Raw genomic sequence first — 57,671 nt, forward strand, 5'->3', positions numbered from 1 at the left:
GTACGAATAGTGGAAAAGCAATACGAAAAGGGACTAAAAACGGCGCGGTCGGAAATTGACCTGACCCGCATTCGCCCTCATCCAATCAATCCACAACTTACCTATCTCGTACTTGCTTAAAATGTCACCTTATTTTATCAGCATTACTAAGGTGGTTTTCATCCCCAAAAAAAACATGATTCAACTTATTCTGATTGTCGTTTTAGGCCTGCTGGCTCAGTTAGTACTTCCCTGGTGGAGCGTGGCTATTGTGACATTTCTGGTATGCCTTTGGCGTTCCCAAAGTGCAGGACAGGCATTCACGTATAGTTTTTATGGTGTTGCGCTTGTATGGCTGGGCTACGCGTTATTTATCTACGCGCAGGCTGGCGGAGATTTCATTGGTCGGATGGGCGAGTTACTCTTTAAAGTAAATAATGCGTCCCTTCCTACGCTGGCAACAGCCATTCTGGGTGGGCTGGTTGGGGGGCTGAGTGGCTTATCGGGGTTCTATATTCGGCAGGCATCTGGAAGCCGCATTGCTCCTGATGCTACTAGCCGCACTCGTTTATAATCCAACAATTCCCTATACCTTTGTAAAATAAACTTGTAACTAACTGATTTATTTACTGTGAAGAATGCCTCATTGATTCTAAATGTCATCCTGACCATTGCCGTAGCTGTACTGTACTACCTGCATTTTAAAGGCCCCCAAACAGAAACGACTCCAGTTGCCAAAGCACCGGTTGAGGCCAAAGGGAAAGCGATTGTCTACGTAAATGTTGATTCGCTGTTAACCAAGTACGATTTTTTTAAGGACACTCAGAAAGTCCTGGAAAGCAAGCGTTTTCAGCTTGAAAATGACCTCGCTAACAAAGGAAAAAACTTACAGAATAAAGTAGCTTTCTTCCAGCAGAAAGCCCCAACCATGACGCAGGAGCAGGGTCGTGCTACCGAAGCGTCACTCCAGAAAGAACAACAGGATATTATGGCCTATAGAGATCGGGCCGCGCAAAATCTGGCAGCCGAGGAGCAAAATAAGAATAAGGAGTTATACGACCAGATTTACGATTACCTTAAAAAGATAAATGCTCAGAATAAATATGAGTTTGTTTTGGGCTACACAAAAGGAGGAGGCATCCTGTTTGCCGATCCATCTGCCGACCGGACAAGCGTGATTCTGGGTGGATTGAATAAAGAGTATCAGGAAAAGGAAACATCCAAGAAGAAAAAATAAACGCGTTCTCTTTCGTTTCAGGCAAAAGCAAAAACCCGGCTCAATAACTAGTGAGCCGGGTTTTTGCTTTTGGTGAAATTCACTTCCAACTCTGTTCGAGTAGAAACGGGAGTTCAGAAAATCGTCCAACAGTTGCTTTCACTTCACCGATACCTCAACGTCTGCTTTCGCCAACGCGCCACAGAATTGTTGCCAGACCGCCAAAGGCCAGTGCGCCCAGCAACATGTACCCCTCTTCGCCCAACGCGCTAGCCAGGGCCGGTTCCAGCGTTAAGGACGCCAGTCCGTTGTAAACGGTTTCATTAACTGATAACAAGGCGACAAGGACACCGGCCAATGCTCCCCCAGCTACCAGACCGGTTGCAAACAGGTTGCCTTTTCCAAGGTCAGGGTCTTCTTCAACCGTCCCTTTCCGTTTGGCATTCCAGTCGACAATTGACTTCACCAGGCCACCCGCAAAAATGGGCAGGGTGGTAGAAAGGGGGAGGTATAGCCCCACCGCAAATGCCAGTGCACTAACGCCACACAATTCAAATACGAAAGCAATGAACGCCCCCACCAGCACAAATTGCCAGTCGAGGTTGAACGACAGCAAGCCTTTGATGAGGGTGGCCATCAGCGTTCCCTGCGGAGCTGGAAACTTATCTGAACCAATGGCGTGTGTGATACCCTGCGCCAGCAAATCGGGGGTAGGGGTATCTAACACTTTCACCGTTGCTCCAATGACCAGCGAGGAAACAATAACGCCGATAAACAGCGCTATCTGCTGGTATTTTGGGGTCGCCCCCACCAGATAACCGGTTTTCAAATCCTGCGAGGTAGCCCCGGCATTAGCAGCCGCCACGCAAATCATACTACCCACTACCAGTACGGCAGGTTCAAACGCTTTACCAGTCAGGCCGAAAGCGATGAAGATGAGTGACGTGCCCATGATGGTCGCAATGGTCATACCCGATACCGGCGACGAACTGGAGCCAATCAAGCCCACAATCCGACTGGCTACGGTGACGAAGAAGAAACCAAATACCAGCACCAGAATAGCAATCAGTAGCTTGGTCAGAATCGAATCACCGGGAATTTGCGGGAGTACAACCATCAGCAGGGTAAGCACTACGCTCCCGATGATAACAATCCGAACACTCAAATCCTGTTCGGTACGGGGGGTATGGCTTCCCTCGCTCAATGCTTCTTCCTCTTCAATTGCCTTAACGGACGACCGGCTGAAACTTTGTTTAAAGGATGAAATAATGGTCGGGATGGTTTTAATCAGGGTCATAAACCCGCCTGCTGTAACGGCCCCGGCCCCAATTTGCCGGATATATGCCCGATAAATGGCAGCTGCCGTATCGGCAAAGGTGTGCGTTGTGGGATTCCACCCGCCCGGTCCGCCCGCCGTCTGGAGATTATCGAGGTAGCCGAGTTTTTGGAGTTGCAGGGCAATGGTATCACCCGGTACAACTGACGCCAGCAGGGGAATCAATCCTAGCCAGGCCAGAATACCACCACCGACCAGTACCGCCGAAATGCGAAAACCAATAATATAACCAACACCCAGATACTCCGGTGTTATTTCTCCCGCTACCTGTGCCGATGGAAAGTATCGATTCGTTTGGCGGGTAGCCCAAACCGGCACCTCAGCAACGACGTGCAGTACTTTTTGCAACAGCGCATACAAGGCCGCAGCTCCCAGTCCCTGATAGGCTGTTTTGGCAAAATCCCCCCCGCGTTCACCCGCTATCAGCACCGACGCACAGGCGGTTCCTTCCGGATACGGCAACGTACCATGCTCCTGCACAATCAATGGCCTCCGAAGGGGAATCATCATTAGCGTGCCAATCAGTCCACCCAGAATGGCCAGCGTGAGAATAGTCCAGTAATTGAAGAAGTCAGCCCCCGTTCCGTTGGTCAGAAACAGAAAGCCCGGCATGGTAAATNCCNCCCCCGACGCGATACTCTCCCCCGCCGAACCGGTTGTTTGAATAATGTTATTTTCGAGAATGGTGGTGTTTAAAAACCGACGACCAAGCGAAATAGCCAGTACCGCAATGGGAATAGAAGCGGATACGGACAAACCGGCTTTTAGAGACAGATACACCGTTGCGGCTCCAAACAGTACGCCAAACACCGCCCCGGTAATGATAGCTTTCAGGGTAAACTCAGCCGGTGATTCGGAAGCGGGTATAAATGGCTTATGGGCGGGTATGGGTTGAGACATAGTCTGACAATTTGTGAAGCCTGTAATTGAACTTCACAAAGTAAGACATTCCCCGCTTATACCCAATCCCGTTATATAGGCCGGGTTGTGTATTGATCCATCACATCGCTGGGATGGATTTCGAGCACATTGGCCAACACAAGCAATACGAGTGTTCGGGACGCTATCCGGCGCGAAATACCAGCAATCGATGCAAATAGATCGACCGTAATGCTGTTGTGCTCGCCGAGATGCTGCATGAGTCGGTGTTCTTTTTCTCCATACGTAAAGCGAATGTGCCGTTCGGCCTGTTCGCCCTTCAGGATTTCGCGCACCTCGCGGCTGGCCTGCACCGATTTATCGGCTACGCGCACGTAAACCTTCTTATCGTCGGGGTTGGCGGGGTCGGGAATAATGTAGTGGGGTCGGGTGGGGCTACGAGGCACACGAATAACAAGAACTTCCCGTTCGTCGTAAAGCTGCACCCGTTCGATTGTGTAGGAAATACGCGGAAAACAGAATTTGTTGATGGCCCGGACGAGCAGGTATTCATCCTCGTCGGCATATTTCAGTCCCGGAATCCGTTTGTCGTCGGCGACGCCGATGAGCATGATACCGCCGTTTGTATTAGCGAAGGCTACCACGCCCCGGATTATTTTCTCGGGATGATTTGTTTTCAGCTTAAACTCTAAACTACTACTCTCTCCCCGTCTGACCAGGTTTTTAAGCGCCTGATAGTCCATAACCGATGGGTTCATCTGGTTGAGCACTGACTTGCTATAAAGATACTACTTTTGAATAAACTTGCAACTATTCTGTATATATCTCTATTTTTCGGTAAAAAGTTAACCAGTAGAAGCCAACTTTTCAATAAATCAATCTGTTAATAAAACGAATTACACTGCTCAAATAACACGAATATGTTGATAAACATTGCGCTGGTTGTAGGCACTTTCCTATTTATGGAAGGTGTTGCCTGGTTTACCCACAAGTACATCATGCACGGTTTTTTATGGAGTTGGCACCGCGATCACCATAATCACCACAATGATTTTTTCGAGATGAATGACCTTTTTGCCGTTGTCTTCGCCATCACATCCATCGGTTTGATTGGTACGGGAGTTGCTTTTCCCGAAGTAGGTTTTTTAACCTGGATCGGAGCGGGAGTTACGCTGTATGGTTTTTTTTACTTTGTCTTCCACGATATTATTGTCCATCGGCGCGTAAAACTGAAGGTTAATACCAGTGGCCGATATATGCAGCGTATCATGCGTGCCCATTACATCCATCACAAGATACACTCCAAAGAAGGGGCAGAAGCGTTCGGATTTCTTTACGCTCCCGAAAAATATGATCGGCCCGTGAAAGAGAAGAAGGCAGAGACACAAGCGAGTCAATACTAATTCAGATTGGCAAGGATATAAGAGCAAAGAATTACGACACTGCCAATCGATAGCTTACTTCTTTATTCTCACGTCTATTTTCGTCTGAATTAGCAGATTGTCGCAGACTTCAGTCAGGGCTATCCGGCTTGACTGAAGAAGTACAAAAAGCAAAAAGGCGTAATTCGAAGAGAATTACGCCTTTTTGCTTTAATGATACCAGGGTGTCTTAGTACTCGTCCTCGTTGAAAAAGAAATCATCTTTAGTGGGATAATCAGGCCAGATTTCTTCAATACTTTCGTAAGGTTGACCGTCGTCTTCAAGTTCCTGAAGATTTTCTACTACTTCGAGGGGGGCACCTGAGCGAATCGAATAGTCGATTAATTCGTCTTTTGTGGCGGGCCAGGGGGCGTCTTCCAGATAGGAAGCTAATTCGAGTGTCCAGTACATAGTATGTCTTTTAGTTAATAGCTATTTCCAATGAGGGTGCAAAAGTAAAAAAAACGGTAATATCCAAGCTATTTTTGCCAAAAATGTTTGACGTATCTGTTTTGCCGGGATTTAGGCGATTAACGTGCTGAAAGTTTTTTTGTTTTACGTTTGAGTTTGACTGACGGAAAATGTTTCAATTATATTTTTCACGTCCTGAAAATGATGCTTATTGAAGTTTGTGTATACTCGCTAGAATCGTGCCAGACGGCACAACGGGCTGGAGCCAGTCGGGTTGAATTATGCGGTGGAATGGCCGAAGGAGGCACTACGCCCAGCGCCGGATTAATTCAACTGGCCCGGCAAAACCTGTCCATTCCAATCCATGTGATGATTCGGCCCAGAGGGGGTGATTTTCACTATTCTGAAACCGAACTGGCGGTTATGAGAGTGGATATTAAGGTGGCTAAATCGCTGGGGGCAGATGGGCTGGTATTTGGGATACTGAATGCCGATGGCACCGTAAATGAAACACAAACAAAGGAATTGGTAGAATTAGCCCAACCCTTACCCGTCACGTTCCACCGCGCATTCGATATGACTCGTGACCCGTTGGAAGCACTGGAAGCAGTAATCAGATCGGGAGCCACCTGCATTCTTACCTCCGGCCAGCATCAGACTGCCGAGCAGGGATTATCTGTACTTCGGCAACTAACCGAAAAAGCAGCTGGCCGTATCACGCTTATGGCTGGGGCTGGGGTGAATACCCACAATGCAGGTCAATTGGCTGAATCGGGCGTAGATATCCTGCACCTGAGTGGTAGTCAGAAAGAAGATAGCCGGATGAGGTACCGGCAACCATCGGTATCCATGGCTTCGTCAATAGCTGGCGAATATGAATACATAGAGGCTGGTGAGGATAAGATAAAAAGCCTGCTTCTCTCTTTTTCGATGCCAAAGCAGTAACTTCGTTTATGATAGAACCGAATGAGATTGAGAAAACAACTGCCGCAATAGCTAATAAATACCGGCTCTCAATCCTGCTCGAACTGGCAAAAAAAGGCAGTATCACCGGCACTGGAGCACAGGAAATTACAGGTTTATCGCAACCATGCGTTTCCCACCACGTGAAACTACTGGTAGATAGTGGGTTAGTTGTCAGTCAAAAAACGGGCCGTTGCCAGAAGCTTTCGCTCAACAAAGAAGTCTTCGATAAATTGGCCGGTTTTCTGAAAAAATTGAGCGAATAACCGGAAATGCATTTAAACTTTTCGATATATCAGTGCGTTCACCTACCGAAATTCAACCAACTGTTTCGGTATGTCACAGAAATTATTCTCTCCTGCCACGCTGGGTAAACTTACCCTGCAAAATCATATTGTGATGGCTCCCATGACTCGTAGCCGGGCTACGGTCGATCATATTCCAACACCTATCATAGCGGAGTATTATGCCCAGCGTGCTTCGGCTGGCCTTATCATTACCGAAGATACATCTCCCTCACCCAATGGCGAAGGCTATGCCCGCATTCCGGGCCTGTATAATGCCGACCAGGTAAACGGCTGGAAACCCGTAACAAAAGCGGTACACGAAAAAGGCAGTAAAATCTTCGCTCAACTCATGCATACTGGGCGTATCGGGCACTTGGCTAACCTAACTAACGGTGGCGAAGTAGTGGCTCCATCAGCTACGGCAGCCAGCGGGCAGATGTATACCGATACGGAAGGCATGCAAGACCACCCAACGCCCCGCGCCCTGACTACGGATGAAGTGAAGGCTGTCATTCAGGAGTTTGTTATAGCCGCTCAGAACGCAATTGAAGCGGGTTTCGATGGGGTAGAGTTGCACGGAGCAAATGGCTATCTGATCGAACAGTTTCTTAATCCTTCGTCTAATCAACGCACCGACGAGTTTGGCAGTAGTGTTGAAAATCGCTCCCGGTTTGTCCTGGAAACAGCCGAAGCCGTTGGGAAAGCTATTGGTTTCGAGAAAACGGGTATCCGGCTATCGCCCTATGGTGCCAACGGCGACATGCATCCTTACGATGAAATCGACGAAACGTATACTCACCTGGCGAAGCAACTTAACGAACTTGGTCTAGTATATATTCACCTGGTCGACCACTCGGCAATGGGCGCCCCCACTGTGCCTTCACATATTGTAGAAACCATTCGGAATGCATTCAACGGTACGCTCATTCTGTCGGGTGGGTACGATGCAGACCGGGCTGAAGTGGATCTGGACAATAACAAGGGCGATTTGATTGCCTTCGGCCGTCCATTTATCTCGAATCCCGATTTAGTCGAGCGGTTCAAAACGGGTGCCGAACTTAACCAGCCGGATTTCAACACCTTCTACACCCCCGGCGAAAAAGGGTATACCGATTACCCGACTTTACAGAACGACCGTTCGGCTACCATAGATGAAAACACGGTCGCTGAAAACTAACTTCATTGCTCTGGCCAGTACCTGCTTTTCTACTTCGTGGCCTTCCGTAGCCATGTCGGCAGCGGTATACCGGTGATTTACTTCTATCACGCTCTGAGCAATGATGGGGCCTTCGTCCAATTCGTTATTCACGTAATGAGCGGTGGCCCCAATTATTTTCACCCCCCGTTCAAACGCCTGCCGATAGGGGTTTGCCCCGACAAAAGCGGGCAAGAAGGAATGGTGGATGTTAATAATTCGGTTTGGAAAGTGATTGACAAAATCGGCGGTTAGTACGCGCATGTACTTCGCCAGCACTACATATTCCGGTTCGTAACCGGAAAGCGTTTTCAGAATGGCATCTTCGTGTTCTTCGCGGGTTTTGCCCTCGTGCGAGATGTAATGAAACGGAACCCCAAACTTACTGACCAACGGTTGCAGAGTGTTGTAGTTGCTGACAACGGCCAGCATATTGGCATCTAATTCATCGAACGCGTACCGAATCAGCAACTCGCCCAGACAGTGGTGTTCTTTAGTAACCATCACCACAATATTTTTCTTCTGCTTCGGATTCAGCCGGAACCGGATAGCCAATGGGTTTGCCCAATCGGGTAATGTAGTTTGCAATTCGGTCAGCAGCGCGTCCGTATCGAGTGTACCCTCAAACTCCGTTCGCATAAAGAACCGCCCGTCGGGGGTAACGTACTCATCGTTATGAATCACGTTCAGATTGTGCCGGAGCAACACGCCCATGACGTGATAAATCAGGCCCTTGCTGTCAGGGCCATCCATGAGCAGAATGTGTTTGGTACTTGACGTATTCATAATCTGACGATTGACCTCAATAAAGTAAGTAAAAGACAGAGCAATTACTACCCGTCTTCTGGTTACTCCCCCCTACGATATAAACTACCAGTATAGGGTTCGTACTCGACCAATACTAGGGACACAGTTTTGAGGAAGGCAATTTCGCTGCGGCTAGTTACTATTTGTACGTCTTTCGGTAGAGGTAGCGAGAAAAACCCTCGGATCTGTAACCGCATCCATATCCAAGAGAAGAATGGATGTACTGGTACTAGGTGAGTTAGTATGCCTATTTTGCCCACAACTCATTACACGGAACCAAGATTTGGCAATGGACATCATCGGTAGTAGCAAAAGTGCGTATCAGTTTCGGCATGGGTAGCGAATAAGAAGTATACAAAATAGGTGTTAGGCTTCTCTGAAACAAACAAATCATCTACCTTCGGCAATGATTATACGGTAATCATATTGAATCAAAACCTGGTTATTTCTCCTGGTGTGCTGACTTTATAACTAATTAGTAGATTTAGGACCAAATTAACATTTCCTTACCCTATGCTAAATCGTCGCCGTTTCCTAACCCTGAGTTCGCTATCCGGCCTGTTCCCTTCACTGGCTTTTGCTCATAAAAACAGTGTACTACATTCAGCCCCCACCAGTGGCCCGCTCGTTATCTCTACCTGGAAACAGCCCAAAGCAAATGCCGCAGCGCAGGCCGCTTTAGATAAAGGGGGTAGTGCGCTGGATGCCGTTGAAGCAGGCGTTAAAATACCAGAAGCAGACCCCGATGATATGAGCGTTGGCTATGGGGGCCGCCCCGACCGGGATGGTCACGTTACGCTCGATGCCTGCATTATGGATGAGAAAGGAAATGCCGGGTCCGTGACCTTTCTGGAACACATCAAGCACCCCATTTCCGTAGCGAGGGCAGTGATGGAAAAAACGCCACACGTCATGCTTAGTGGCGAAGGAGCCTTAAACTTCGCATTGGCAAATGGGTTTACAAAAGAGAATCTCCTTACGCCAAAAGCGGAGAAAGAATGGCGGGAATGGCTCAAAACGGCGAAGTATAAACCCATTGCCAATATAGAACGGCACGATACCATCGGAATGCTGGCCATTGATAGCAAGGGTAACATCTCCGGGGCTTGTACTACCAGTGGACTGGCGTATAAGATGCGGGGTCGGGTAGGCGATTCGCCCATTATTGGGGCGGGTTTGTTTGTGGATAATGAATTTGGAGGTGCCTGTGCTACCGGTTTGGGTGAACTGGTTATGCGTACCTGCGGCTCTTTTCTGGTGGTTGAGTTAATGCGGCAGGGCCGTACACCCCAACAGGCATGCGAAGAGGCTGCTCTCCGAATTGTAAATAAGCAGGATTTTAAGGATATACAGGTCGGTTTTCTGGCCGTGAATAAGCAGGGAGAGTACGGCGCATTTAGCATTCAGAAGGGTTTTAACTACACTATCACGCTAAACAGGGCTGTACAGGTAATTGATGCTAAATCATATTTAAAATAAACAAATTTTTCTTTTATTGTTTATACTAGTTATTTGCAAGGTAAAAGTATGCTGTAGGTACCCATACTAACTAATTACTCAAAATCAGTAACTACATTGGAATCAGTCTTTTCAACATCGAAGCGGAAACTCCTACTCGAAATAGCCTGGGAGGTATGTAATCAGGTAGGCGGAATTTATACGGTTATCCGGTCGAAAGTACCGGCAATGGTCGAAAAGTGGGACGATAACTATGTAGCCCTGGGGCCTTACTTCCCACAGCGGTCAGCGGCCGAATTTGAACCTATTGTTGAACTGGACGAAACGGAAATTGGACAGACCGTTCGGAAGATGCGTCAATTGGGGTACGGGGTTGAGTATGGTTACTGGCTCGTTACGGGCCGTCCCCGGGTAGTGCTGTTCGATATAAACAGCATTAGTACAGACCAGTTGAATCAAATAAAGACGCAACTATGGATAAACCATCAATTATCCACACTAAATGTTGAAGACCTCGTCAACCAGACGATTGTTTTTGGCGAGATGGTGCGTCAGTTCATTACCCTGCTGGCCGAAGGACACGCAAAACGGGTTGATTTTGTAGCGCATTTTCACGAATGGATGGCCAGTACCGGCCTGCCTGATCTGCGTCGCGATAACGTTAAAGTAGCGACTGTTTTCACCACTCACGCTACGATGCTGGGTCGGTATCTGGCTCAAAATGAACCGGGCTTTTACGGCAAACTACCCTTTTTCGACTGGAAGCGGGAAGCACAGCATTACGGAATTGAAACGCAGGCTACCATCGAGCGATTAGCTGCGCTGCAAGCAAACGTGTTTACAACGGTTAGCGACGTAACAGCGCGTGAATGTGAGGTTTTTCTGGGTCGAAGTCCGGATCTTGTCCTCCCCAATGGTCTTAATGTGACTCGTTTTGCCGCCGTTCACGAATTTCAGAATCTGCACGTCCAATACAAGGAGAAAATTCATGAGTTCGTAATGGGGCACTTTTTCCAGAGTTACTCGTTCGATCTGGAAAAAACGCTCTATTTCTTTACCTCGGGCCGTTTCGAGTTTTCCAATAAAGGCTACGACATCACCCTGGAAGCCTTGGCCCGTCTGAATCATCGGATGCGGGAAAATAATATGGACATGACGGTGGTCATGTTTATGGTTACCAAGCAGCCTTACACCTCTATAAATCCAGAAGTACTTCATTCGCGGGCACTGCTCAATGAAATTCAGGAAACCTGCGAAAGCATTGAAAAACAGGTAGGTGACCGATTATTTCATGCGGCAGCCTCCAACACGCAGAGCACGAAACTGCCGGATCTAAACAATTTTGTGGATGAGTACTGGCGCCTTCGCCTACGGAGGACAGTTCAGAGTTGGAAAACGCATCGATTACCTCCCTACGTTACCCACAATCTGGTACAACCGGATGATATGACCCGGTTTATCGAAAAAGCAAATCTGGTCAACAATGAATACGACCGGGTCAAAATCGTTTATCACCCGGATTTTATTGCCTCTACCAATCCCCTGTTTGGCCTGGATTACAGCCAGTTTGTTCGGGGCTGCCACCTTGGCGTATTTCCGAGTTATTATGAACCGTGGGGCTATACACCCCTGGAATGCGTTGTACGAGGCATTCCAACGGTTACCAGCGATCAGTCGGGTTTCGGTGATTTTATCATGCAGATTATGCGTGATTACGAAAACCGGGGTATATACGTTATCAACCGGCGCACCCAGTCGTTCGATGAAGCTGCTGACCAACTGACCGATGTACTGTACCGGTTTGTCAAAATGGCCCAGCGCGACCGTATCAAGCAGCGAAATCAGGTGGAAAGTATCGCCGATGTGTTCGACTGGAGCAGTCTTCGCTCCTACTACGATACGGCGCACGATTTAGCATTGAAGCGGAAAAAGCCGTAAACTGATGTGTGAACTATGATGTAGGATGTGGATAACCACAGACACCTTACATCATAGTTTGCCTATACAACCTCATAGTTCACACGTGATCAAAATCGGTATTATTAACGTCTCAGATCGGGCAAGTGCGGGTATATACGAAGATATTCCCGGAAAAGCCGTGGTTGGTTTCCTAACCGAATGGCTCAGTTGCGACTGGCAACCCGTTTACCGCATCATTCCTGACGAGCAAAATCAGCTGGAAGCCACCCTGATTGAACTGGCCGACCAGGAAGGTTGCTGTCTGGTCGTTACAACCGGCGGTACCGGTCCTGCTGTGCGCGACGTAACTCCCGAAGCTACGGAAGCTGTCTGCCAGAAATTGATGCCCGGTTTTGGGGAGTTAATGCGGCAGGAAAGCCTAAAATACGTCCCAACGGCCATTTTATCCCGCCAAACGGCTGGTATCCGGAATCAGACACTTATGCTGAATTTACCGGGCAAGCCGAAGGCCATAGGCCAATGCCTATCGGTCGTGTTTCCCGCTATCCCCTATTGTATCGACCTTATCGGCGGGCCTTTCCTGACTACCCACGAAGATAAAATGGCTGTATTCAGACCGAAATAATAGTGTTTCCTGCCTATTGAGGGGCGTTACGCTGGAAAGCTCACTTTTCCCATTGTTACACTGGGAACGCCCTCTCGCTTGCCGAATGACGTACGCCCACCAGCCAGGCTTTCATTCGCTAACACAGCGAATAAGACAGCTTCTTTGGCATCACCGTTTATACCAAGCTCATTTGTCCGACCAAAGGTACAATCGGGCAATAATGTCTGGAGCGTACGAGTGAGCACAGGATTGTGAACCCCTCCCCCACTCATGTAAATCCGAAATATGTGGGAATTAGCGTTCCCACATATTTCTTTGCCCTGTATGGTACGACTAATAGCATTTACAATCGTTTCAGCGCTGAATTGTACCAGCGTAGCCATTAAATCGGCGTTTGATAGAGCCTGGGTTTGACTCTTATCCTGAGCATCATTGACGTAATCCGTATTAAAAACTTCCGGGCCAGTCGTTTTAGGGAAAGGTGCCTCGAAGAACGCATTCGACTTCAATGCCTGAAGCAATGCATTATTAACAGTTCCGGAAGCCGCTAACAGACCGTCTTCATCGTACGGTTTATTCAGGAATTGGCGGGCATAAGCATCCAATAGTGTATTACCCGGTCCGGTATCCGTCGTGAAAACGTTGGTGGCGTCTCCATCGGCTGGTAGATAGGTAAAATTGGCAATACCACCCATGTTTAGCAGAATACGATTTTCATTCGGTTCAGAGAACATGAAGTAATCGCCGTAGACAGCCAATGGCGCCCCTTCGCCCCCGTGGGCTACGTGTTTCTGCCTAAAGTCGCTAAAGGTGATTATACCGGTTACAGCCGCAACATGGTCGCCATCGCCAATCTGGAGCGTAGCGTTAGGAAACTTCTCCTTTTGATGCTGACTTTTAGGAGCGTGGTAAACAGTTTGCCCATGACTAGCCACGCAGTCGATTATATCAGGCTGGATACCCCAGGTCTGTAAACAATCAAGAACCATTTGCCCATGCAGCCTGCCAATGTACGGGTTTAGCAAACAAAGGTGTTCGAAATTGATTTGGTCTTTGGCAAAAATCAGGCGAATATCGGCTTTCAGCTCATCAGCATAGGGCACTGTAGCGAACGCTTCGAGTATAACGTTGGTATCGGGACCGCTGCCTGAAATTCGGCATAGTGCCACATCAAGCCCATCGAGCGAAGTACCGGACATAAGACCAATGATTCGACGTTCGGTTTTTTGGGCGATATCGTATAAATGCTGGATTTGTACGTTCATACTGAAGAATTTGTTGACTGAAGTTAATTTTAGCGTTCACTGGCTCGTTTTTACGTTGGTCAGTAAGTCGCGCCGGCACAAACGCCAAACAGCAAAGTAAAAAAATCTAAAACCGTATATGAATTTCTGGGGCGATGAGCAGTTCACGTTTTTTGAAAGCATTCTGTTTTCGGCATTGGGCCATTCGGTTACTATCAGCGACATGCAGTTCGTGTCCGGTGGCAATATTAATACTTCCGCGCAGGTATCTTCTTCTGCGGGCGTTTTCTTCATAAAGTGGAATCAACTCGAACAGGATGTCTCGCCCGATATGTACGAAACGGAGGTTGAAGGACTGTCTCTGTTACGTCAGACGAATACCTTTTACATTCCACAGGTCATTGGGTACGACCGGCATCTGGGCAAATCCTATTTGATTCTGGAATTCATTGAGGGTGGTTTTCCCAATAAAACCTACTGGGAAACGCTCGGTAGGCAACTGGCGCAATTGCACACAAATACACAACAGGAATTTGGTTTACGGTTCAATAACTACGTTGGTTCCTTACCACAAACCAATACGTTGACAACCGATGGGTACGATTTCTTTTTCGACTATCGCCTGTTGCCTCAGGCCGGCATGGCACTTTATGAAGGTTTGTTGCCTAAAAAATCCTACGACGCCCTTTTCCGTCTGCGCGACCGATTACCTGAGCTGTTGCCAAATGAAAAGCCCGCGCTACTTCACGGCGATTTATGGTCTGGCAATGTCCTGCCTACCCAACAAAATCAGCCCGCCCTGATCGACCCTGCGGTTTATTATGGATTTCGGGAGGCTGAACTCGCCTTTACCAAATTGTTTGCCGGATTTGACACTCACTTCTATAACGCTTATAATGAGGCATCTCCACTCAAGAGCGGTTTCGAGGAGCGGATAGCTATCTATAACCTCTATCCGCTACTGGTTCATGTGAATCTGTTTGGGTCCGGTTACGTTAGTGGCGTAGAACAGGTGTTAAAACGGTTCTGAAAATAGTTGTAAATCGTGAAAGTTAATGACTGACGAATGGTGCTGTTAACCAGCGTCGGCCGCTTATGACGTTTACGATTTGCAACTTCTACGACTACTTTCTTCTATGGAAATTAATTCTTTCGAGCAATTCGACCTGAACCGGCAACTCTTAAACGCGGTGGCTGACCTGGGTTATAGCGAGCCAACACCCATTCAGCAACAAACCATTCCGCTGAGTCTGGGAAACCACGACGTACTGGGCATTGCCCAGACGGGTACCGGTAAAACGGCGGCTTATCTTTTGCCGTTGCTCATGAAAATAAAGTATGCACAGGGGCAAAACCCACGGGCACTGATTCTGGCGCCAACGCGGGAACTGGTCATGCAAATAAACCAGGCCGTCAGCGAACTGGGGAAATATACTGATTTGCGGCACCTGGCCCTTTTTGGGGGGTTAGGCCCCAAAACCCAGATTGAGACACTGCGGAAAGGCGTCGATTTGATCGTCGCTACCCCCGGCCGCTTCATGGACCTATATCGCCTTGGCGAGATCGTGACGAAAGAGATTAAGACCATGGTGCTCGACGAAGCCGACAAGATGATGGATATGGGCTTTATGCCGCAAATCCGGTCTATTCTGGAGGTGATTCCAACCAAGCGTCAGAATCTGCTCTTCTCAGCCACCTTTGGTGGACGCGTAGAACGACTCTCGGGCGAATTTCTGGAAGCCCCTATAAAAATAGAGGCAACCCCTCAGGCATCCACTGCCGACATGGTTAATCAAATCATGTATGAGGTACCGAACTTTCGGACCAAAATCAATTTATTGGACACGTTAATCACGAACGACGCTTTTCACCGGGTTATCATTTTTGCCCGTACGAAAGGTACCGCCGAGAACATTTACAAGTTCCTGATCCGTAAAGTTGTTGAACCCGACAAGGTGCGGGTCATCCATGCCAACAAGGGTCAGAATACCCGTATCAACGCGATGGAGGCCTTTAAGGAAGGCAATGTGCAGGTACTGGTTGCTACAGACGTGGCCGCACGGGGCATCGATGTAGCCGAAGTCAGCCACGTTATCAACTTCGATTTACCCCTGATTTATGAAGACTACGTACACCGGATTGGCCGGACTGGCCGCGCCATGCATACGGGCGAAGCGATAACGTTTCTGACAACGGCGGAGGAATATCACGTACAGAAAATTGAAAAGATCATTCGTATGACCATCCCGCGTCACCCCTTACCCGCTGGCGTAGTGGTTACCGAAACCCCTTTTGACGAGCAGCAGGCCATGCTCCGGGAAATTGATGAGCAACGCCGGAAAGAAAATCCAGATTTTTTAGGCGCCTTTCACGAAAAAAAGGCAAAGAACGCACATGGCCCTAAAGTACGCTCCAGTGACCGGTCAGGTGCTACTGCGGGTACGAAGTCAACTCCACGCACCGCAGGGCAAAAATCGGGTAAACCGGACCGCAGAACTCCTGGTTCGGCAAAGGGCAAAACGGGCGGATCAAAACGGGGCGGCAGGCGGTAATTTGCCGGTAATGTACTAACTTGGATTCCCCTTTCGTTGTATCGGGAGACAAACCGCATGCAGTACTTCCTTTCTATGAGCGTTCGCATAAAACTGATACAGTGGGCTTTAGTTGCGTTACCGCTTTTGTCGGCCGCGCAAACAAAGGAGTTCATCATATCGGCTCGTTCGGGCGATACGGTTCGGCAGTCAAACGCCAGCCGTGATCGTTCGGAATCAGTTGCCCAATCAACGGAAACCGCTCCGGTTGCCGGATTGGAAACTGAAGGAGGTGCTATCAATACCCTGCCTCTTTTTGGCGAACGGGCTAAAACGACTGCCCAGATTGATGCAGACATTCACTTCCTGAACGACTGTGACCGGAACTTCGCCAGCCGCCCCGAAGCCAGTAACTTCTTTGCTGCTCGTGGCTGGGACTATATTGCCGATGGGCAGTTGGATACGGCGGCTCACCGCTTCAATCTATCCTGGTTACTCAATCACAAAAACGTGGATGCTTATTGGGGACTGGGTGTAGTTTGCTATCAGAAAGACCAGTTACCCAATGCCATACGCATGATGCGCAAAGGACTAGCCGTTGATGATAGCAACACGGTATTATTGACAGATTTAGCTACTGTGGAGATTAAACAATACCAGCAGAAGCCAGACGATGAGCTGTTGGCTCAGGCAGAGAACCATTTACAACGGGCGATAGCGGTAAATCCCTCCGCTCCATCCTATCAAAAATTGTCGGTTATTTATTATCTAAAAGCCAATTATGGCAGAGCCTGGGAGTACTACCACCAGGCCCGTACCCTCGATCTTTCTTCCCTCGATATAGGGTATTTGAATGAGTTGCTAGCCAAGCAGCCTGATCCCCAAGGAGTATTTAAGTGAAATAGGAAAGAGAAACCATACTCTTAATTCTCCGTTTCTTCTTCTTCAACAACCTTTTCCTTCGATCGCTGGTATGTTACTTTCCCTTTCTCGTCCCATTCAGTAATCGTGTAAGGGTCAAACTCAGTATCCCACTGATTAGCCGGGTACTGCATGAGCTTCCGGCGCATCCGCCGACCGCTTGGGTTTATGGGGTAGAACTCAGTCCACCGCCCTACTTTTACTCCATTGTCATACTTACCCTCTTCGGCCACCAAACCATTTTCATGAAAAGCCATGTAGGTGCCATTTAGTTTGCCATACTCTATAGGTAAGACTTCCTTAACCTTTCGGTGCGTTGAGTCATAGTATGATAGTCTCGATTCGGCCGGAACGCCCTGATGCCAATAGGCTTTATCGAGCAGCATAAAATTAGCGTCATACTTCTCCCAGCGGCCGTCTTTCATGCCGGCATAGTAGTACCCCTCTTCCAGTAAATCGCCGTTCTGATAGCGTTTGTACGGCCCGTGAAGCAATAAACCCGCACCCTCATTCCGAACAATGGAACTGGTTACCCGACCCGAGCGCTGGTAGTAGCGAACAATATCCCGAACGTAAGTCAGTGGCTTGGTTGCATCGTTGTCGCGCAGTACATAAAATTCCTCTACAATAGTTCTGTCGCCACTACCAAACTTGGTGTATGCCTTCACCATCGATAAGCCTTCATATTCCGTTTTCGACAGTTTGTTTTTAGACTTCCGGTCGGCCTTCTGCTTTTTGAGTTGTTTTACTTTCAGACCCAAATCTGGCATGATACCCGCTACATAATCATCTTTTTGCTTTTTCAGGGATGACATGGTTGGCAGACCAAGCGTTGTTAGTGACGACGGCACAGAGGAGAAGCCGGACAAAGGTGAAGCAGGTGCGCCAGAAGGGGCTAAAACGGGCTTTGATGCCGTAGTAAGCGATGCCGGAGCCGATGGCAAGGGAACCGTTTGTGCACGCACTGACACTAACAGTGTCGTTAATGTCAATAAAGAAGTTAATTTGTATACAAAAGCAAACATGGCTATAGAACTGTTTGATGCCTGAAGTTTGTTAAGTTTGCAACGCTGTAAAAAGCCCTATTATTTTATCCATTCATCCGTCTGGCTTTCAGGCGGCTAAGCTTAGGTTCAATTTTCGTGGAAAAACAGGCTCGTATTTATGTTGCCGGACACCGGGGGATGGTCGGCTCAGCTATCGTTCGTAAGCTTCAGGATGAAGGTTACACTACTATTATTACCCGTACATCATCGGAGTTAGATTTACGAAATCAGGCGGCAGTTACTGATTTCTTCGATCAGGAAAATCCGGACTATGTTTTTCTGGCCGCTGCTAAAGTTGGGGGTATTTTAGCCAATAACACCTATCGTGCCGAATTTCTGTACGATAACCTGATGATTGAGTCAAATATTATTCATAGTGCCTACAAAACAGGCGTTAAGAAGTTGTTGTTCCTTGGCTCCTCCTGTATTTACCCAAAACTGGCTCCTCAGCCATTAAAAGAAGAGTACCTCCTGAGTGGTTATCTTGAATCGACCAACGAGCCGTACGCCATCGCTAAAATTACGGGAATCAAACTGTGCGACGCTTATCGAAGTCAGTACGGGTGTAACTTTATTTCGGCCATGCCTACCAACTTGTACGGACCGAATGATAACTATAACCTACAGGGATCTCACGTGTTACCCGCTCTCATCAGAAAGTTTCATGAGGCTAAGGTAAATGATGAGCCAACCGTTGAGGTATGGGGTACTGGTTCGCCCATGCGCGAGTTCCTGCATGCCGATGACCTTGCCGATGCGTGTTTCTTCCTGATGGAAAATTATAACGATGAGCTTTTCGTCAACATCGGTACGGGTGAAGATGTGACCATTCGTGAAGCAGCCGAGTTGATAAAGGATATTGTTGGCTTTGAAGGCGAACTACGCTGGAACACAGAAAAACCTGACGGAACCCCACGTAAGCTTATGGATGTGTCCCGTCTGCACGAAATGGGCTGGAAACACAGAACAGAACTGCGGCAGGGCCTTGAGATGACCTATCAGGATTTTCTGGCAAACGAAGTGCTTTACATTGAGTAAAGCACTCTGCGACTCCTGCTAATTTAGGAATCGTGGTATTGCAACAGTGGCCTGTTCGCTACATTTTCTTTGCCGGGTTACCAAAAACGGTGGCCCCGGCTATTACGTCTTCTACTACTACGGATCCTGCTCCGATACGGGCATTTTTGCCGATTTTAACGCCGGCTATTACAGTTACGCCCGTTCCAATAAAAGCCCCTTCTTCTACTACGGCATCACTATTTAGTATACTTCCGGTTCCAACCATAACGTAGTCACTCACTTTTGCCCGGCTTTCAATGATAGCCCCGGCCTGAATGATGCAGTGCTGTCCTACCTCAGCAAAAGGATTAATAACTGCCCGGGCGGCTACTAAGTTGCCATGCCCAATCACGGCTAGTGTCGAAACGGTTGCGGTATCATGAATCGCATTGACCGGCTGTACTTTGCGCCGTTCGTTCAGTAGTTTGACCAGACGTTTACGGACACGGGTATCCCCAATGGCAACGAATGCTTCGCATTTATTCCCAACCAGCTTCAGGAAACCATCATCATCCGTTTCGCCCAGCACCGATACAGCGCCAAACTCCTGGCCATGTAATTCTTTATTGTCATCTAACAGACCGTAAACAACAACACTATTGCGTTGAAACAGGTCTAAAGCCGTCAAGCCTAAACTTCCTGCTCCGAAAATGAGCACTGGATTTTCCATGTAGAGTGGTTTATTAAGTCAATATGAACAAGTGCTTCCTTAGCGCTATAACCTTGTCAATTTGGTAACATTTAAATAAATCTTACGTTACAATCAGCCTGTATTTTCGCCTATGCAATTAAACACGCAATTCCGGACGATAGTACTTTCTGATATACACCTCGGTACAGCCGGATCGAAAGCGAAAGAAGCTACTGAGTTTTTACGCTACTACTCGTGTCAGAAACTGATTCTCAACGGTGATATAGTCGATGGCTGGCAATTAAAGCAATATGGCACCTGGAAGAAAAAGCATACTGCCTTTTTTAAAACAGTTTTGAAGCAAATCGTTCGTCATGACACGAAAGTTATTTACCTACGGGGTAATCACGACGATTTTCTTGACCAGATAATGCCCCTTAAAGTAGGCAAGAATTTTTCTATACGTAAAGATTATACCCTGACTTCCGGCACTAAGAAATTCTACGTCACGCACGGCGACGTTTTTGACTCGATTACTTCACAAATGAAATGGCTGGCTTACCTGGGAGATATGGGCTACACGTTTCTGCTTTGGGTCAATAAATTTTATAACAACTACCGTAGCTGGCGCGGCTTACCATATTACTCCCTCTCGCAACAGGTAAAATCCCGCATAAAAAAGGCCGTCAGTTATATCTCTGATTATGAACAAAAGCTAACTGAATTGGCCCGTGCCCGCCATTGCGACGGCATCATTTGCGGGCATATCCATCAACCTGCCATTCACACCCTTGATGGTATCATTTACATGAATTCGGGCGATTGGGTAGAGTCGTTAAGTGCCTTAGTCGAAGACCATGAAGGTAACTGGAGCCTGCTTTACTACACGCCTGATTTAACGGACAATGAAACGGGCATTACGGAAAAACCAGTCGATACTACCAAACAAATTATTGATAACGCAGTCCCGGTTTAGGCTCATAAAACCCTTCTTGTTATGCGTATTCTATTTCTGGTACAAGGTGAAGGTCGGGGGCATTTAACACAAGCGCTGTCGCTGTCCCAAATTTTACAAACGGCAGGCCATGAAGTTACCGGTGCTATCGTTGGCGTGACGGCCGAGCGCAACATTCCTACTTTTTTCAGTGAAAAGTTCACGGCTCCGGTTATTCCCATCTTCAGCCCTGGTTTAGTGTACAACGCAGGAACCAACGCACTGGAACCCACTAAAACAACCCTACGGGCAATTCGGACTATCCGGCCCTTTTGGCGAAGTCTGAAGCAGGTACGGGCCATTATTGACAGACACCGACCCGATGTGGTGGTCAATTTCTACGAAATGCTGGGCGGGATGACGTATGCCCTACTCCGCCCATCGGTACCTATGCTATGTATTGCCCACCAGTACATGGCCTTTCACCCCGATTTTCAGCGGCCCAAAGGACAATGGTTTTATCGGCAGGCTTTTAAGTTCAACACGCTGTTAACCTGTTTTGGTGCACATGAGCTTTTGGCCTTATCGTTCGATAAACAACCTGATGCACTTAAAAAACGTGTTCGTATCGTACCACCCCTACTCCGGAGAGAGGTCACCGAAATAAAACCGTCGGCAGGAGATTTGTTACTGGCTTATGTTACGCAGCCTGGCCTGAAAACAGAACTGCTCAATGCACACGAGCAACACCCGGAGATTCGGATGGATGGCTTTCATTCGGGGGTGAGCGTACCGGATCAGATTATTGATGATACTCTGAGTTTTCACGCTATCGATGGCCAGCGTTTTCTGGAGTTTATGGCGCGGTGTAAAGCTATTGTTACAACGGCCGGGTTTGAGTCGGTTTGTGAAGCGGCTTATCTGGGTAAGCCTGCCCTTATGATACCACAACCGAACCACTTTGAACAGGCCTGTAATGCCATCGACGGGCAGCGTGCCGGGGTTGGAACGGCCGCTGACCGATTCGATCTGGATCAACTCCTGGCTTACCTTCCCAACTATGACACGCACCTAAGTGAACGCTTCCGGGCCTGGCATGGACAAGGGCACTTTATGTTCCTGGCGGCTATTAATCGGGCGGCTGCGTCGTCAAGTAGCTCATCGGGTGGATTCTTCTCGACTCGTATGCGTCATCTACTTCGTTCCTAGTTGGTAGAAGAACTGTAACGGGTCAGGATAACTAAATGTGTATTGTGTGACTTGAAGCAGTTTTTCGACACTGACAACCTTATATGGAACGGGGTGATCGGGTTGCTCAAACGTTGGTAATTGGTAATCGAAATCCGCACAGCTTTTTTGGTAGATGTCCCTCCGAAGCGGATGCTCAGGGGCTACAGCATTGAATACTCCTTCAAGGCGTTGCTGAATTAATGTGAGCAAAATACCCACCGCGTCATCCTGATGTAGATAATTAACGGGCACATCGCCACTGCTTATTGTTTTTCCAGCAATGTACTTACCCGGAATACGGTCGTACCCCATTAAACCACCGCAGCGCAGTACCGTGACAGCCTTTTTTTGTGCTAGTGCCAGCACAAGATGTTCAGCCTGAACCAGCGCAGGCGCAGCCGATTGCCCGGGTGTTGTTACGTCATCTTCAACAACAACCCGATTCAATTCCGGATAAACCGACGTTGAACTAACATAGATAATGTGCTTTATATCCGACACATTGATGGCCTCCGTTAGTTGCTGTATTTGTTGCGGATGAAAACCTTCACCAAACTTACCCGCTTTGGGAGGTACGTTGATGACAAGTGTATCGGCATCTAATAAACTATTTAAATCACCTACGGGGGCTGGATTCAACTGTAGTTGATAGGCTTCAATACCTGCCTGATTCAAATCAAAAACTTTGCCGGAGCTGGTAGCACTACCCTTAACTTTATTACCAGTTAACTGTAGCTGTTTTGCCAGTGGCAGTCCAAGCCAGCCTAATCCAATGATGGAAACGGTTGTATCTGCCATGAATTAGAAACCAATTCCAAACGTGAGTGTGCGGACATCCGGTCCTTTGTCGAGCTGAAAAAGAGGATTCAGGTCATATTTCACGAAAAAATTCAGACTTTGAATCCCAATGTGTGCCATAACACCATACCGGAAATTGTTGAGGTAGTAATCCGAATGCCGTCGATCTTTGCTACCATCGGCTTCTTTTATTTTCCGATAACTATCAAGTCGGTAATTGGCATAGCCTCCTACACCTATATGGCCTACTTTCCGACCATCACTGTTGTAGAATGTAACGCGTGGAACCACCGGAACCCCGATAGTACATACAGTTAATTTGCTTTTTTGTAAATCACGGCCTGCATCGGGAAAAGCAACGGCAACGGGTCCCTTTTCAACCACATTATTCCCCTCGAACATAAAATTATTCCAGGCTACCTCAACACCATAATAGAGCTTCAAGGACGCGTGTTTACCCCGAATGATGGTAGGCATGGCACCCACAGATAAAGCAATGTATCGGGAGCCAAAAGGGCTTAATGCCGGGTATGTAGGATTGTCCGATTGCTGAATGAAGTTATTCAGGCCAATGCTTATGCCATAATCAAAACTGCTCTTATCCCGTCTCCGGCGTTTTGCCTGTGTGTAGGCCCGGTTGCTGCTATCCTGCCCTGCTGGCTTTGTTCTGATGGTATCGTCTTTGCTGTTGATGACAATAGTGAATCCATCTTTCTTTTGTGTCAAGACCAGTACGGTATCTTTCAGGAAACGTTCCCCATCCTGCGAAATGGCCGTTTGACCACCCGGCACGGAATCGAGTTTCATTCCCATTTCCCGAACGATTTTATTCAGATCGTAATTCGACAATGCCTGAATACCTGCTTTATCTGGCGCATAGATGACTAGTCGGGTACGATTAGCAAATCGAATCACCAATGAGTCTGTCGGGCTTACGGGTGCTGCGTTAACCCCTGACGTGACAACCATCAACAGCAGTGCAGTCATCGTGGCTATGGTGGTAAACAGCCTATTCATCATTTTTCGGATTTATCTTTTTCAAAACTTTGTTTCAGTCCGCTATAAGCACGGCCCAGTAAACCCTGGTCCTCATTGCTGGGATTGTCGTGCCGGGCAAATACTTCACCCTGTTTGATTCGTCTGACCTGTTGCCATAGGTTGCCACTTTTGGCTTCTTTTTCAGGCTTTTCCTCATTGGTAACTACAGCAATACGTTCTTTTTTGGCGATCTGCTGAGCGGCAACCAGTGATGCGGGTTCTTCAATTGTTACCGTTAACACACGTTCGACCGGAGAAGCAGGTTTTACCGTATTCTCGGCTAGTCGATCTGTGTTCGTATCGACCGAATTAGTGGTTTTTAAATCTGACAGCCTCATATCGGTCAATTCAGCCTTATCCTCACGCTGTGGTATTTGAACCAGAACAGATTGCTCGTTTTCGGACGCAGAGGTCGCCTTATTTCTCCTTTGCCCTAATTGAACGTAGGTATTAGCTGACGACTTACTCTTCTGTGGAAGCTCTACAGGCTTATTAGCGGTAGCTAAATGATTTTCTAACTCTACCTGAACCTGTTGTCCATCAGACTTTTCCTCCATTATACTTTTATTTACTGAATTTCCGTTCTGGTCCGTCACTGGCTTTTGTGGTTTACTAACGCTGGTAGCTACCTGCTCCCCCTTCTCTAGCGACTCTGAATTAGACTGTAAATACAACCAGCCAAACAGGCAGACTAATAGCAGACAGGCAGCGATTGCCATGTATCGCTGTATGGTTATGTTAGGCCAGATTACAACGCGTGCTTCTGGTTTTACCTTGCTCATTCGTGCCTGCAACCGCTCAAAACCGTCAGGGCTGGGCGATAATGATGCGTTGCCCAGTTTGCGGGCAAACAACTCATCAATCGGCTGATTCTCTTCCTGTTTTTTCATCGTATCGGTTTAACTGGCCCGCCGTTGTAGGATAGGGTCCTTTTCTATTTTCTTTAAGTTAGCCTGCAATAACAGTCTTGCCCGGCTCAGTTGGGATTTTGATGTTCCCTCCGAAATTCCCAGCATATCGGCAATTTCTGCATGATTGTACCCCTCAATCGCGTAGAGATTAAACACTGTTCGGTATCCATCGGGCAGTTGATTGACAATCCGTAATAGATCATTCTCATTTAGTGACGTATCTGCCCAGGCATAATCTGGCTCTATCTGGATTTCTTCAATAGGTATTTCCTGCCGCCATTGTTTATTCTTCCGCAGAAACATTAGTGACTCTGTCACCATAACCCGTCTTATCCAGCCCTCAAAACTGCCATCTTCCCGAAACTGTTGAATCTTCTCAAAAACGCGCATAAAGCCATCCAGCATGACCTCCTCGGCATCGTCTCTATTAGCACAGTAACGAGTACAAACGGCCAGCATCTTGCCCGCAAATCGTTCGTAAAGAACTTTATGAGCACGGCTTTCTCCCCGCTTCACGGCAGCTATCAACTGGGCTTCAGTCGAAAAAAAAGGGATAAGTCGAAGCATAACTGTTCAGGTTCACTAGCAAGATGCAAGTTAACAGGGCCGAGGTTGCATGAGCGAAAAAAAATATTCACATAAAAAAAGGGCTTTAAAGCCCTTTTACGTAATTGATACCTGCCACATAATGCAACCAGACAACGCGTGATATTCGAAAATTGATTGGAGCAATCAGTACCATAACCGGTGCAATAATTGCTGCATACACCCAGCCTTGTGGATCATTGCCCAGATAAAATAGCAGAAAGCCTAAAACTAGGGCCACGCCCCCCGAAACGGCATAACTTACATACATAGCCCCAATAAAGTAACCTGGCTCAACTTCGTAACGCAGTCCACAATGTGGACAGAGTTCATACATGTCGTCAAATTTCCTCAAGGAATAGAACGGGCTTTTAAATATTTTCCCTTTTCTACATCTGGGACATAGCCCGTTTAACGCGGCCTGCAATTTCGAGACGTCTTCCATGCTCCTGTTTGCTATTCCGATACCACAGGTAGCCAATAGTGGCAACAATGAGATAGGGAGCCACAAATAAATATAAAATACCTAGATTAAGATTCGATGCTACTCCACTCCGGCCATTGCTTACTGTACTCTCTACAGTTCCCCTACACATAGCACATTGGGCCATTAGGTCCGGAGTAAGTGCCAATAGGCAGATTATCAATACCCACACTTTCCAACTTCTCATCTCTTAAATCAGATTAATGAATGTAATAAGGCTTAATCATCAAATACACAATTACCCCCGTAGTACTAACGTAAAGCCAGATTGGAAAAGCATACTTCACGGTTTGTTTATGCCTGGAAATTTGACCACTCAATGCAAAATAGACAGCTCTCAAAACAAACCATACAACAACAACTGATAGCACAATATGCGACACCAGTAGAAAATAATACACGGGACGAATCCAACCCTGCCCACCATAAGCTGTTGACTCATTAGTCAGGTGGTATAGCACGTAACTAACCAGGAAAAGCGACCCAAGCGTAAATGCCATTAGCATTGTACGTTTGTGAGCCTCTACCTTCTTTTGCTTAATGAAATATAGCCCAGTCAGTAACAGGACAGATGTAATGGAATTGAGAACGCCATTGATGTGCGGTAAGTACGTTGTCCAACTGCCCAGATCAACTTTTTGGCGAAGGCTCAATAAGACTGCCACCGCAATAGGAATTGCGAGGGCCAGGATATTGATAATCCGGTTCGCTTTCTGCTCCTGAACTGGTTGCAATACTTCCATACCGATTACTTATTCTTTGCTGTAAATGTCAAGTAAAACCCTGATTTCGAGCACTAATTTGTCAACATCCTCTTTGTCTGTGCCATCATAAAATCCACGCACAATACCTTCCTTATCTACTAATACCAACTTTTCGCTGTGAATAAAAGTTTCGTCGGGATTACCTTCCTTCAAGCCAGCATCAACCGTTGGTAAATAATAGCCGTGCATGGCCAAATCGTAAATTTGGGATTTAGTACCCGTCAAAAAATACCATTTACCGGGTATGGCTTCGTATTTCCGGGCATAGGCTTTTAGCTGTTCCGGGCGGTCATGCGCTGGATCAACCGTGTGTGATAGAAAAACGATATTTGGATTGTTTATAAATATATCCTGTACCCTGGTAAGCTGCGACGAAATGCGGGGGCAGATGGTGGTACAGCGAGTAAAGAAGAAATCAGCTACGTAAATTTTACCTTTTACAATCGATTGGTTTACCGTATCACCATCCTGATCGATGAGCTGAAAGGGCGGAATGTGATTATAGATAGTGTCGGTCATTATGCTACCATCGGGCAAGCGGACTTTCCCCATCAACGGTTCACCTCTGACTGAATCTATTTTGGGTAAATAGCGGGATAGCACATAATGATTTTGTGTGCCATACCGTAGAAAAAGATACAGCAAAGCCGGAACCAGCAGCGTAGCGAGCAGGATTCCGGCTTTCCTAAAAACCTTCATAATTTTATCTTAACTGAAAAATTGAGCCGCCTTCCAGTAGGAGTGCTGTCAGCAGCCAGATTATGAATGCTATTGGTATAACAATTGCCCAAATCAGACTCTTCACCTCATGCTTAAGGTGCATAAATTCACCAACAATGTAGAAGGCTTTAACCAGCGTCATGATGACGAAGAATGAGGTCCTGAGACCACCAGATTTCATCAGATAAGCAAGCGTAAATTCAACTACAGTAATACCTAGCAAAATCCAGAATGTACGCCATATAGCACCTGTATTAGCGGGTGGAATTTCGCCAACTTCGTGGGTTCCGTGTGTGTGATCAGTCATCAGTATAAAAAATTATATCAAACCAGATAGAAGAACGTAAATACAAATACCCAAACGAGATCAACAAAGTGCCAGTAAAGACCTACTTTCTCAACCATTTCGTAATGACCCCGTTTTTGATACAAACCCGTTGCTGACCGGTAAAAAATCAGAATGTTCAAAATGACGCCACTAAACACGTGCGTTCCGTGAAAGCCGGTGATAAAGAAAAATAGATCAGCAAAGGCAGGTGGGCCATATTGGTTTTCTACGAGATTAGCACCAAAAATAGTACGTTGTACATTCTGCCCATTAATAATCTCTGTAATCGTCGTGCCCGTTTCGGTACCATGAATAAAGTGCGACCATTCCCAAGCCTGACTACCGAGGAAAGCTAACCCGCCCAATATTGTCCACAGCATGTATTTTTCCACATCGGCTTGATCCATCCGGTGTCCTGCTTCAACAGCTAATACCATGGTAACACTGCTGAAGATGAGGATAAACGTCATTATACCGACGAAAATCAGCGGAGCATTCACTCCATGCAGAAAAGGGAGAGAGGAATAGACCATTTCAGGCGTTGGCCAGTACAAGTTCGAAAACTTGAATACTTCACCAAAAACAGCTGGATCCCAGGCCGGATAACTATACCGAATCAACCCGTACGTAACCAGCAAAGCCGAAAACGTAAATGTGTCGGAAATAAGGAAGAACCACATCATCAGTTTGCCGTAGCTCACTTTCATGGGTTCGACACCGCCCATCCAGGTTTTTTTATCGAACACTTGGTCCGACTCAGTGGTCAGGGTATCGTGGGTTACAGTAGCCGCCATGCGTCTAAGAAATTATCAATGAAAATAGACTAAAAAGAAAAACAAATACAACCACAAAATGTCTAAAAAATGCCAGTATGCAACTGCAATTTCAATCTGATTCAGGCTTTTAGCATGTATTCGCAATCTAAAACAAGCTATCAATGCCACCAGTAATACAACCAGTCCTGATATCAGGTGAAATCCATGTAATCCGGTGAAAATATACATGAATGACCCGGCTGGATTTCCGACAAAGAATACATTTTGGTTGACCAAATCTATCCAGCCCTGAAACTGCATGTATAGAAAAATCACTCCCAGCACAAAAGTAATAGTTATCGCTGTCTTCAGGGTGCCGAACTTATCTTTTTTTGCTGCTATGTACGCCCAATGCATCGTAATGCTACTTAATACCAGCACAACGGAACTGTATGTAAAAATTGATGGAATATCGTATTCCAACCAGTTCCCCTCCGCTCTCCGTACCAGATACGCACTAGTCATTGCCGCAAACAGCATGATGATACTCACGATGAATAACCAGAGGATAAACTTCCGGGGATTCATCGAGAGCGTCTCCTGCGGCTCTTCTATTACTGAAATTTCACTAATTACTTCGCTCATGGTTCTGTTGTTATACTTTATCGAAAAGATAAACAATCTGTACCAGGGGCAGGTAGAGCAACGATCCAAACATCATTTGCAGAGCCGCCTTGTCGGTACAGGTTCTCATTAAGTGAAACGTTTGAGCCAGAAACAAGATTCCGCCAATCATAGCTACTAAGGCTGAATTTATGCCTGTCATTCCAAGTAAGTATGGCAACCAGCCTACTGGAATCAGAAAGAGCGTATAAATCATTATTCTGAAAGCAGTTTCGGTTGTTTTTCCTTCACCCGGCATCATTTGAATGCCTGCTTTCTTGTACTCGTCAAATGCCAACCATCCTATTGCCCAGAAATGAGGAAATTGCCAGAAGAATTGGATGGCAAATAGAATTCCAGGTGCCCAGCCGAAATGATTCGTTGCAGCAACCCAGCCAATCATGGGGGGGAAAGCACCAGGCAATGCGCCAACAAATACGGCAATCTGGCCTTTACGTTTGAGGGGAGTATAAACAAACCCATAAAGGAGTAATGACAATACAGCTAATGCAGCAGCCCGGACATTGAATACTTCTACGAACAGAAAACAGCTGATACCAAACAGAACAAAGGCAAATATTGCCGCTTCCTGTGCGGAAAGCCGCCCGGTAGGTAATGGACGAACTGCAGTCCGTTTCATTACTTTGTCCGAATCCTTTTCAATAATCTGGTTAATAATGTTTGCGGCCCCCGTAATACTAATCGAAGCAATAACCAGCGCGACTATTTTCCACCAGTTGACCTGATCAACAGCTAAGCAATAGCCAAATACCCCAGAGAATACTACCGCAAGTGTCAGTTTCAGTTTTATCAGTTCAATGTATGCCCTGATTTTATCGCTTATATCAGTTAATGCTATTAATTTTTGCATGCTATATTTTTACTAACCGGGATTTATCCGGTACTCGTTCAATATCCACTCCAGCTTCCTTCCACAATAACACGGTCACAAATTGTAGTCCGATAACACCAATAGACAGTAATAAATGGATAGGCTGTAGCAGCGCTGGCACACCAAAATAAGCCATTATTACGCCGGTTAAGATTTCCAGCACGATAAACAAAAGCAAAACGCCTGGTATCCACTTAAACCAACCAACTCTATCATTTTTCCGTAGTTGGTAAATTAACAAAAGATTGACCGCTAAAATTACCAGGGAGAAAGAGCGATGGATATAAAATTCCAGACCTATTTGGCTAATCCAGTTTTCACGTTGTGAATAACCAACTTGTTTTATTACAGCATCGAGCGCTCCTCTTACCTGAGTACCTAATAGTAACTGTGTAAGGGTTAAACCAATTACCCCAATCAGTAACCAGCGCATTCCGTTCCGTCTGCTGCTTTGACCTACTACGGGTAAGTAATAATTACCTCTTGAACATACTAGGGCGAATAGAAGTGCAAATACAACTAAAATAGCTAGGGATAGGTGAGCGGTTATCATGTACTGCGCCAACTCGGTAGCCACCACACGGGAACCGAGCCATCCATTGGCCCCGACAAGTACAAAGGCTGCTACACTAGCCCAAACGATGGATCTTTTCTTTTGCCAATAGGTTAAAGATGCCAGCAAGGTGCCGAAAACGAAAAAACCAACCAATACGCCTAACAAACGATTAGCATACTCTATCCAGGTTTTTACGGCGTTGAATTCAACTTCGCCTTTGAGTTTGACTCCGTAAATTTCCCGGTAGTTTGGCGGTAATTGTGAAAACTCCGTGGGCGGAACCCAACGTCCGAAGCACTTTGGCCAATCTGGACAACCCATTCCAGAGCCTGTTGCTCTAACAATGCCACCTGCTAGTATAAGCAGATAAACTAAAACTATTGTTAGAAACACCAAACTCTGGAATCGCTGTTCTCGCTTATCAATGAGGCTGGCTGAATTGGTCATTCAAATTTTGGGCCTCTATTTCTTTTTCCAGACCAATCAGCTCATTCTCATGAGGCAAATTAGATTCTGGTGTTTGTGAATAAGGTACATTCTGAGGAATGAAGTCATCCTTAGCTCCAGGCTTGCTGTAATCATAAGGCCAACGATAAACAGCAGGAATTTCACCTGGCCAGTTACCATGCCCGGGATTTATTGGAGCTGTCCACTCGAGCGTGTTTGATTTCCACGGATTCTGTGGCGATTTCTTACCTCTAATAAGACTATTCACAAAATTATAAATGAATATCCATTGGGCTGTGAAAGTAAAAATGGCCGCAAGACTAATGAAGCTATTCATGTCGGCGAAGATATTCTTCGTGAAGTCATAGCTTGTAAACGCATAGTAACGACGTGGGAAACCTGCTATACCAATATAGTGCATCGGGAAAAACACCAAGTATATTCCAATAAATGTTAACCAAAAGTGAATGTATCCCAGTTTTTCATCCATCAATTTACCAAACATCTTGGGGAACCAATGGTATACGCCTGCCAGTAAACCAAAAGCCGAAGCAGCTCCCATTACTAAGTGGAAGTGGGCCACCACAAAATAAGTATCGTGCAATTGGATATCAAGGGCCGAGTTACCCAGAATAATACCTGTCAAACCACCTGATATAAAGAACGATACCAGTCCTATAGAGAACAGCATGGCTGGAGTGAACCGAATATTACCTCGCCAGAGTGTTGTAATGTAGTTAAACGCTTTTACAGCTGATGGAACAGCAATAATCAACGTCAGAAACATAAATATCGAACCGAGAAATGGATTCATTCCCGTTACGAACATGTGGTGAGCCCATACGATAAAGGCCAGAAATGCAATTCCCATCATGGATGCAATCATTGCCCGATAACCAAAAATTGGCTTTCTGGAATTAGTTGCAATAATTTCGGAAGTCATGCCCAAAGCAGGCAGCAACACAATATACACTTCAGGGTGCCCCAGGAACCAGAACAAGTGCTGGAACAAAATTGGGCTACCGCCTACGTTAGGCAATGCCTCTCCTTTAATATAAATCTCTGATAGGTAAAAACTTGTCCCGAAGCTACGGTCAAAAATCAGTAGTAACGCTGCTGATAATAACACAGGAAATGAAATCAACCCTAGTATAGCCGTCAGCAAAAATGCCCAGATTGTAAGAGGCAGTTTGCTAAAAGACATTCCACGTGTCCGCAGGTTAATTACGGTTGTAATGTAGTTGATACCCCCTAAAAGTTGCGATACAATGAAGAGAGCCATACTAATCAACCACAAGGTCATCCCCAACTCTGAGCCTTTGTGCGCTTGTGGTAGCGCACTAAGTGGTGGGTAAATTACCCATCCACCCGCAGCAGGGCCGGTCTCAATGAAAATTGACGAAAACATGATAACGCTGGCCAGGAAAAAGAACCAATACGATAACATGTTTAGAAATCCCGAAGCCATGTCCCGTGCGCCAATCTGTAATGGAATAAGGAAGTTGGAAAACGTACCACTTAAACCGGCAGTCAATACAAAGAAAACCATGATTGTTCCGTGCATTGTTACCAGAGCGAGGTAAAAATTGGGATCAAGCTTACCCGTTTCATTGATCCAGGAACCCAAAATTGGTCGCAGGAATTCTAACTTCATACCGGGAAAACCCAACTGAAGACGGAATACAACCGACATACCAATGCCAATTATAGACCAAAAAATACCCGAAATCAGATACTGTTTGGCGATAGTCTTGTGATCTTCCGAGAAAATGTATGTACGCCAAAAACTTTGCGGTTCATGGTGGTCCTGCTCTACTGCATGAGCCACGGTTGCCGAGTTAGTTGTTACAGTCGACATAGTATTTTGTTGTTGTGATGTGTACGATTTAAAAAATTAACGAAGTGTTGAACTTGCAACTGTCACTCCACCTTTGAGCACAGAGGCCGTAACACTATCAGAAGGGGCTGATACTGCATCAGCAGGCAAATACTTAGCTGCCTTTGCTTTTAAGTTTGACGGAATACGGGCTGCCAATTCGGGTGTTGAGGTTAGTAGCGGCTTTTGCTCTTTACACCAGGCAAGCCATGATGCCTCATCTTCCACTATCAACCGAATTCGCATCGAAAAGTGTCCCTGTCCGCATACTTCCGTACAAGCAATTTCGTACGTAAAGTCTGGATTGCCGGTGAGATTCCGCATTTCATCCGTTGTCTTATCAGCAGTGAACTGAAAACGAGTCGGCATACCGGGAACAGCATCCATCTTTACCCGTAAGTGTGGGATAAACACGCTGTGCAATACATCACGGGCACGGATCTTCAACAAGATTGGTTTATTAGCAGGAATATGCAATTCAGACGTCGAGGTGAAATCATCGAATGATGCTTCATCGGCGTAATCGATACCCGTATCGTTGTTGTTGTCGATAAGCTTGTAGTTAAACGCTCCCAGTTTGTTGTTGTCAACACCTGGATAACGAACAATCCAGTTAAACTGCTTTCCAACTATCTCAAACACTTGAGCGTTTTCCGGAGCCTCAGCCATAATATCACGCCATGCCCTCCATCCTGTAAAGACTAACAAGGCCATTATCACCGCAGGAATAACGGTCCAGATTAATTCCAGTTTGTGGTTTTCTGGATAATAAGAGGCTTTACGTCCTTCCTTGTGCTGATAACGCCAGGCAAAACCAAATAGCAAAGCATTTGTCACAACAAAAGCGATGGTTATTATGCTCATGCCTAGCCAGAATAAAAAGTCTGTATGACGGCCATGCGGTGATGACGCTTCAGGTAAAAAGAACTGCTTCGCATACAAAAAGGACCAGACAGCTCCAATCAGACCTACTATAAAGAATGCCAGAAATAGCGTCCCATTGATTTTGTTACTCATACCAATCTGGCCGTCTTCAACGGGACCACTCGCATTTTTGACCACCTTAGCCATTCTGGAGACTACTAGTGCAGCAAGGCCCAGAAATATTATCGATAACAGTGCGACTATATAAACCATTGTCTTTTACGGTTATTGTTAAATATCATGATGCAGGCTTTCTTCCAGCATCGGGTGATTTCTCGGGACCAAATTAGCTTTTGCCAATTGGGAATAAATTGTCCAGATAAAACCACAGGCAAAAATCAAAATCATTCCAAATTCCATCGGCCCAAACCCTGCATGCTCACCTACGGTTCCCGGCATTATGTTAACGTAAAAATCGAAGTAATGACCAATTATAATACACCAGGCAGCTAACTTCAGAATACTGTACGTGCGCTTTGCATCTCTTGTCATTAGAATCAAAAAAGGAGCAACGAAACAAAGGAATAGATTTACCCAAAATGGAGTCATGTAAATCCCCCCATAACCAGTAAAGCGTTCGCGATAGTAAATAGTTTCCTCTGGCAGGTTAGCGTAATAAATAAGCATAAATTGTGCAAACCACACGTAAGTCCAGAAAATAGTGAAGGCAAACATGAACTTCCCGAGGTCATGCAGATGACTTTCATTTACCCATTGCATGTATCCCCGCTCTTTAAGTGTGACTACTGTTAGAGTGATTATTGCCAGCCCGGTAACGTGCCAGCTTGCCAGTGTGTACCAACCAAACATGGTACTAAACCAGTGCGTGTCGATAGACATGATAAAGTCCCATGCCGACGTAGACGAAGTCACACCAAAAACCAACAAAAAAGCTGTCCCAAACTTTACACTTTTTTCATAATACTCAGTTCCACCATGTAAATCCTCCTGCAGTGAGAAATTACGAAGCATTCTCCACAAGCCGTACCACAAGGCAAAGTATAGGATTATACGGGTCAAGTAGAATGGCGTATTCAGAAACCCAGATTTTCCGGCAATAATTGGATCATATTCAGGGCTGGCTTTATCATACAAGCCCGGATTTGTCCAGTGAAACAAATCATGTCCTGCAATAAAGTATGTTGCCAGCATAACGAAACCCATAATGGGAAGATAGGCCGGTAAAGCCTCAGAAACACGTTTGAACGCAACAGACCAGCCTGCTTGTGCCAAGTAGTTGTACGACATGAAGAACATACCAATGACGGATGCTCCTGTGAAATATACACTGTTTAACCAAACGTTAGCCCACAGGCGATTTGTCCATTTATAGGCATGGTGGCCCGCTTCGTGGGCACCACCTTCCTGAGCAACTGATGCCGTTTCGTGAGAACCAACACCCGACGCCAGTAGGAAAGCCCCTATGGCTACTAATGCAACTCCAGTGCCAATGCCAATTAAAAGCCGACGCTTGGTTTCTGCAGTAAATTCAAATTCTTCGTCTAAGGAAGCTATTGCGTGAGCCGATGCCATTCTTAACAGTTTTCAGTTAGTGGTTATCAGTTTGGGTTCGATACGTATCTATCGAAGACCTTCAACTAAAAACTAAATTTATCCTTGTTGTAATTTATGTACATACTGCACAATCCTCCACCGATCATCCGGTGTGATTTGTGAACCATGAGGCCACATCCGTCCTTTCCCATGCGTAATCACGTGAAAAATATGCCCATCGTTCATTGTTTTATAAGCATCCGTTGAGTAGTTAGGAACGCCTTTATATTGCTTGGCAACCGGACCATCTCCTTTACCAGTAGCTCCATGACAATGGCTGCAATAACGGGTATATAAGACCTGCCCCTCCGCCAGTGCTTTTTCAGAATCTGGTATAGGGTTAGTTAATACGCGCTCTGCAATGCCTATACTATCCGCTGGAATATTGTACATCATCATGTCGGTCGTTTCAAACGCTCCCTCACCAAATGTTGTGCGGTAGTTTGGGCGTGCAACTGTTCCTTTAGCTGGAAGGCGCATATTTAAACCTTCCGGATTTATTGAATTTGGTCGAATCTGGCGATAAGGCTCATAGCCTATAGCGTCATACATCTGAGGGGCGTATTCAAGGCCAGTATTATTATGACCTTTCTTACAGGATGTCCCCCCAAGCATCAATCCAACCAATGCTAGTATTGTTACGCCTGTATGTTTAGTTATCATTCCCATCCTTGATATTAAAACTGCTTAACGTTTACTTCTGCGGCCCCTGAATCTTTCAGTATCTGCTCGATGTCGCCCTCAACGATGTTATTTTTACTCAGGTCAATGGCCATCGCGAATTTGTTATCGGTCGTCCGTAAATCATACATGAGTGGTTTTACGGTTGGGCCCATTCCGTTTGATATCAGGAATGTTCCTACCATACCTAATGCACAAAAAAGTACGGTTAACTCAAATATGATAGGCACGTAAACTATGGGAGAATAAGAGTTTTTACCTCCAACAATCATTGGCCAATCAAAACCTTCCGTATAATATGTAAGAGCAAGAGCCGTAAGGGTTCCTGATAAAGCAAACATAAATGCTGCTATTCCTAAGCGACTACGGGGGTGGCCAAGCGCAATGTCAAGGCCGTGAATTGGAAACGGAGTATAGACTTCATGAATCCGTACACCTGCATTTTTTACCTCTTTAACGGCTTGTAAGACCACATCATCGTCATCAAAAATGCCGACCAGGAATTTACCGCTACCATGTACGTCTGACATACTTTTTTTGTCCAGCTTTTACCTGAAACTTTTGTTGTTTTATTCTACGTCTTTGTTGAACGTTGGATTCGCTACACGTTCTCCTTTCGCTACTCCCGAAACAGACACAGGCAGTCGCTCTGACGACGACTTTATAACCGCTTTAACTTCGGCCATATTCACTACTGGCAGGAATTTGGAGAACAATAGGAACAGGGTAAAAAAGAAACCAAACGTGAAAATAAAATCGCTTATATCGAACAGCGTTGGGTGAAACATGGCCCAACTCGATGGCAGGTAGTCCCGGTGTAGGGAGGTGGCAATAATTACAAACCGCTCAAACCACATACCGATATTGACAATAACCGATAGTACAAACGTCCAGACAACACTCCGGCGAATTGTACGCGACCAGAAAAGCTGCGGTGTAAGTACGTTGCATGTCATCATTGTAGCGTAAGCCCACCAATACGGTCCGGTAGCCCGGTTGATAAAGGTGTAGCTTTCGAATTCATTTCCAGAATACCAGGCAATGAAAAATTCAGTCAAATAAGCAACCCCTACAATTGAGCCTGTCAACGTGATTACCTTATTCATTGACTCGATGTGCTCAACCGTAATATAATCCTCTAGTTTAAAAACGACACGGATAATCAAAACCAGATTCTGCACCATGGCGAAACCGGAGAAAATAGCTCCAGCAACGAAATATGGAGGAAATATGGTTGTGTGCCAGCCAGGAATAACAGATGTAGCAAAGTCCATACTCACAATAGTATGTACAGACAGTACAAGTGGGGTCGACAAACCAGCCAGAATAAGACTCATGTACTCATAACGTGCCCATGTTTTAGCCGAGCCGTTCCAGCCCATAGCAAAGGCGCCGTAGATATACCTTGAAACCTTGCTTCTTGCCCGGTCTCTGATTGTAGCCAAATCAGGGATAAGGCCCATGTACCAGAACACAAGTGATACAGTGAAATAGGTACTAATGGCAAATACGTCCCACACAAGCGGAGACTTAAAATTTACCCAAAGTGAACCGAAAGTATTCGGCAACGGTAATGCCCAGTAAGCCAGCCAGGGCCGCCCCATGTGCATCAAAATAAAGCTGGCAGCGCACAATACTGCAAAAATGGTCATGGCTTCAGCAGCCCGGTTAACAGCGGTTCTCCACTTTTGACGGAACAGAAGTAGGATAGCGGAAATAAGGGTACCGGCGTGACCAATACCAACCCACCAAACGAAGTTAGTAATGTCCCATGCCCAACCAATTGTTTTATTAAGCCCCCAAACGCCCAGGCCTTCCCACCATGTCCAGAAGACACAGGCAGTTCCGTAGATGAGCACAACCACCGAAATGGTAAAAGCTATAGTCCACTCGCGGGTGGGTGCGCCTTCAACCTGTCGGCTAATATCCTCCGTGACGTCGGCATAAGTCTTGCCACCGGTAACGAGAGGAGGTCTTACGGCTGATGTAACATGCGACATATATCTACAATAGTTATTATTTAAAACTTACGATTTGTGGAAAAATAATGTTTAGTTCATTACTGTTCCGTTTTCGTACATCCTGGTTAATTTATGCGTGTACTTCCTTATTCGCTTCCTTCGAAGGCTCTTCGTCTTTATTCCGAATCTTCGTCAGGTACGAGATTTGTGGCCTGACATTGATTTCCTCCAGTACGTGGAAGGCACGACCCTGTTGCTCTACCATTAGCACTTTTGAAATAGTACTTTCCGGATTGTTCATATCCCCAAATGTAATGGCATTTGTTGGACAGGACTGAGAACAGGCAGTTTGTACCTCATCAGGAGCCAAGCGACGACGCTCTTTTTTAGCCGTTAGCTTACCTTCCTGTATTCGCTGAACACAGAATGAGCATTTTTCGATTACCCCACGCGACCGAACAGTCACATCAGGATTGATACTCATTTTACCCAGATCGTTATTATATTGATAATCAAAATTATCGTTATCCGTGTACTTGAACCAGTTGAACCGTCGCACCTTATAGGGGCAGTTATTGGCACAATAACGGGTGCCAACGCAACGATTGTATGTCATCTGGTTCAACCCTTCCGTGCTGTGAGTAGTAGCTAAAACCGGGCATACGGTCTCACAGGGAGCATTGCTGCAATGCTGACAAAGCATTGGCTGGAATGTTACCTCCGGATTGGCCGAAGCTACTTCTAAGGCGGAGTAATCTTCTGCCTCTGCATCACTGCTGTAGTAGCGATCAATCCGCATCCAGTGCATCTCGCGCCGATTAATTACTTCCTGACGACCTACTACCTGAATGTTGTTTTCTGCATTACAGGCAACCACACAGGTACCGCAACCAATGCAGGAGTTGAGGTCGATAATCATTCCCCAGGAGTGGTTAGGTTTTCCGTAACCATCCCAAAGAGTAATATTAGTAGCGTCGGTTGGGCCTTTTGAAGTCTGTACTTTGGGCTCATGCCGTCCCGCTTTAGGGTTCTTCTGGTACGAAGCCAGACGCGACTCCTGCAACACGGCTGTGCGACCCATTACAGTGTCATGCGTTTGCGTTTGGGCAATAATATGGGATCCACTCGCTTTTTCAACTTTCGCGCTAAAAGCTGTGTACATAATGAATCCGTCAGCTACTGTAGCAAGCGGGTAGGCGTTCTTGCCAACACCATTGGCTGACTTACCCCCTTTCTCGCGACCGTACCCAATAGCGACAGAAACAGTATTATCTGCCTGACCGGGTTGAACCAACACGGGCAAATCAATAGACTTTCCATTCACAGATACAGTAACCATGTCATTCTGAGCAAGCTCCATATCGTGGGCTGTCTTCTGCGAAAGCGCTGCGTAATTATCCCAGCAAGCCTTGGAAACGGGATCGGGTAATTCCTGAAGAAAAGGATTATTAGCCATTGCGCCCGTGCCAATACCAACTGATTCATATAGCGATAACTCCATACCAGTAGTTGGCTTGTAACGCTGCGCAATAGCAGCACCAGCGGCAGCAACGTTACCAACGAAAGACGCGCCACCAGTTGGTGCCTCATCTTTATTCGGCTCGAACACCCCAATATTCAAACTCTGTACCCAAAACTTCTCGAACGAACTAAATCCAGTATCTTCAGTAAAGAGGTTTTCCTCCCAGTAATTTTTCAGGTATGTCTGGTAGTCATTTGGCTTGCCAGCCCACGTCAGCAGACTCGACTGAAACTGGCGCGTTTTATAGATATTCGTGATAGCTGGCTGGGTGAGACTATAGTAGCCTTGTTTTGGCTCAGCATCATTCCAGCACTCCAGATAGTGAGGAGCGGGGGTGATGTATTTAGCCAGAGAAGCCGTTTCATCAGCCCTATCGGCGAAAGAAACGGATAAAGCCACTTTAGGCAGAGCCTCAGCTAACTCAGCACCCCGGGGATGATCATAAACTGGATTTGCTCCAAAAAACAGAATGGCCCCAACCTGACCCGATTTTGCCTCGTTAATGAAGGCATTCATTTGCTGGTCACTACCCTGGCGATAATTAACCGGGGTATTTATATCAATCGTTGTTCCGTAACTACCTAACAAGCCATTTAGGGCGTTAACAACGGTTTGCACATTCGGATCATTCGAGCCAGATATGACTAATGCTTTACCACGTGAATTAGCCAGATCAGAAGCAGCTTTATCCAGATTAGCAACTTCAACAGACGACGTACCGATACTGGTACCCCCCAATTTAGCCGCAACTTTGTTGTAGAGAGCCGCAACGACCAGTCCTTCCTGAGATGGTTTGATAGCCGTACGATAATCAGCATTGGAGCCGGTCATTGAAAGACCCGTCTCAAATTGATAATGCCGGGACATCGTTTTCTTACCACCACCAACAGCGCCAATTTTACGCCCTTTGGCGTACGCACTCATAAACTCGATGGGAGCAATCCAGGAACCCAGAAAATCAGCATTGATACTTACAATAGTATCTGCCTTGCTGAAGTCATATGAAGGAATAACTGCCTTACCAAAAGAACTTTGGTTAGCCTGTATTAGACCGGCAACTGAATAAGCATCGTACGTAATATGGCGAGCCGATGGATATTTGGCTACAAAGTCGGCCACAACCGCTTTCGTTGTTGGGCTTAGAATGGTCGATGTGATAATGCGAATTGCACCGTTCTTACCAGCGACCGAATTAAGCTGGTTAATAATTTCCCGGTCCGCCGTTGCCCAGTCAATATCAGCATCTCCCCGCTTTGGGCCTTTCAGCTTATCGATATCATACAGCGAAAGAACGGATGCCTGAACACGGGCAGTTGTACCCCCTTTCGATATACTTGATTGCTGATTGCCTTCAACTTTTATCGGTCTCCCTTCACGGGTTTCCACTAGTACCGCAGCATAATCCCCCCCTTCACTGAAGGTCGATGCGTAATAATCGGAGATTGATGGAAAGGTGAACTCTGGCTTATTAATGTACGGTATTGCCTTGTGGACGGGTGTTTCGCAGGCGGCTAGTGTAACGGCTGCCATGCCAAAGCCCATTACTTTCAGAAAGTCACGGCGCTGGGTATTCGAACCACCGAGCAAACCATTCAGGTCATTCGACGATTCACTTGGGTCAGGATTAGCAAATTCGCTGTTGGCGTTTTTTACAAACGTCGCATCGTTGCGTAATTCCTCAACCCCTTTCCAGTACCGTTTAGATGTATTTTCCATGCTTATTGTATGCGGCAATGGTTAAGATAAAATGTATGGTTTACGATAAGTACTGTTCAATGACTGACTTATTCGCCATCATACATTGCTTAGTATTCAATAGATTGATTAATAGTGACATTTGGAACATTCCAGACCACCGATGTTAGCTACTTTGAGCGGCTCTTTGCTTTCTTTCCGGTGTATGGCTACAAACTTGTCGTAGTAGGCATTGTCTTTGGTGTTTACCTCCGTGCGACGGTGACAGTCAATACACCAGCCCATCGTTAATGATGACCGTTGCTCTACAACTTCCATCTTTTCAATTTCACCATGGCAGGTCTGACACTGCACATTGCCCACGTTCACGTGCTGAGCATGGTTGAAGTAAGCAAGGTCTGGCAGATTATGAACCCGTATCCATTCAATCGGCTGGTTATTTTCGATTGCCGCGTAAATCTTCTGAATCTCCGGAGATTCCTTTTTAATCACGCCATGGCAGTTCATGCAAATGTTTGCCGCCGGAATAGTAGCGCTCTTCCCTTTCTGAGCACCAGTATGACAGTAATTACAATCGATTTTATACTGACCAGCGTGCAGTTTGTGCGAGTAAGCAATTGGTTGCTTCGGCGCGTATCCTTTTTGAACGCCAATACTGTAGGCACCGTCAATCGTTTCTTTCGTTGCTACTAATAAAAATAGGACGATAACGATTGAACGAAGGGTTGAGTTATTAAAAGCGTCTGACATCCCCGTTTTAAGCCGCTGACCGAAGGAAGACGTTTGAACACTTTCCGTTGTAACAGGTGATACTGCTTTCGACAGTATAGTTACGATAACCAGTAGAACACCTAGCACTAGCAACATAACGATTAGTAATGCTACCAGAACAAATGTAAACAACTCTGATGGACCGGAAGATGCCGATGCATTAGCTACGGTTGGTCCACCACTGTCAGTACCTGTAGGCGCAGTACTAGCAGTTATAGCGGGTTTGTTTGCCTGGTCGATGTAGGCGAGTATGCCATCAATGTCAGCGTCCGATAAACTAGGGAAGCTCGACATCTGCACTTTACCGTTGGCGTTGAACACCTGGTTGGCATACGCATCACCAGTTGCGATAACGGCCGACGAATTTCGGATCCACTTATGCAACCAGTCTCTACTGGGTGCCCGCTCTTCAATTCCTTTCAGTCCTGGGCCCACGACTTTCTCTCCCGTTACCGCGTGACATTGGGCGCAGTTATTGGTGAACAGGGTCTTTCCTTTCTCAGCATCACCACCGCCTGCTGGAGCTGCAGCGGCACCACCAGCAGTTGAGTCCTGCGCTTTCACCTGATTACTGAAAACCAACAGCATCAAAGAGAAAAAGGCAATACCGCAAAGCTTATATACATAACTCATTTTACGAACTACATTAATTGAGTGAATCAACATAATCACTGCTGCTTTTTTATTAGCCCTCAAAAGTACGACACGATTGCTGTATAGGCAAAAAATGGTGTTTAGTTATTTTTCAGGCCTTTTTATTTATATTGTTTCTAATTAACCCGCCAATTATATTCTCTATCTTCGCTTGGCAGGTTCTTTTTCCAGCACGAAAAAATGCCATTTCGCTAACCTCAGCGCGAGTGTCAGCAAAATGGCAAATAGCTATATAATCTGTTTTCAAAGAGGTTCCGAGCGGATTCGAACCGCTGTACGAGGTTTTGCAGACCACTGCCTAGCCACTCGGCCACGGAACCTTATCTAACCCCTAACACATGGTTGCCTATGCATTTGGGAGTGCAAACATACGATTTAATCCGATACGGGGAAAAGGTATGGCAAAAAAAATAGGGCGATTGCATGAAAGTGGTAGTTAGCTATCGAAAGTGATTCGCACGTAAAGAATTGATTGTTTTCATGTCAAATCAGGTCGTTTTCAATGCTAGTTAAATCGCCATAAAACGGTATAGTACCATGCTTTCTTAGAAATATTATTCGTGCAATTGCCCTACAAAAAAAAGCCCCTGAACATCAAATTTCAGGGGCTTCTCAATATAGCAGAGACGGAGGTATTAATTGCGTCCTTCCATTTGCTCTTTCAGCGCAGCCAGTGAATCCAGATCACCTAGTGTAGCACCACGCTCAGGAGCCGAGGGAGTAGCTTTAGGCGTTGAGGCTTTAGCCACCTTCTCTTTCACAGGCTCATTCTGTTCCTGCCACGTTTTCGAATGCGACAGCATAATGCGTTTCTCATCTTTCGAGAATTCAGTCACGCGGAAGTCCAGGGATTCGCCAACTTCAGCGAATGTACCGTCTTCTTTAGACAAATTTTTCAGCGAAGAGAATCCTTCGATACCGTAAGGTAACTCAAGGGTAGCCATTTTATCATTCTTATTCAGGATAGTACACTTGTGTACTGTACCCACAGCAAAAACAGTTTCGAAGGTATCCCATGGGTTTTCTTCGAGTTGTTTGTGGCCTAAGGCCAGACGACGGTTGTCTACGTCCAGTTCCAGCACAACAACTTCCAGTTCATCGCTAACCTTGATGAAATCAGAAGGGTGTTTGATCTTTTTCGTCCAGGAAAGGTCAGACACGTGTACCAGACCGTCAATGCCTTCTTCCAGTTCGAGGAACAGGCCAAAGTTGGTTAGATTACGTACTGTGCCTTTATGTTTCGTACCAACAGCATACTTAGCCCGTAGTTCTGGACGAGTCCAGGGATCTTCGGTCAGTTGTTTGATACCGAGCGACATTTTGCGGTCGTTCCGGTCAAGCGTGAGTACCTGTGCCTCTACTTCGTCACCTACTTTCAGGAATTCCTGTGGGTTACGCAGATGCTGCGACCACGACATCTCCGATACGTGAATCAGGCCTTCAACACCAGGTTGAATTTCGAGGAATGCGCCATAATCAGCTACATTCACGATCTTACCTTTCACTTTCGAACCAACCTGAATTTCTTCAGCCAGGGCATCCCAGGGGTGAGCCTGTAGTTGCTTCATGCCCAGCGAAATCCGCTTTTTATCTTCGTCAAAGTCAAGTACAACAACATTGACTTTCTGATCGAGGTTGAGGACTTCGGATGGGTGACTGATGCGGCCCCACGAAATATCCGTGATGTGCAACAGACCATCAACACCACCAAGATCGATAAACACACCGAAGTTGGTCATGTTCTTAATTACGCCTTCCAGTACCTGACCTTTCTCAAGGTTATTCAGGATCTGAGCGCGCTGTGCTTCAAGATCTTTCTCGATCAGGACTTTATGCGACACAACAACGTTGTCATTAGCATAATTGATCTTGACCACTTTTACTTCCATTTTCTTACCAACGAAGATATCGAAATCCCGAATTGGCTTCACATCGATTTGTGAACCAGGCAAGAAAGCTTCAACACTATAAATATCTACGATCAGACCACCTTTCGTCCGGCGTTTTACGAATCCATCAATAACGAGGTCTTCGTCCAGCGCCTTCTGAATTTTCTGCCAGGCAGTAATTACTTTCGCTTTTTTGCGCGACAGAACCAACTGACCGTTGGGGTCTTCCTGATTCTCCACGTACACTTCAACTTCGTCACCCATCTTTAGATCCGGAATATCCCGAAACTCAGAAGCAGGCACCAATCCATCCGACTTAAAGCCGATATTTAGTAATACTTCCCGATCTGTTATCCCAACGACGGTCCCCATTACCACTTCTTTCTCTTTAACCTCCGACAATGTATTGTCGTACAGTTCCAACATCCGGTTGCGTTCAGCATCCGAATACCCAGTCCCAAATCCTTTGTTGTCTGCCCGATCCCAGTCGAATGCTGGCAGTTCGCGTTGCTGCGTTTTGCTCATAAAAAAGTTTCCTGACCCACTCAGTACATCAGCCCGTAGGTCAATGGCAGGCTGACTTTTAGTTATAAAAAATGATCGCCTTGAAAAAGGACTGCAAAGATAGCGATTGCTATCCAAAAAAAGTTTCGGAATTACGAATAGTCTTTGAAATTGAGAGAGTAAGGTGCCCAAATCATAAACAGTCGGGGTGGCACACCAGCAAGTGTACTAACCCCGACTGTTTATGATTCGCGCCTTTAATTGAAGGCTTTTTCTTTTTTTGCCAGAAAAGGCATCCAGCTTTGCTCGATAGTACCGGAAAATTCGCGTAAAAAAACCAGAAACGTAGGTTTGAACGGTTTCTGGCGCAGCTTTATATTTGCTTCTTCGGGGGTGAAGTCTCCTTTCCTGGAATTACATCTTTTACAAGCCGTTGCCAGATTATCCCAACTGGTTTTTCCACCCCTTGACTTTGGCATTACGTGATCGAGCGTCAGGTCGTCGGCGGTACCGCAGTACTGACAATGATAGCCATCACGTTTGAAGATATTCTGTCGGGTAAGCATTACACCTTTATACGGCAGATTTATGTAGCGATGGAGCCGAATGACCGTCGGCATCGGAAACTCGGCAGATACGGTTCGAAGCATGAACTGTTCCGATTCGGCAACGAGTTCAGCTTTGTTCAAATAAACCAGCAGGAATGCTTTTGGAACGGAGCAAATGCTGAGCGCACTGTAATCTTGATTTAAGACTAATACTTTCCTGCCCATGTTACGTTTAGATGCCACTGTACGGTAGCAAGTTACAGAGTTATCCACATAAGGCCAAGAATTGTGAAAAATTTATCAGTACCGCTCGCGTTGCATATCCCGCTCCACTTCACGCTCTTTAATACTGTCGCGTTTATCGTATAATTTCTTCCCTTTAGCCAGCGCAATATCGACTTTGGCAAATCCACGTTCATTGGTAAATAAACGGGTTGGCACAATGGTGAGGCCCTGGTCTTTAAGTTTTTCGTTCAACTTTCGTATCTCCCGCTTTGTAAGCAAAAGTTTTCGGTCCCGAAGGGGTTCGTGGTTGTAGTGAGTTCCCTCGGTGTACACCGAAATACTCATCTGCCGAATAAATAACTCATCGTTGAGAATGAGACAATAAGCATCCTGCAAATTCACCTTCCCCTGCCGAATAGATTTAATTTCAGTACCGGTGAGTACAATACCAGCCGTATACGTCTCCAGGAATGAGTATTCAAATGAAGCCCGTCGGTTTCGGATATCGACTTGTTTAACAATAGAGGCAGAAGCCATGACAATTATTTTTTTAGTAAGCAGTAGAGGTCTGTTGACTACCTAACGTAACCGCCTTAATAAACTTTCTCCCAATACCAGCACGACTAATCCTGGCAGGAGTATGGCTCCCGCCCGAAAGCCAGCCCCGGTTAGTTTATAAACGCCTGTACTATACTGGGTAAAACTCTGAAACAAATAGTATACCGCACCAGCCAGTAAGGCAACGGTAATGCCAATGGATAATGGTTGACTTAACTGTCGGACTCCCCACGCCATCAATGCTATCACCCCCACAACCAGCGAAACAGTACCCAGCGCTTTAGGAAACGTTTCAATGGCGCTATAGTCGAAAAAGAATATTCCAGCCCGGCCAATTAAATTAGGATGCGCCAGAAGCCAGGCGTCAAGGACAATAAGTACTATAAGGAAAATGTAAAGAGAGGAATTACGCATAAGTCTTATAGAACGAAAGGACATGCAAAAATAAGGTAAGAAAACGGTTAGGTTTGGCATTTAAAACTCAGTTTGAAAGATTCTTGCGTAGCAATCAATCCAAAATTGGTAGATTTGGACTCTCAGTTTATACAAACCAGTCACCGTTTAGAATGACCTTTCCCGACCTCAAAAAATATACTTTCTCTGGCCATGACAGCTTTCAATGCCGATTGTTATGGCTCAAGAAAGGCTACGATTACCTACTCAATGAACATTCCTTTGCTGCCGACGACGCTCCCGTTCGGCTGGGCGTTGGCAACAATATGGTGCGCTCCATCCGGTACTGGCTACGCGCATTTGGCCTGACCGACGAGGACGAGAAACTCACCAAATTAGCGCACTTGCTCTTCGATAGCCAAACCGGCTTCGACCCTTTTCTGGAAGACCAGGCAACGCTTTGGCTATTGCATAGGCAGTTGCTCATTACCCGCCATGCGTCAACGTACTGGCTCATCTTTAACGAGCTGCGCCGTCGCCGACCCGAATTTGCGGTCGATGATTTCGTGCAGTACGTAACGAAAGTAAAGGCGGAACAGGAAAAATTTACGGCCAATGCCGACACGCTTGCCAATGATTTCAAGGTGTTTACTAAGTTATACATTCAGGGCGGGCGGCAGGCTAAAGATCGCGAAGAAGGCTTTGCCGGAATCCTTACCGAACTCGATCTACTTAAACCATTGGAACGCAAAGCAGACGATGGCAAGTCGCTCGGTACGGTATATTCCATTCCGCTGACTGACCGCGCCGACCTGCCCGCCGAATTAATCCTTTATTGCCTGCTCGATACACCCGGCCTGAGCCTTTCCATTAACCTCGAAACCCTTGAAACGGAGCCGGATATGCCCTGCGCGGTGTTCGCGATGAACCGGGCCGGTCTATTACAGAAGATCGATCAACTTACCGACCGATACCCTAACCTGCTCATTTATAGTGATCAATCTGGTGTGCGTGAACTCCAGTTCAAAGAAAAGCCGACCGACAAATTCCAGATTCTCCGCGATTACTATGTCCCAGCCCTTGTTTAACCAGTCGGTCAATATTGTTCGTAATGCCGATCGGACGCTGACCTATTATCCAACCGACAACACCCGGCGCATTGTATCGCAACTGCTTACCGATTACCATGCGGGATTGAGGGCTTTTACGCTCATCAGTTCGTACGGCACGGGTAAAAGCGCGTTTTTAACGAGTGCCAAAACCCGCCGTCGGCGCATGTCGGGCCTCTATGAAATACTATCAAAATCGCCCTTTCGACTAAAACAGGAGTTACGTCTGAAACGCAAGAGTTATGCAACTTCCTGATAGCGAACGCTTAGACGTTGCTAAACTCTCGTCGGCGTTTTCGAACACGACCAATTCCTACAAGTTTTACTGGTTGCTCGCCATTCTAGATTGCCTAGCTGAAACCGGGCAAACGCAGCTTTCCATGCGGGATTTATCACTACGTATGGTGGCTATGGTCTGGTATCCACTTGATTATTTCAAACTCTCGTTTGGCAAGCAGGACGGTTTTAAACCGATTGCCGATTACGTTTCTCAACTCCTGACAGTTGATAATAGCACGAACGCGCCAACCTTGTTCCTGCAACTGCAAAGCCGTCTTACCAATGCCGAATTAGAGCAGGTTTACCGGAAAGTCAAGATTCTACTTGATTGGGTACCGTATCGGTTTATCCGCCCGTTTTTCGCGCAGGAAACACGAGGTTTACTTGACTACAAAGTCAATAACCAAATTGTTGAATTAGCTAATAAGAGCCAGGATGCACCGTATCGTTTCTTGGGAGAGTTCATCGAGATAAATGAAGATTGGGCTGCCTATTTTAGCCGCCACCTATTCATTTTGCGAGGTTTCACGTGCTGGCATCTGGTTCGGTTTCTCCAGAAAAACAACCCAAACGTAACGGGTCTAACCGAGAAGTTAGATAAACCTGCCGAACGGGATTTAAAACAGGCCGGGCGTTTCTGGAAAGGTTATCTAGCCGAGAATCCGGGTATGTCGTGCATCTATTCCGGTCAGGCAATTACGACCTCGAATCTGAGTCTTGACCATTTTCTACCCTGGACGTTTGTAGCCCACGACCAGCTTTGGAACATCGTTCCAACCCCAAAATCGGTAAATTCAGCTAAAAACGATTGGTTACCTTCATTGGACTTATACTTTGATCGATACGCCCAACTTCAACACAAGGGGTTTAGTTTCTACGTTAAAAAGGGCAATCAAAAAATTCTGGAAGATTATCACGTACTATTCGCTCAAAACGTAGAATTTATTCGGCAACAATCGTTTACAGATTTTAAAGAACGGTTGGCACGTCAGATAATGCCGCACCTGCAAACGGCACAGAATCTGGGCTTTTCGCACCCGTTCATCTACAAAAAGCCGTAAATCCACAAAACCTGAATAGCCACTTGACCGCAAAACAGCGCGATGCCCCATCGCTGCCGGTTCGTATGCTACACGAACGGCGGTTGCTTCGGGGAACGGTTCTGGATTACGGTTGTGGCTTCGGGCAGGATGTTCAATCTTTGCGAACTAAAGGTTTCGACGCGGACGGCTATGACCCGCATTATTTCCCTGAAATCCCCAGTCACAAGTTCGACACAATTGTCTGCTTCTACGTCCTGAACGTTCTATTCCCCAATGAGCAAACCGAAGTGATGATGAACATTTCTCGGTTGCTTAAGCCTACTGGCCGGGCGTACTTCGTGGTTCGGCGCGACATTCAGCGCGACGGATTCCAAACGCATCAGCTACACGGCAAACCGGTTTATCAATGTTCGGTTACACTACCCTTCACATCCATTTTTCGGAACGAAAACACTGAATTTTACGAGTATCAGCATTTCAACCAGTTGCAAAACCGGTACGAAACTTGCCCTTTCTGCGTCCCGAAGCCAAAACTTAAACTGTTGGTCGAGACAACACAGAGTTACGCCGTACTGGATGGCTACCCCGTCAGCAAGGGCCACGCGCTAATTATGCCTAAAACGCATACCGTCAACTTTTTTGATTTGCCGTTTGCTAAACAAATGGATAGCTGGCTAGTAGCCAATAAAGTTCAGGAAATGTTAACCAAACACTACGCGCCGGATGGTTTTACGGTGGGCCTGAACATTGGTGCGGCAGCAGGGCAAAAATTCCCGCATGCAAGTATCCACATCATACCACGCTACACAGGTGACGTAGTGAACCCAGGTGGCGGAGTTCGCAACGTGATTCGTAAGAATCTGTGGTAACAAGCTAAGTACACTTGTAAATCGTTATCGTTCGGGCAGTTTTCGCGTTACTCCCGGCTCATCGAAGGCGGGGCCGTGTCGCCCGCCGTATTGTTTTACAACGAGAACACTAAAGTACCGGGACTATTCACGCAGTTCGATATTGTGGTGTTTGATGAAGCACAAACGCTGTCATTCAGCAGCCCCGACGAGACCGTTGCCAAACTGAAAGGGTATCTCGAACAGGGAAAATACTCGAAGGGTAAATTTACCGTTTCTGCCGATGCCGGTGCGGTTTTCATTGCTAACGTACAATTACCCCGCAGGGCGTACCAGTTCACCCCAATAACCTCTTCGGCGAATTACCCACGATTTTACAGGAATCGGCCCTGCTCGACCGGATTCACGGCATCCTACCAGGCTGGAACCTGCCCCGGCTCAGCACCGACGCCCTATCGAAAGGCGTTGGATTAAAAGCCGATTACCTCGGCAAAATTTTCCATGCCTTTCGCTTCCGCATCGAGTATGACAAGTTTGTGGAAGAACGCGCCTACCGCATACATTCGAAAGACCTGCGCGACGTGCGGGCCATTCTAAAGTTGGCATCGGGCTTTCTGAAACTACTTTTCCCTGATTTATCGACCGCTACCGAATCCGAATTTGTGCGGTATTGTCTCGAACCCGCCGTTGCTCTGCGCCAGCGACTCCGTGACCAGCTACATTATTTAGACCCGGAGTTCCCTAACTACGAAATCCTCATCAACCCCGAAGCTGCACCAAATGAAGTACACACGGCAATCTCTCTCGAAGAACCTGCTGAAGATTCGGAAGTGTTGGATACTAGTGCGTAGAGAATGACAGCTTACAGAATTAAGCAGATCAATTTTCTTACCCCGCCAGTTCCATCTTCAAAAACTTTCCGGTATAGCTTGCTTTCACGCCAGCCACTTTCTCCGGCGTTCCCTCGGCGATGATGTATCCCCCTTTATTACCACCTTCGGGACCAAGATCGATGACGTAATCGGATACTTTGATCACATCCAGGTTATGCTCGATAATGAGGACCGTGTTGCCTTTATTGGTTAGTTTGTTTAACACGTCCAGCAGATGAGCGATGTCCTGAAAGTGCAGCCCTGTAGTAGGCTCATCAAGGATGTAGAGCGTTTTGCCGGTATCTTTTTTCGAAAGTTCTTCGGCCAGTTTCACCCGTTGTGCTTCGCCACCCGATAAGGTTGTGGCATGCTGACCGAGAGTGATATAACCCAAACCGACATCGTTCATCGTTGTTACCTTGCGAAGAATTTTCGGCTGACTGGCAAAGAAGTCCAGCGCCTGTTCAACGGTCATATCCAGCACATCGGCAATAGATTTACCTTTGAAGCGTACCTCCAGCGTTTCGCGGTTAAACCGTTTGCCCTTGCAGGTTTCGCACAACACGTGGACATCAGGTAGAAACTCCATTTCGATTTTCTTCATGCCCGCGCCTTCGCAGTCTTCGCAACGGCCGCCCTTTACATTGAACGAGAACCGACCGGGCTTATACCCCCGGATTTTGGCTTCGGGCAGTTCAGAAAAGAGTGCTCTTATTTCCGAAAACATGCCAGTATACGTCGCAGGATTGGAGCGGGGGGTTCGGCCAATGGGCGACTGGTCCACCTCAATTACCTTATCTAGGAACTCCAGTCCCTCCACCGTCTTAAACGGTAACGGTTCGCGCTTCGACTTGTAGAAGTGTCGATTTAGTACTGGAAACAAGGTTTCATGGATGAGTGATGACTTCCCACTTCCCGATACACCCGTAATGGTGACCATCCGGCCAAGCGGGAGTTTCAGCGTTACGTTCTTCAGGTTATTGCCCGTAGCATTTTTTATGATCAGAAATTTGCCGTTGCCTTTTCGCCGTTCGGTAGGTACGTCTATAGCGCGCCGGCCGCTCAGGTAATCGGCGGTGGTACCGCCGTTGCGGATGAATTCTTCGGGTGTTCCTATACCAACCAACTGCCCCCCGTGCCGGCCTGCACCAGGACCAATGTCCAGAATAAAGTCCGATTCGAGCATCATGTCTTTATCGTGCTCAACCACCAGCACCGTATTGCCCAAATCACGCAGGTTTTTTAGTGAGTCTATCAACTTGACGTTGTCGCGCTGGTGCAGACCGATACTTGGCTCATCCATGATATACAGGACTCCTACTAACTGCGTTCCAATTTGGGTCGCTAACCGAATACGCTGGGCTTCGCCCCCCGATAAGGTCCGTAAGGGGCGGTCGAGGGTGAGGTAATCAAGACCGATGTCCATCAGGAAACCGATACGTTTACGGATTTCTTTCAGAATTTCTTTGGCGATTATATTTTGCCGGTCCGTCAGGCGGCTTTCCAGGCCATTGAACCAGTCCGACAGTTCCGAAATATCCATCCGGGCCAGTTCGGATATGTTCTTTTGGGCAATTTTAAAATAAAGCGACTCTTTTTTGAGCCGGGCGCCTGCGCACTCAGGACAGGTTTTCACGACCATAAAGTCTTTTAACCATTCCTGTATTTTATCCGTACTATTTTCCTGTTGCCGCTTCAGAAAATGGACAATTCCCTCAAACTTGAAACTGTACGTTTCAGCAGCTGCTTTTTCAGAAGATACCCCGTCTGTTAGTTCTTCCGTTCCATACATCAGTGCATACAGCAAATCGGCCGGGAATTTAACGACGGGCGTGGTAAGGTTGAGTTTATACTTTTTCAGGATGGCCTCAATCTCCTTAAAAATCCACAATTCCCGGTACTCGCCCAGGGGAGCAATAGCGCCCCTGCTTATACTCAGCGATTTATCCGGAATGACCGACTCCTCCGTTATTTCTTCCACAACACCTAACCCATTACAAACGGGGCAGGCACCGTAAGGCGAGTTAAACGAAAATGAATTGGGCGACGGCTCATCGTAACTAATGCCCGATTCGGGATCCATCAAGTTTTGAGAAAAGTAGATTAAATGCCCCGAACCATCCAGCATTTGCATCGCCCCTTTTCCCTGTTTCAAAGCCGTCTGTACTGACTGACTCAGGCGGTACCGGTCGTCTGGCTTAGGCACGAGACGGTCAATCACAATTTCGATGTCGTGAATTTTATAGCGATCCAGCTGCATCTTGGGCACAATGTCCTGCACTACGCCATCTACCCGCACTTTGGTGTACCCGGTTTTGGCAATCTGTACGAACAATTCCCGATAATGACCTTTCCGGCTTTTAATAATTGGGGCTAACAGCGTTAACTTCTGCCCGACATACTGCTCCAGAATGGTATCAATAATCTGGTCCTGCGACTGACGTTCCATTTTGCGGCCTGTCAGGTAGGAAAAGGCTTCGCCGGAGCGGGCGTAAAGCAATCGAAGAAAATCGTATATCTCGGTTGTCGTACCGACCGTGGAGCGGGGATTTTTTGATGTCGTTTTCTGCTCGATGGAAATCACCGGACTCAGGCCGTTGATTTTATCTACGTCGGGACGCTCCATATTGCCGATGAACGAGCGGGCGTAAGCCGAAAAACTCTCCATGTAACGTCGCTGACCTTCCGCATAAATCGTATCGAAGGCCAGCGACGATTTGCCGCTGCCACTGATACCCGTCACCACCACCAATTTATTGCGGGGAATGGTAACGTCGATGTTTTTGAGGTTGTGTTCGCGGGCACCCAGTACTTCAATCTGGTCGTATCCCGTCAGGTCTATATCAGTAAGGCCGGATTGCCGGGTTGTAAGCTTTTCTTCTGTCGTCACGCAGCGTTGGGTTATTCTAAACAACAACGAAAAGGGAAGGGGGAGAGTTTCCCGAAAACAGAATGGATTTGTGCGTATAGTCCCTTTGCCACTATCCAACAAAAAGGGTCCGGGCAGAACAATGATGTTCTGCCCGGACCCTGGTTTCACCTGTTTTTTCTTATTTAAACTTCCTTAAAAGAAAGATAACCGAAGAACAAACGGACTGCCGTAAATAGTGCGAGCCAGGTTATTATCATTGTAATTAAGATTATACAGCGCGGTCAAATTAACCCCGAATCGACGCGAAATAGGTTGTGAGTATGTTACACCGACCAAAGGAGATGTCAGCGCATCACTCGTCGTGCGGCCTGTCTGGTTTTCCGTCAGTTGAACCGTAGTACTTTCCAGTTCGCCATGCAGATACAGATTGGGCAGTATGGATGGAATGAATTCATACATTAAAAAACCACGACCACCGTACTGATTGTACGTCAGGTAAGGAACAGTGGTTCCCGTGTTAGTATACGATTTATAGCGCGTATAGGTGTAGCTTCCACCAATGCCAATAATCATCCGCTCAGTGGCTTGATAAGCAATAACGGGCGAAACACCCAGGCTGAATGGGTTACCGAAACGAAATCCATTGATACCACCGCCAAAACGAAGCCGCTGGCCAAATGGTAAAGGACGCCCTTCAGGCGTTTGTGTTTTCAAAGGGTCATGGCCTTGGTCCCGGCGATCTTCTGGGTCTTCGGTTAGTTGTCCGAACGCCAGACTACTGCTCAACAAAGCCGTGATAAACAGTACCTTTCGAATATAATTCATGGTATTTTTTACAGAAAATTAACGTATACTCCTTAACGAAATTAAAACGTAAATTCTTTTACTTCGGGGTCATTCAACAGACGTTTTATACATTTTTCATGGTTTTTCTTCGCCCCGTTAACGCGCCAGTGCCCGATGATTTCCATACCAATTCGCTGCTGCTGGCTACGGGTCGGCGATAAGCCACATTCTTCAAAGAAATCTTCGTACCGTTTCAACGTCTTATTATGAAAGGCAGTCACGATTCTATAATCTCTTGACTGATTCAACTTCTGAATCCAACCGTCGAATTTGACCAATAGTAGCAGCGAACCCAGCACAAATACAAACCCTATGATGGCAACCTCATACTGACCAGCGCCTATACACATACCTAACGCAGATACGACCCAAACCGTTGCGGCCGTTGTCAGACCTTTTACCCGATTATCTTCACGAAAGATGATACCCGCCCCCAGAAAACCGATACCATTGACAATGTTAGCAGCAATACGGTCGCCAGACCCGCCAATGCGGCTGGACAGCATAGTGAACAGAGCTGATCCTACGCAAATCATAATCATGGTGCGCAAACCAGCCGCCTTGCCATGGTATTCACGTTCGGCTCCAATTAGCCCACCTATTAGTAAGGCGGCACTCAATCGAATAATATCTTCCTCTGCAAATACCATAGCTATAAAGTACGTGTAGCCGATGACGGAATCGGCCTTAAAACCTTATCATTCTTTAGAAACCATATCCCGAAATAAACCGTTAAAATCAAGATAGAGTTTACCCTCATTACCAACGAATGATTCAGACCACGGAAACCGGCCCAGCCGGTACAATACCTTCTGTTGACAATCTAGACCCCAAGCAGTTTATCATCATTAAAGGGGCGAAAGTACATAATCTTAAAGGAATTGACGTTGCTATCCCCCGTAACAAACTAGTTGTGCTGACGGGCCTATCAGGTTCCGGCAAATCATCGCTGGCATTCGATACCCTGTTTGCCGAAGGACAGCGTATGTATGTCGAAAGTCTGAGTAGCTACGCCCGGCAGTTCCTGGGGCGTATGGAAAAACCTGAGGTTGAATACATCAAAGGCGTATCGCCCGCCATTGCCATCGAGCAGAAAGTCTCAACCCGTAATCCACGCTCAACGGTTGGTACCTCCACGGAGATATATGACTACCTGAAATTGCTTTTTGGCCGGGTAGGTATCACCTACTCTCCCATTTCGGGCCACGAAGTGCGTAAGGATACAGTTACGGATGTTGTCAACTTCATGTATGGGTTTGAAGCCGGACAGCGGGTCATGATTATGGCTCCGCTCCACGTTCGGGAAGGGCGAACCCTGGCTTATGAACTGAATATACTGATTCAGAAAGGCTATACGCGGATTGTAGCGGGTGGGCAGGTGCTTCAAATTGAAGATGTACTGGAGAACGGTGCCCGGATTGACGTAGAAGGTGTTAACGCCGATGCGCCAAATTCGCTGGAAATCCTCGTTGACCGGGGTACGGTGCTGTACGACGAAAATAATCAGCCGGACGAGGATAACCAATATCGCTTTTCTGACTCCGTGCAAACGGCCTTCAGCGAAGGTGAAGGCTCCTGTCGGGTCGACATTGTGGGCAGAGAGTCCCGGATTTTTTCGGACCGGTTCGAAATGGATGGAATCGTTTTTGAAGAACCTAGTGTCAACCTGTTCACCTTCAATAACCCCTACGGGGCCTGCCGTCGGTGCGATGGGTTTGGCAAAGTGCTGGGTATCGATCCGGATCTGGTTGTTCCGGATAAAAATCTATCCGTTTTTGAGGGTGCTATTGCTCCCTGGCGCAGTGAGAAAATGAGTGAAGAGTTCCTGAAGCCGCTGCTCAAAAACGGCATTCGGTTCGATTTCCCCATTCATCGTCCTTATAAGGACCTGACCAATGCCGAACGGGACTTACTCTGGACCGGGAATAAATACTTCGACGGGTTGGATTCATTCTTCAACTTCGTCGAAAGTCAGACGTTCAAGGTACAATATCGGGTGATGCTCTCCCGCTACCGGGGCAAAACGACCTGTCCTGAGTGCCGGGGGTCGAGGCTTCGCAAAGATGCAGGCTACGTGAAAGTAGGGGGCAAGTCTATTACCGACCTGGTTCTGTTACCGCTCACTCAGGTTACCGCTTTCTTTCAGGGTCTGGAACTGCCCGTTCAACTGCAACAGGTTGCCAACCGTATATTGATTGAAATTCGGAATCGTCTGGATTATATGGAGCGGGTAGGGCTTGGTTATCTAACCCTCAACCGACTCACAAACTCACTATCTGGTGGTGAATATCAGCGTATTAAGCTGGCTACATCGCTCGGCTCAGCCCTGGTCGGCTCCATGTATATTCTGGACGAACCCAGTATTGGTCTGCACCCCCGTGATACCAAACGGTTGGTGAGTGTCCTGGAATCGCTGCGCGACATGGGCAATACCGTCATTGTCGTTGAACACGAAGAAGAGGTCATGCGCTCTGCCGACCAGCTTATTGACATTGGTCCGGACGCCGGTTCATTGGGTGGCCATCTTGTATTTCAGGGTACCTGGTCTGATATTGAACGGATGGAAGGCGAACCCATATCAATTCCTCAAAGCCCCTATCCATCGCACACGATCGACTTTTTGACGGGCCGGGAAACGGTACCGGTACCGACTTTCCGCCGTAAGTCCAGCAATTTTATCGAATTGAGAGGGGCACGGGAAAATAATCTAAAAGACGTTGATGTCCGGTTTCCGCTCAATACCCTGACCGTGGTGACGGGCGTTTCGGGTTCGGGCAAGAGTACGCTTATTCGGAAGGTTCTCTACCCGGCTCTGATGCGGAATCGGGGGGAAGCGGCCGAAGAAGCGGGGAAATATAACTCACTGGAGGGTTCGCTCAACCGGATTTCGGCCATTGAAATGATTGACCAGAACCCCATCGGTAAATCAAGTCGCTCAAACCCGGTTACGTATATAAAAGCCTACGACCACCTGCGTCAGGTCATGGCCGACCAGCCTGTATCGAAATCGAGGGGGTACAAGCCGAGTCA

General features: G+C 46.7%; 57 protein-coding genes, 1 tRNA gene and 1 pseudogene (1 of these 59 running past the window's edge). 23 read left to right on the forward strand and 36 right to left on the reverse strand.

The genetic code is table 11. The annotated features are described in order from the left end of the window. The first annotated feature begins 175 nt into the window (after positions 1 to 175). Positions 176 to 553, forward strand: a complete 378-nt coding sequence (locus B157_RS0123285) for a hypothetical protein (RefSeq protein ID WP_041952253.1) — start codon at positions 176 to 178, stop codon at positions 551 to 553. A gap of 57 nt (positions 554 to 610) precedes the next feature. Further along, entirely contained in the window at positions 611 to 1,216 is a 606-nt protein-coding gene (locus B157_RS0123290; protein ID WP_020605720.1) for an OmpH/Skp family outer membrane protein, read from the forward strand. 154 nt (positions 1,217 to 1,370) lie between these two features. Here B157_RS0123290 and B157_RS0123295 read toward each other — a convergent pair whose 3' ends face one another. Next, positions 1,371 to 3,431, reverse strand: coding sequence for an OPT family oligopeptide transporter (locus tag B157_RS0123295; RefSeq protein ID WP_020605721.1), 2,061 nt, complete (start codon positions 3,429 to 3,431; stop codon positions 1,371 to 1,373). Between the two features lie 71 nt (positions 3,432 to 3,502). Continuing rightward, complete coding sequence (locus B157_RS0123300) at positions 3,503 to 4,168, reverse strand: AlbA family DNA-binding domain-containing protein (RefSeq protein WP_020605722.1); 666 nt, start codon at positions 4,166 to 4,168, stop codon at positions 3,503 to 3,505. Positions 4,169 to 4,330: 162 nt separating this feature from the next. Between B157_RS0123300 and B157_RS0123305 the strand changes: the two genes are divergently transcribed. Beyond that, positions 4,331 to 4,813, forward strand: coding sequence for a sterol desaturase family protein (locus B157_RS0123305; RefSeq protein ID WP_020605723.1), 483 nt, complete (start codon positions 4,331 to 4,333; stop codon positions 4,811 to 4,813). A 208-nt stretch (positions 4,814 to 5,021) separates the two neighbouring features. Here B157_RS0123305 and B157_RS0123310 read toward each other — a convergent pair whose 3' ends face one another. Next, positions 5,022 to 5,243 carry a DUF2795 domain-containing protein gene (locus B157_RS0123310; RefSeq protein WP_009284883.1) on the reverse strand — a complete coding sequence of 74 codons (222 nt, stop codon included), beginning with the start codon at positions 5,241 to 5,243 and terminating at the stop codon, positions 5,022 to 5,024. A 204-nt stretch (positions 5,244 to 5,447) separates the two neighbouring features. On the opposite strand from B157_RS0123310, the gene B157_RS0123315 reads away from it, so the two are divergent. From B157_RS0123315 to B157_RS0123325, 3 genes are all read left to right on the forward strand, one after another. Beyond that, positions 5,448 to 6,188 carry a copper homeostasis protein CutC gene (locus tag B157_RS0123315; protein ID WP_026308913.1) on the forward strand — a complete coding sequence of 247 codons (741 nt, stop codon included), beginning with the start codon at positions 5,448 to 5,450 and terminating at the stop codon, positions 6,186 to 6,188. A gap of 8 nt (positions 6,189 to 6,196) precedes the next feature. Then, a complete protein-coding gene (locus B157_RS0123320) occupies positions 6,197 to 6,472 on the forward strand; it encodes an ArsR/SmtB family transcription factor (RefSeq protein WP_020605725.1) in 276 nt (91 codons plus the stop codon). Positions 6,473 to 6,542: 70 nt separating this feature from the next. Beyond that, a complete protein-coding gene (locus tag B157_RS0123325; protein ID WP_020605726.1) occupies positions 6,543 to 7,670 on the forward strand; it encodes an alkene reductase in 1,128 nt (375 codons plus the stop codon). Here B157_RS0123325 and purU read toward each other — a convergent pair. After that, entirely contained in the window at positions 7,617 to 8,474 is an 858-nt protein-coding gene (purU, locus tag B157_RS0123330) for a formyltetrahydrofolate deformylase (protein ID WP_020605727.1), read from the reverse strand. The genes B157_RS0123325 and purU overlap by 54 nt on opposite strands. Before the next feature lie 534 nt (positions 8,475 to 9,008). Here purU and B157_RS0123335 point away from each other — a divergent pair. The 3 genes from B157_RS0123335 to mog all read left to right on the forward strand — a co-directional run bounded on the left by B157_RS0123335 (position 9,009) and on the right by mog (position 12,498). Then, positions 9,009 to 9,974: an isoaspartyl peptidase/L-asparaginase family protein gene (locus B157_RS0123335; protein WP_020605728.1), complete on the forward strand. Its 966-nt coding sequence runs from the start codon at positions 9,009 to 9,011 to the stop codon at positions 9,972 to 9,974. A 96-nt stretch (positions 9,975 to 10,070) separates the two neighbouring features. Further along, positions 10,071 to 11,891 (forward strand): glycosyltransferase, encoded by a 1,821-nt coding sequence (locus B157_RS0123340; protein ID WP_020605729.1) that lies wholly within the window; start codon positions 10,071 to 10,073, stop codon positions 11,889 to 11,891. An 85-nt stretch (positions 11,892 to 11,976) separates the two neighbouring features. After that, positions 11,977 to 12,498 carry a molybdopterin adenylyltransferase gene (gene mog, locus B157_RS0123345; protein WP_020605730.1) on the forward strand — a complete coding sequence of 174 codons (522 nt, stop codon included), beginning with the start codon at positions 11,977 to 11,979 and terminating at the stop codon, positions 12,496 to 12,498. 26 nt (positions 12,499 to 12,524) lie between these two features. On the opposite strand, the gene B157_RS0123350 is transcribed toward mog, so the two are convergent. Then, on the reverse strand, positions 12,525 to 13,745 hold the full coding sequence (locus B157_RS0123350; protein ID WP_020605731.1) for an anhydro-N-acetylmuramic acid kinase: 1,221 nt from the start codon (positions 13,743 to 13,745) through the stop codon (positions 12,525 to 12,527). A 118-nt stretch (positions 13,746 to 13,863) separates the two neighbouring features. On the opposite strand from B157_RS0123350, the gene B157_RS0123355 reads away from it, so the two are divergent. From B157_RS0123355 to B157_RS0123365, 3 genes are all read left to right on the forward strand, one after another. After that, entirely contained in the window at positions 13,864 to 14,754 is an 891-nt protein-coding gene (locus B157_RS0123355; protein WP_020605732.1) for a fructosamine kinase family protein, read from the forward strand. 106 nt (positions 14,755 to 14,860) lie between these two features. Beyond that, a complete protein-coding gene (locus tag B157_RS0123360) occupies positions 14,861 to 16,276 on the forward strand; it encodes a DEAD/DEAH box helicase (protein ID WP_020605733.1) in 1,416 nt (471 codons plus the stop codon). Between the two features lie 75 nt (positions 16,277 to 16,351). Then, entirely contained in the window at positions 16,352 to 17,155 is an 804-nt protein-coding gene (locus B157_RS0123365; RefSeq protein ID WP_020605734.1) for a tetratricopeptide repeat protein, read from the forward strand. A gap of 23 nt (positions 17,156 to 17,178) precedes the next feature. On the opposite strand, the gene B157_RS0123370 is transcribed toward B157_RS0123365, so the two are convergent. Beyond that, positions 17,179 to 17,991 carry a toxin-antitoxin system YwqK family antitoxin gene (locus B157_RS0123370; protein ID WP_020605735.1) on the reverse strand — a complete coding sequence of 271 codons (813 nt, stop codon included), beginning with the start codon at positions 17,989 to 17,991 and terminating at the stop codon, positions 17,179 to 17,181. Between B157_RS0123370 and B157_RS0123375 the strand changes: the two genes are divergently transcribed. Then, the gene (locus B157_RS0123375) at positions 17,990 to 18,226 is read left to right on the forward strand and encodes a hypothetical protein (protein ID WP_020605736.1); all 237 of its coding nucleotides are present in this window, start codon (positions 17,990 to 17,992) and stop codon (positions 18,224 to 18,226) included. The two genes, B157_RS0123370 and B157_RS0123375, sit on opposite strands and share 2 nt — an antisense overlap. A 92-nt stretch (positions 18,227 to 18,318) precedes the next feature. Then, positions 18,319 to 19,260: a GDP-L-fucose synthase gene (gene fcl / locus B157_RS0123380; protein ID WP_020605737.1), complete on the forward strand. Its 942-nt coding sequence runs from the start codon at positions 18,319 to 18,321 to the stop codon at positions 19,258 to 19,260. Between the two features lie 58 nt (positions 19,261 to 19,318). Here the strand turns inward: fcl and B157_RS0123385 are convergent, their stop codons facing one another. Further along, entirely contained in the window at positions 19,319 to 19,951 is a 633-nt protein-coding gene (locus B157_RS0123385; protein WP_020605738.1) for an acetyltransferase, read from the reverse strand. Positions 19,952 to 20,063: 112 nt separating this feature from the next. Here B157_RS0123385 and B157_RS0123390 point away from each other — a divergent pair, with 112 nt between their 5' ends. Continuing rightward, a complete protein-coding gene (locus tag B157_RS0123390; RefSeq protein WP_020605739.1) occupies positions 20,064 to 20,888 on the forward strand; it encodes a UDP-2,3-diacylglucosamine diphosphatase in 825 nt (274 codons plus the stop codon). Between the two features lie 21 nt (positions 20,889 to 20,909). Further along, on the forward strand, positions 20,910 to 22,055 hold the full coding sequence (locus tag B157_RS0123395; protein WP_020605740.1) for a glycosyltransferase family protein: 1,146 nt from the start codon (positions 20,910 to 20,912) through the stop codon (positions 22,053 to 22,055). Here B157_RS0123395 and B157_RS0123400 read toward each other — a convergent pair. From B157_RS0123400 to B157_RS0123520, 26 genes are all read right to left on the reverse strand, one after another. Next, complete coding sequence (locus B157_RS0123400; protein WP_020605741.1) at positions 22,041 to 22,874, reverse strand: Rossmann-fold NAD(P)-binding domain-containing protein; 834 nt, start codon at positions 22,872 to 22,874, stop codon at positions 22,041 to 22,043. The two genes, B157_RS0123395 and B157_RS0123400, sit on opposite strands and share 15 nt — an antisense overlap. Positions 22,875 to 22,877: 3 nt before the next feature. After that, positions 22,878 to 23,861, reverse strand: a complete 984-nt coding sequence (locus B157_RS0123405) for an outer membrane beta-barrel protein (protein ID WP_245565228.1) — start codon at positions 23,859 to 23,861, stop codon at positions 22,878 to 22,880. Positions 23,862 to 23,890: 29 nt separating this feature from the next. Beyond that, a complete protein-coding gene (locus B157_RS0123410) occupies positions 23,891 to 24,802 on the reverse strand; it encodes a hypothetical protein (protein ID WP_020605743.1) in 912 nt (303 codons plus the stop codon). A 9-nt stretch (positions 24,803 to 24,811) separates the two neighbouring features. Continuing rightward, positions 24,812 to 25,390 carry an RNA polymerase sigma factor gene (locus B157_RS0123415; RefSeq protein WP_020605744.1) on the reverse strand — a complete coding sequence of 193 codons (579 nt, stop codon included), beginning with the start codon at positions 25,388 to 25,390 and terminating at the stop codon, positions 24,812 to 24,814. Positions 25,391 to 25,475: 85 nt separating this feature from the next. After that, entirely contained in the window at positions 25,476 to 25,853 is a 378-nt protein-coding gene (locus B157_RS0123420) for a DUF983 domain-containing protein (RefSeq protein ID WP_026308918.1), read from the reverse strand. After that, a complete protein-coding gene (locus B157_RS39855) occupies positions 25,798 to 26,079 on the reverse strand; it encodes a hypothetical protein (protein ID WP_084761862.1) in 282 nt (93 codons plus the stop codon). Before B157_RS39855 ends, B157_RS0123420 begins: the two co-directional genes overlap by 56 nt. A 13-nt stretch (positions 26,080 to 26,092) precedes the next feature. Then, a complete protein-coding gene (locus tag B157_RS0123425; protein ID WP_020605746.1) occupies positions 26,093 to 26,635 on the reverse strand; it encodes a DUF420 domain-containing protein in 543 nt (180 codons plus the stop codon). A 9-nt stretch (positions 26,636 to 26,644) separates the two neighbouring features. Continuing rightward, on the reverse strand, positions 26,645 to 27,355 hold the full coding sequence (locus tag B157_RS0123430) for an SCO family protein (protein WP_020605747.1): 711 nt from the start codon (positions 27,353 to 27,355) through the stop codon (positions 26,645 to 26,647). Positions 27,356 to 27,359: 4 nt separating this feature from the next. After that, positions 27,360 to 27,683: a cytochrome C oxidase subunit IV family protein gene (locus B157_RS0123435; RefSeq protein WP_020605748.1), complete on the reverse strand. Its 324-nt coding sequence runs from the start codon at positions 27,681 to 27,683 to the stop codon at positions 27,360 to 27,362. Between the two features lie 17 nt (positions 27,684 to 27,700). Continuing rightward, complete coding sequence (locus B157_RS0123440) at positions 27,701 to 28,498, reverse strand: cytochrome c oxidase subunit 3 (RefSeq protein ID WP_020605749.1); 798 nt, start codon at positions 28,496 to 28,498, stop codon at positions 27,701 to 27,703. A gap of 15 nt (positions 28,499 to 28,513) precedes the next feature. After that, positions 28,514 to 29,104: a cytochrome c oxidase subunit 3 gene (locus tag B157_RS0123445; RefSeq protein ID WP_020605750.1), complete on the reverse strand. Its 591-nt coding sequence runs from the start codon at positions 29,102 to 29,104 to the stop codon at positions 28,514 to 28,516. Between the two features lie 10 nt (positions 29,105 to 29,114). Then, positions 29,115 to 29,993: a heme o synthase gene (gene cyoE, locus B157_RS0123450; RefSeq protein WP_020605751.1), complete on the reverse strand. Its 879-nt coding sequence runs from the start codon at positions 29,991 to 29,993 to the stop codon at positions 29,115 to 29,117. A 1-nt stretch (position 29,994) separates the two neighbouring features. After that, a complete protein-coding gene (locus tag B157_RS0123455) occupies positions 29,995 to 31,017 on the reverse strand; it encodes a COX15/CtaA family protein (RefSeq protein WP_020605752.1) in 1,023 nt (340 codons plus the stop codon). Next, the gene (locus B157_RS0123460) at positions 30,992 to 32,875 is read right to left on the reverse strand and encodes a cytochrome c oxidase subunit I (RefSeq protein WP_020605753.1); all 1,884 of its coding nucleotides are present in this window, start codon (positions 32,873 to 32,875) and stop codon (positions 30,992 to 30,994) included. The genes B157_RS0123455 and B157_RS0123460 overlap by 26 nt, the downstream gene beginning before the upstream one ends. Positions 32,876 to 32,911: 36 nt before the next feature. Continuing rightward, complete coding sequence (locus tag B157_RS0123465) at positions 32,912 to 34,030, reverse strand: cytochrome c oxidase subunit II (protein WP_020605754.1); 1,119 nt, start codon at positions 34,028 to 34,030, stop codon at positions 32,912 to 32,914. Between the two features lie 18 nt (positions 34,031 to 34,048). Next, positions 34,049 to 35,350: a hypothetical protein gene (locus tag B157_RS0123470; RefSeq protein ID WP_020605755.1), complete on the reverse strand. Its 1,302-nt coding sequence runs from the start codon at positions 35,348 to 35,350 to the stop codon at positions 34,049 to 34,051. Between the two features lie 78 nt (positions 35,351 to 35,428). Then, positions 35,429 to 36,034 (reverse strand): c-type cytochrome, encoded by a 606-nt coding sequence (locus tag B157_RS0123475; protein WP_026308919.1) that lies wholly within the window; start codon positions 36,032 to 36,034, stop codon positions 35,429 to 35,431. A gap of 14 nt (positions 36,035 to 36,048) precedes the next feature. Beyond that, complete coding sequence (locus tag B157_RS0123480) at positions 36,049 to 36,582, reverse strand: DUF3341 domain-containing protein (protein WP_020605757.1); 534 nt, start codon at positions 36,580 to 36,582, stop codon at positions 36,049 to 36,051. A gap of 39 nt (positions 36,583 to 36,621) precedes the next feature. Further along, complete coding sequence (nrfD, locus tag B157_RS0123485; RefSeq protein ID WP_020605758.1) at positions 36,622 to 38,052, reverse strand: NrfD/PsrC family molybdoenzyme membrane anchor subunit; 1,431 nt, start codon at positions 38,050 to 38,052, stop codon at positions 36,622 to 36,624. Positions 38,053 to 38,143: 91 nt separating this feature from the next. Further along, complete coding sequence (locus B157_RS0123490; RefSeq protein ID WP_020605759.1) at positions 38,144 to 41,251, reverse strand: TAT-variant-translocated molybdopterin oxidoreductase; 3,108 nt, start codon at positions 41,249 to 41,251, stop codon at positions 38,144 to 38,146. Positions 41,252 to 41,359: 108 nt separating this feature from the next. Beyond that, complete coding sequence (locus B157_RS0123495) at positions 41,360 to 42,667, reverse strand: c-type cytochrome (RefSeq protein WP_020605760.1); 1,308 nt, start codon at positions 42,665 to 42,667, stop codon at positions 41,360 to 41,362. Positions 42,668 to 42,904: 237 nt separating this feature from the next. Next, a tRNA-Cys gene (locus tag B157_RS0123500) sits at positions 42,905 to 42,975 on the reverse strand. Positions 42,976 to 43,290: 315 nt separating this feature from the next. Beyond that, positions 43,291 to 45,069 (reverse strand): 30S ribosomal protein S1, encoded by a 1,779-nt coding sequence (gene rpsA, locus B157_RS0123505; RefSeq protein ID WP_020605761.1) that lies wholly within the window; start codon positions 45,067 to 45,069, stop codon positions 43,291 to 43,293. Positions 45,070 to 45,305: 236 nt separating this feature from the next. Next, entirely contained in the window at positions 45,306 to 45,821 is a 516-nt protein-coding gene (locus B157_RS0123510; RefSeq protein WP_020605762.1) for an HNH endonuclease, read from the reverse strand. Positions 45,822 to 45,896: 75 nt separating this feature from the next. Next, positions 45,897 to 46,358, reverse strand: coding sequence for an SsrA-binding protein SmpB (gene smpB, locus B157_RS0123515; protein WP_020605763.1), 462 nt, complete (start codon positions 46,356 to 46,358; stop codon positions 45,897 to 45,899). A 42-nt stretch (positions 46,359 to 46,400) separates the two neighbouring features. Then, a complete protein-coding gene (locus tag B157_RS0123520; protein WP_026308920.1) occupies positions 46,401 to 46,793 on the reverse strand; it encodes a hypothetical protein in 393 nt (130 codons plus the stop codon). A gap of 152 nt (positions 46,794 to 46,945) precedes the next feature. Here B157_RS0123520 and B157_RS0123525 point away from each other — a divergent pair, with 152 nt between their 5' ends. The 6 genes and pseudogenes from B157_RS0123525 (at position 46,946) to B157_RS40145 (ending at position 50,902) form a co-directional block, all read left to right on the forward strand. Continuing rightward, positions 46,946 to 47,860, forward strand: a complete 915-nt coding sequence (locus B157_RS0123525) for a DUF4007 family protein (protein ID WP_020605765.1) — start codon at positions 46,946 to 46,948, stop codon at positions 47,858 to 47,860. Beyond that, positions 47,841 to 48,137 carry a hypothetical protein gene (locus tag B157_RS0123530; RefSeq protein WP_020605766.1) on the forward strand — a complete coding sequence of 99 codons (297 nt, stop codon included), beginning with the start codon at positions 47,841 to 47,843 and terminating at the stop codon, positions 48,135 to 48,137. The genes B157_RS0123525 and B157_RS0123530 overlap by 20 nt, the downstream gene beginning before the upstream one ends. After that, positions 48,124 to 49,221 carry an HNH endonuclease domain-containing protein gene (locus tag B157_RS0123535; protein ID WP_020605767.1) on the forward strand — a complete coding sequence of 366 codons (1,098 nt, stop codon included), beginning with the start codon at positions 48,124 to 48,126 and terminating at the stop codon, positions 49,219 to 49,221. The genes B157_RS0123530 and B157_RS0123535 overlap by 14 nt, the downstream gene beginning before the upstream one ends. A gap of 23 nt (positions 49,222 to 49,244) precedes the next feature. Then, positions 49,245 to 50,072: an HIT family protein gene (locus B157_RS0123540; protein ID WP_020605768.1), complete on the forward strand. Its 828-nt coding sequence runs from the start codon at positions 49,245 to 49,247 to the stop codon at positions 50,070 to 50,072. Positions 50,073 to 50,090: 18 nt separating this feature from the next. After that, a pseudogene (locus B157_RS40140) lies at positions 50,091 to 50,525 on the forward strand (BREX system Lon protease-like protein BrxL); the annotation flags it as partial. Then, positions 50,453 to 50,902, forward strand: coding sequence for a BREX system Lon protease-like protein BrxL (locus tag B157_RS40145; RefSeq protein ID WP_281168502.1), 450 nt, complete (start codon positions 50,453 to 50,455; stop codon positions 50,900 to 50,902). The pseudogene B157_RS40140 and the gene B157_RS40145, both read left to right, overlap by 73 nt. Positions 50,903 to 50,939: 37 nt before the next feature. Here the strand turns inward: B157_RS40145 and uvrA (B157_RS0123555) are convergent, their stop codons facing one another. The 3 genes from uvrA (B157_RS0123555) to B157_RS0123565 all read right to left on the reverse strand — a co-directional run bounded on the left by uvrA (B157_RS0123555) (position 50,940) and on the right by B157_RS0123565 (position 55,291). Then, entirely contained in the window at positions 50,940 to 53,813 is a 2,874-nt protein-coding gene (gene uvrA, locus B157_RS0123555; protein WP_020605769.1) for an excinuclease ABC subunit UvrA, read from the reverse strand. Between the two features lie 174 nt (positions 53,814 to 53,987). Then, a complete protein-coding gene (locus tag B157_RS0123560; RefSeq protein ID WP_020605770.1) occupies positions 53,988 to 54,620 on the reverse strand; it encodes a hypothetical protein in 633 nt (210 codons plus the stop codon). 41 nt (positions 54,621 to 54,661) lie between these two features. Continuing rightward, complete coding sequence (locus B157_RS0123565; protein WP_020605771.1) at positions 54,662 to 55,291, reverse strand: MgtC/SapB family protein; 630 nt, start codon at positions 55,289 to 55,291, stop codon at positions 54,662 to 54,664. Between the two features lie 119 nt (positions 55,292 to 55,410). On the opposite strand from B157_RS0123565, the gene uvrA (B157_RS0123570) reads away from it, so the two are divergent. Beyond that, a protein-coding gene (uvrA, locus tag B157_RS0123570; RefSeq protein WP_020605772.1) for an excinuclease ABC subunit UvrA crosses the window boundary here: on the forward strand, positions 55,411 to 57,671 show its 5' portion. Its footprint extends 646 nt past the window's final position; 2,261 of the gene's 2,907 nt are visible here — the first part of the coding sequence; it begins with the start codon at positions 55,411 to 55,413; the stop codon falls past the right edge of the window.

This window comes from Spirosoma spitsbergense DSM 19989 (genome assembly GCF_000374085.1).
Classification (GTDB): domain Bacteria; phylum Bacteroidota; class Bacteroidia; order Cytophagales; family Spirosomataceae; genus Spirosoma; species Spirosoma spitsbergense.

Coding starts and splice junctions, on each gene's coding strand:
- B157_RS0123420 (WP_026308918.1), bottom strand. CDS start 25,853: ATGGAAGACGTCTCGAAATTGCAGGCCGCGTTAAACGGGCTATGTCCC.
- B157_RS0123560 (WP_020605770.1), bottom strand. CDS start 54,620: ATGAATTATATTCGAAAGGTACTGTTTATCACGGCTTTGTTGAGCAGT.
- rpsA (WP_020605761.1), bottom strand. CDS start 45,069: ATGAGCAAAACGCAGCAACGCGAACTGCCAGCATTCGACTGGGATCGG.
- B157_RS0123390 (WP_020605739.1), top strand. CDS start 20,064: ATGCAATTAAACACGCAATTCCGGACGATAGTACTTTCTGATATACAC.
- B157_RS0123490 (WP_020605759.1), bottom strand. CDS start 41,251: ATGGAAAATACATCTAAACGGTACTGGAAAGGGGTTGAGGAATTACGC.
- B157_RS0123520 (WP_026308920.1), bottom strand. CDS start 46,793: ATGCGTAATTCCTCTCTTTACATTTTCCTTATAGTACTTATTGTCCTT.
- B157_RS0123335 (WP_020605728.1), top strand. CDS start 9,009: ATGCTAAATCGTCGCCGTTTCCTAACCCTGAGTTCGCTATCCGGCCTG.
- B157_RS0123440 (WP_020605749.1), bottom strand. CDS start 28,498: ATGGCGGCTACTGTAACCCACGATACCCTGACCACTGAGTCGGACCAA.
- B157_RS0123455 (WP_020605752.1), bottom strand. CDS start 31,017: ATGACCAATTCAGCCAGCCTCATTGATAAGCGAGAACAGCGATTCCAG.
- B157_RS0123495 (WP_020605760.1), bottom strand. CDS start 42,667: ATGTTGATTCACTCAATTAATGTAGTTCGTAAAATGAGTTATGTATAT.
- B157_RS0123530 (WP_020605766.1), top strand. CDS start 47,841: ATGTCCCAGCCCTTGTTTAACCAGTCGGTCAATATTGTTCGTAATGCC.
- B157_RS0123430 (WP_020605747.1), bottom strand. CDS start 27,355: ATGAAGGTTTTTAGGAAAGCCGGAATCCTGCTCGCTACGCTGCTGGTT.
- B157_RS0123435 (WP_020605748.1), bottom strand. CDS start 27,683: ATGACTGATCACACACACGGAACCCACGAAGTTGGCGAAATTCCACCC.
- B157_RS0123480 (WP_020605757.1), bottom strand. CDS start 36,582: ATGTCAGACGTACATGGTAGCGGTAAATTCCTGGTCGGCATTTTTGAT.
- B157_RS0123385 (WP_020605738.1), bottom strand. CDS start 19,951: ATGGAAAATCCAGTGCTCATTTTCGGAGCAGGAAGTTTAGGCTTGACG.
- B157_RS0123525 (WP_020605765.1), top strand. CDS start 46,946: ATGACCTTTCCCGACCTCAAAAAATATACTTTCTCTGGCCATGACAGC.
- B157_RS39855 (WP_084761862.1), bottom strand. CDS start 26,079: ATGAGAAGTTGGAAAGTGTGGGTATTGATAATCTGCCTATTGGCACTT.
- B157_RS0123365 (WP_020605734.1), top strand. CDS start 16,352: ATGAGCGTTCGCATAAAACTGATACAGTGGGCTTTAGTTGCGTTACCG.
- B157_RS0123465 (WP_020605754.1), bottom strand. CDS start 34,030: ATGGTTTATATAGTCGCACTGTTATCGATAATATTTCTGGGCCTTGCT.
- B157_RS0123415 (WP_020605744.1), bottom strand. CDS start 25,390: ATGCTTCGACTTATCCCTTTTTTTTCGACTGAAGCCCAGTTGATAGCT.
- B157_RS0123425 (WP_020605746.1), bottom strand. CDS start 26,635: ATGGAAGTATTGCAACCAGTTCAGGAGCAGAAAGCGAACCGGATTATC.
- B157_RS0123460 (WP_020605753.1), bottom strand. CDS start 32,875: ATGTCGACTGTAACAACTAACTCGGCAACCGTGGCTCATGCAGTAGAG.
- B157_RS0123445 (WP_020605750.1), bottom strand. CDS start 29,104: ATGAGCGAAGTAATTAGTGAAATTTCAGTAATAGAAGAGCCGCAGGAG.
- B157_RS0123325 (WP_020605726.1), top strand. CDS start 6,543: ATGTCACAGAAATTATTCTCTCCTGCCACGCTGGGTAAACTTACCCTG.
- B157_RS0123310 (WP_009284883.1), bottom strand. CDS start 5,243: ATGTACTGGACACTCGAATTAGCTTCCTATCTGGAAGACGCCCCCTGG.
- B157_RS0123475 (WP_026308919.1), bottom strand. CDS start 36,034: ATGATAACTAAACATACAGGCGTAACAATACTAGCATTGGTTGGATTG.
- B157_RS0123395 (WP_020605740.1), top strand. CDS start 20,910: ATGCGTATTCTATTTCTGGTACAAGGTGAAGGTCGGGGGCATTTAACA.
- nrfD (WP_020605758.1), bottom strand. CDS start 38,052: ATGTCGCATGTTACATCAGCCGTAAGACCTCCTCTCGTTACCGGTGGC.
- B157_RS0123410 (WP_020605743.1), bottom strand. CDS start 24,802: ATGAAAAAACAGGAAGAGAATCAGCCGATTGATGAGTTGTTTGCCCGC.
- B157_RS0123300 (WP_020605722.1), bottom strand. CDS start 4,168: ATGAACCCATCGGTTATGGACTATCAGGCGCTTAAAAACCTGGTCAGA.
- B157_RS0123535 (WP_020605767.1), top strand. CDS start 48,124: ATGCAACTTCCTGATAGCGAACGCTTAGACGTTGCTAAACTCTCGTCG.
- B157_RS0123360 (WP_020605733.1), top strand. CDS start 14,861: ATGGAAATTAATTCTTTCGAGCAATTCGACCTGAACCGGCAACTCTTA.
- B157_RS0123565 (WP_020605771.1), bottom strand. CDS start 55,291: ATGGTATTTGCAGAGGAAGATATTATTCGATTGAGTGCCGCCTTACTA.
- B157_RS0123400 (WP_020605741.1), bottom strand. CDS start 22,874: ATGGCAGATACAACCGTTTCCATCATTGGATTAGGCTGGCTTGGACTG.
- B157_RS0123355 (WP_020605732.1), top strand. CDS start 13,864: ATGAATTTCTGGGGCGATGAGCAGTTCACGTTTTTTGAAAGCATTCTG.
- B157_RS0123370 (WP_020605735.1), bottom strand. CDS start 17,991: ATGTCATCCCTGAAAAAGCAAAAAGATGATTATGTAGCGGGTATCATG.
- cyoE (WP_020605751.1), bottom strand. CDS start 29,993: ATGCAAAAATTAATAGCATTAACTGATATAAGCGATAAAATCAGGGCA.
- B157_RS0123350 (WP_020605731.1), bottom strand. CDS start 13,745: ATGAACGTACAAATCCAGCATTTATACGATATCGCCCAAAAAACCGAA.
- B157_RS0123285 (WP_041952253.1), top strand. CDS start 176: ATGATTCAACTTATTCTGATTGTCGTTTTAGGCCTGCTGGCTCAGTTA.
- B157_RS0123320 (WP_020605725.1), top strand. CDS start 6,197: ATGATAGAACCGAATGAGATTGAGAAAACAACTGCCGCAATAGCTAAT.
- B157_RS0123405 (WP_245565228.1), bottom strand. CDS start 23,861: ATGACTGCACTGCTGTTGATGGTTGTCACGTCAGGGGTTAACGCAGCA.
- B157_RS0123510 (WP_020605762.1), bottom strand. CDS start 45,821: ATGGGCAGGAAAGTATTAGTCTTAAATCAAGATTACAGTGCGCTCAGC.
- B157_RS0123315 (WP_026308913.1), top strand. CDS start 5,448: ATGCTTATTGAAGTTTGTGTATACTCGCTAGAATCGTGCCAGACGGCA.
- smpB (WP_020605763.1), bottom strand. CDS start 46,358: ATGGCTTCTGCCTCTATTGTTAAACAAGTCGATATCCGAAACCGACGG.
- B157_RS0123305 (WP_020605723.1), top strand. CDS start 4,331: ATGTTGATAAACATTGCGCTGGTTGTAGGCACTTTCCTATTTATGGAA.
- purU (WP_020605727.1), bottom strand. CDS start 8,474: ATGAATACGTCAAGTACCAAACACATTCTGCTCATGGATGGCCCTGAC.
- B157_RS0123470 (WP_020605755.1), bottom strand. CDS start 35,350: ATGGCATCGGCTCACGCAATAGCTTCCTTAGACGAAGAATTTGAATTT.
- B157_RS0123375 (WP_020605736.1), top strand. CDS start 17,990: ATGGTTGGCAGACCAAGCGTTGTTAGTGACGACGGCACAGAGGAGAAG.